Below are 54,864 nucleotides of genomic sequence, written 5' to 3'. Positions count from 1 at the left end.
CCGCTCTTAGAAGGTCGGTGTTGGGGGAGCCTTACAGTTGCTCCAGCATGGTCGCAGCGCCGGAAACGGTGGCCTGCCCCGGATTCTCTTCGACGTTCAGCGATCTCACGACGCCGTCTTCGACGAGCATCGAATAACGCTTCGAGCGGACGCCGAGACCGCCGGCCGAAAGGTCGGCGTCGAGGCCGAGCGCTTTGGTGAAGCCGGCATCCCAGTCCGCAAGGAAGTGAATCTTGCCCATGCCGCCGGAGGATTGTGCCCAGGCGCCCATCACGTGCCAATCGTTGACGGCGATGACGGCGATGTCATCGACGCCCTTAGCAAGGATCGAGTCGCGGTTCTCTAGATAGCCCGGCAGGTGGTTCAGCGAGCAGGTAGGCGTGAAGGCGCCGGGGACTGCAAAGAGAACGACGCGCTTGCCCTTGAAGAGCTGCTCTGTCGAAATTTCGACCGGACCGTCAGACGTCTTTTCCTTGAAGGTGGCTGCTGGAAGCTTATCGCCGATTGCGATGGTCATGGCCATCTCTCCTTGTCATGTATGGCGGCGCAAATACCGCGATTTGCGCGCGACTATAGAACTCGACTACTCAAAGGCAAGCGGTGTCTCGATGGCACGCAAACCGTCGATGACAAGCGCGCTCCATGTCTTTCCGTGAATGTCGTATGCCTTGGGAAGCTTGCCCACGGAAAGCGTCGTCGTGAAGCTTTGGCCGTCGCGGTGAGTTGCCGTCTGCTTGGTAAAGACGTGCCCGCTCGGGCCTGCGACGATCACCTCAGGGGCGGTCTCGCCGCTCTCCGGCAGTGTCACGGTGAGGGAAAGCTCCTTCATGTCGGGCGACAGCCTATGGTCGCTCACGTTGAATTCGGAGGAGGCGGCTTCCGGCAAGGCGGCCTCGGCATCCCGAAGGATTTTTTCCTCTTCGGGGCGTGAACGGGCCGATGGTTCGAAGGTTAGCGACAGCTCCGCCTGAAACGGGATGCATATTTCCTTGCAGATGCCGATGAAGGCGGTTGCCTTGAGTTCATGGAGTGCCGGGTCTTTCGCCGTCAGCTGCAACGGGAAGGTGACCGAGGTGTCGTAGGCGACCTCATCGACCTTGTCGTCGACGATATGCTTGGGAGTCGGAAAGCTCATCTTGTCGAGCGAAATGCCTTCAGAAGAAAAACCGACTTGAGGCGGGATGCCGCTATTGCCGGGTTCTCGCCAATACGTGATCCAGCCGGGCTTCGGTTCGATCTGCAGTCCGGCGCGAATGCTTCCGTGTGCATCGGGGGGAAGCGCGATCAGCCGCATCCGCCCACCCTCATTGTCGGCCCAGGCGCTCATCTCCGCCCGGGCGGGCTGAGAAAGTTGCAGCATCACGACGAGCAGACCGAAAGCGGAACAGAATTGGCAAGTGGCGCGTGAAATAGTTTGCATGCATCAATGATCTATTGAAATTCGCCATGCTCGGCTAGAACTCGCCATCATTTAAGTTTTCATTTTCAGTTGATTGATCTGTGACATTGGCTCATGCTCGTGATGTCGGGCCTCGTGCGGTCTGGCAGAGGAGGAACGATGTCGTTGGCGACCCTCAAAAACAAAAGAGAACGTGGCTTCTTCGATGGCCAGTTTCTCATTGCCATGCCGGGCATGGAGGATCGCAACTTCGCCCGCACGGTAATCTATATCTGCGCGCATTCCGATGCCGGCGCGATGGGGTTCGTCATCAACCGTCCGCAGAACCTGACCTTTACCGATGTTCTCCTGCACCTGGAAATGATCAAGGATGAGGATGCCATCGTTCTCCCCGCACACGCCCGCGATTGCCCGATCCAGACGGGCGGGCCGGTGGAAAGCGGACGCGGCTTCGTCCTGCACTCCGACGACTATCTCTGCGATTCCAGCATTCCCGTCAGCGACGATATCTGCATGACGGCGACGCTCGACATCATCCGCGCGATTTCCAAGGGCAAGGGACCGAAGCGGGCGACCATGCTGCTCGGTTACGCCGGTTGGGGAGCGGGTCAACTGGAAGCCGAAGTCGGCAACAATGGTTGGCTCACATGTGCGGCCAACGAGGAATTGATCTTCGACCGCAGCCTCGACGACAAGTACGAGCGGGCGCTGGCTTCGATGGGCATTAATGCCGCCATGCTTTCGGCCGAGGCCGGGCACGCCTAGTTGGCGGAACGATCCGTAAAGAAGCGCGTTCTCTGCTGGCGCGGGCCATAAAGCCCAGTCAGGGGAAGTTTGATGGAAACCACGGCCGGAAACTATCCGCCGTCCACTTTGCACTTCGGTTTTTCGACCCCTGATCTCGAGGGAGGCACCCGTTGAGGCTGTTTGTATGTGACAACTGCGACCAGGTTGTTCATTTCGACAATCGCCAGTGCGTTCGGTGCGGTCACCGCCTTGGCTTCCAGCCGAATGGCCTGCGCATGCACGCTGTTCAGCAGCAGGACAGCGATCTCTGGCAATACGTGGCTCAGCCGGACCTGGTGCGTTTCTGCGCCAATGCCGGCCTCGACATCTGTAACTGGCTTGTAGAGGATGGCGACGCGGGTGACTATTGTGTCGCCTGCCGGCATAACCGGCTGGTGCCCAATTCAGCGACGCAGGATGGCGTGGACCGGTGGCGTCGGATCAGCCAGGCACAACGACATCTGTTCTACTCGCTCTTGCGCTGGCGGCTGCCGCATCCGGACCGCACGCAGGACCCCGTCGGCGGCCTTGTGTTCGACTTCCTCGAAGACACCATCACGGATGACGGCAGCGTTGTTCCGGCGATGACGGGACACGAGGAGGGCTTGATTGCAATTCGGGCGGCAGAGGCTGACGACCTGACCCGTGAACAGGCGCGTACCTCGATGGATGAGCCTTACCGGACGCTGCTCGGCCACTTTCGCCATGAGACGGGTCATTTCATGTGGAATCGCCTCGTGCGAGACAGGAACAACTTCGATGGATTCCGGGCGGTGTTCGGCGATGAGCGCGAGGACTACAGCGAGGCCCTTGCACAACACTACGCAAATGGCGCTCCGCCCGGCTGGCAGGAAAGCTTCGTCAGCGCCTATGCCAGCGCCCATCCCTGGGAAGACTTCGCCGAATGCTTTGCTCACTATCTCCACATCGTCGACACCTTGGAGACCGCGCGCGCCTTCGGCATCGCAATTGATCCCCGCGGTCACGAAGAGATGGCGGCGGAGGTGGATTTCGACCCCTACAGGGCAGCCAGTGCCGATCAGCTTGTCGACGAATGGGTGCCGCTCAGCGTTGCGATCAACTCGATACAGCGCAGCATGGGGCAGCGCGATTCCTACCCGTTCGTGCTGTCAGCGCCGGTGGTCGCCAAGCTTGAATATATGCACCAGCTGATAGCGGGCGCCGCTGCGCCGCAACATTGAGCGGTCGGTTAAGCGCGCTTCGTCAACGGGAACCGTTCCTTCAGCAGCCGCAGGACTGACTCCGCTGCCATCGGCGGCCCGAACAGGTAGCTCTGCCCGAAAGTGCAGCCCATCTTTGCGAGCTCAATCGCATCTTCGTTCGACTCGATCCCTTCGGCGACCACCTTCATATCAAGTTCACGCGCCATTGATATCACCGAGCGAAGCACGGTTGCCTTCTTGTCACTGCCATCGCGCACCATCACCTTGTCAAGCTTGATCGTGTCGAACGGGAAGCGCGTCAGATAGGCGAGGGACGAATAGCCGGTTCCGAAATCATCCAGCGCGAGGCCAAGCCCCATCTCCCGCAGCTTCTCAAGCACGAGGCGCGCTTGCTCCGGATTCTCCATGACCATGGATTCCGTGAGCTCCAGCTTCAGGCGCGACGGGTCGCAATGGGTTTTCGCCAGCACCGAACGGACATCGTCATAAAGCTCGTTGTTCAGCAGCTGTGCGCTGGAGAGGTTGATCGAGACGAAGATCGGCAGCTCGCCGGTCTGGTTCTCCCAACCCATCAGGTCGTTGGTCGCCTGCTCAAGGGCAAAGAGACCGAGCATCTCGATAAGGTCGGATGTCTCGGCGATCGGAATGAATTCCGAAGGAGGGATGGTGCCGCGCTTCGGATGCTCCCACCGCATCAGCGCCTCAAAGCCGGCAATCTCCACGTCCTCCAGTCCGGCGATCGGCTGGTAGACCATCGACAGTTCCTTGCGCTCGATGGCACGGCGCAGGTCGGATTCGAGCTGCAGCCTGTCGGCGCCGAAATCGCGGAAGGCTGGCTGGAACGGCTCGACGCGATTGCCGCCGGCGCGTTTGGCTCGGTACATCGCAAGCTCCGCATCGCTGAGCATGCCGGCGGCGCTTTCCTGCTGGTCGACGAACGAGGCAAGCCCGATCGACGCCGTCAGGATGATTTCGCGATTGGCGAAGTTGATCGGCACCATGATCGCCTTGCTGATCGCATCAGCGAAGTCGGCCACCTTCGTCGGGTCGCGCTCTGACGTCAGGATCAAACCGAACTGGTCGCCGGAAAGGCGTGCGAGCGTGTCCTGCGGCTTGAGCAGACGGCGCAGGCGTCGCGTCAGCGCGATCAGGATATTGTCGCCGGCGGCGATCCCGAGCGTATCGTTCACCAGCTTGTAGCGGTCGATATCGATCACCATGACCGTCGGGCGCAGCGTCTCGCCACCGGGCGCCAGTGCAAGCACCGCCTGCAGGCGATCGAGGAAAAGCTGCCGGTTCGGCAAGCCGGTCAGGTTGTCGTGCAGCGCATCGTGCAGCAGCCGCTCGACGGAATTCTTTTGTTCGGTGACGTCGACGATCGTGCCGACGCAGCGGATGATTTCGCCGTTCGAACCGAGGACCGGGCGGGCGCGGATGAGAAGCCAATGGAAATGGCCGTCTTCCGCGCGGATGCGGAATTCATGATTGAGCCGCCCGCGGCGATGCTCAAGCAGCACGTCGAGCGTCGCCCGGAAGCGATCGCGATCGTCGGGGTGAAGCCGTGGCAGCCAGTTGCGGGCCGCGCCGTGCATCGTGCCGAGCGGGAGGCCGAGCTTGGCCGACACGTCAGGAATGGTGACGACACGATCGCGCGCCACGTCCCAATCCCACACCATGTCGCCCGAGCCGGTTAGAGCCAGCGATTGCCGCTCCAGATCGGAGAACAGGCCCTGCTGAAATGCACCGCCGGCAAAGGCGTGCTGCATGACGGTAAAGCCGATCAGCAGGACGATGAGAACGAGGCCGCCGCCGAGCGCCGGCTGGATGATGTCGTTGTCGAGCTGACCGGTGATCGTCAGCCATGCCCCGAAGATCCACACGAGGATCAGGGCCCAGGCGGGCACCAGCAGAATGGCGCGATCGTAGCGGTTGAGGCCGAGATAGATGATCAGGAAGAGGCCCATCGTCGCGGTCAGCGCAAACGACAGACGCGCGATGCCAGCAGCGATTGCCGGATCGTAAATCGCGACGCCGAAGAGCAGCGCCAGGCCCAGCACCCAGGCGAGCGTCAGGTAGCCGAGATGCGTGTGCCAGCGGTTGAGGTTGAGGTAAGTGAACAGGAAGATGACGAAACTGGAGGCGAGCGCGACTTCCGCACAGGCGCGCCATATTCGCTGGTCGGTCGACGCGATGCTGATCAGCTTGCCGAGAAAGCCGAAGTCGACGCAGATATAGCCGAGCACGGCCCAGGCGAGTGCTGCGGTCGCGGGCAGCATCGAGGTGCCCTTGACTACGAACAGGATGGTCAGGAACACGGCCAGCAGGCCGGCAATGCCGAGCACGATGCCGCGATAGAGCGTGAACGCGTTGATCGTGTCCTTGTAGGCGTCCGGTTCCCAGAGATAGATCTGCGGCAGCTCCGGCGTCGTCAGCTCAGCAACAAAGGTAATGACGGCGCCGGGGTTGAGTGTAATGCGGAAGACATCCGCTTCGTCACTCGGTTGCCGGTCGAGCGCGAAACCTTCGCTCGGCGTGATCGCGATGATGCGCTGCGAGCCGAGGTCAGGCCAGAACAGCTTGGAGTTTACCAGGCGGAAGTGCGGGGCCACGATCACGCGCTCAAGCTGCTCGTCGGAGACGTTGGCAAGCGCGAAGACGGCCCAGTCGCCCTGGTGGTTTTCCGAGCTGGCACGTACCTCAATACGGCGGCGGATGCCATCGGCACCGGCAGCGGTTGAGACCTGGAAGGCTTCGCCCTGATTGGCGTAGATTTCCGTCGTGGCAGTCAGATCGAGCGCGGTATCGTCGCGGGAGATCTTCACCGGCTCGGCTGCCTGGACATTGCCTGCCGCTAGCATGAAGGCCGACAGCAAGAGAGCTGCGATCACCGCGATCAATCGTCCGGCCGGTGATGGGAGCAGCATGCGGTTGTTGGTCATCGGCTGTCGGTTATCCTGCCTTTATCCGTGTCGGTGGCGAGCAATGAGAACATCACATGGTCGTGCCACTGACCGTTGATTTTCAAGTATCCGCGCAGATAGCCTTCCCGCTGAAACCCGGCTTTTTCAAGCAGGCGGATGCTCCGAGCATTGTCTGGAATACAGGCTGCTTCGATACGGTGCAACTCAAGCACCGTGAAGATGTAGGGTATAACCAATTGAAGTGCGGCGAACATATGGCCTTGGCCGGCGTAAGCCTCACCCATCCAATATCCGATCATGCAGCTTTGTGCCGCCCCGCGCCTGATATAGCCGATCGTAATGCCGCCAAGCAGCGTCATCCTATCCTTGTGGAACAGGAATAGCGGGATCGCCTGGCCGGACGCATATTCCTGTTTGCCGCGGATGACGCGGGCGCGGTAGGCGCCCTCGGTCAATTCATCCCGCCGCCATGTCGGCTCCCAGGGTTCCAGGAATTGCCGGCTGGCCGCCCGCAGCTTGTGCCACTGGTTGAAATCCTGGTCTCGCGGCAGGCGCAGCACATAGTTCTCGTTTTCGAGTTCCACTGAATCCGGCTGTCGCGACAGGAACCGAAAAACCGATTTTGGCATCGATCACTCCCGGCAGGATGGATGTGAAATCAAACGAGCGCTTGTTGGCTGTGCGGTGCGGCGGGCGAGGAGAGAGAGGCGGCGATATCTTCCATAGGAGCCAAGTGTTCCAGAGGACCGATCGCCGATAGCGTCGGAACGGTGTCGAAGAACAGGCGCCCTGCAAGATCCGTCAGGCGCTCGACGGTGATCCCCTCGAGCCGTTCCATCATCTCCTGATTGGAGATCGGGCGGCCGTAGAGCATCATCTGTCTTGCGATCTGGCCGGCGCGGGCCGCCGGGCTTTCCTGGCCCATCAGCAGCTGGGCGCGGATCTGGGCGCGGGCGCGTTCGATTTCCTTTTGCTCGATCGTCGCTGCAGACTTGTGCAGTTCGTCGATAATGACGGGCACCAGCTCCGGCAGGTTCTCGCCACCGGTGGCGGCGTGGATACCGAAGATGCCGGTGTCGGAAAAGCCCCAGTGAAAGGCATAGATCGAATAGCAGAGACCACGGATTTCACGCACTTCCTGGAACAGACGGGAGGACATCCCGCCGCCGAGAATATTGGCGAGGATCTGCGAACAGTAGAAGTCGCGGGCGTGATAGGCCTTGCCCTCGAAACCAAGCAGGATCTGCGCGTCCATCAGGTCGCGCGTTTCACGGATATTGCCGCCGATGTACTTCGCGGCTTCCATGACCGGCGTCGCCGATGGAGAAGTCGGAAGGCTCGCGAAGCGCTCCTCGACCATGCGAACGAACTCGTCGTGCTGCACGGCGCCCGTTGCAACGATAAACATCCGGTCGGTGGTGTAATTGCGGCTGAGATAGCCGCGGATCTGCGGCGGCGTGAACGACACCACAGTTTGCGGTGTGCCGAGGATTGCCCGGCCGAGTGTCTGATCGCGGTAGGCGGTTTCGGAAAACTTGTCGAAAACGACGTCGTCCGGCGTATCGTTCGCAGCGTTGATTTCCTGCAGGATGACCTGCTTCTCGCGCTCGAGTTCTTCTTCCTCGAACGCGGACTCTGTCAGGATATCGGCAAGAATATCGACGGCGAGCGGAACGTGATCCTTGAGGACGCGGGCATAGTAGGAGGTCGTTTCCGTGGATGTCGCGGCGTTGACCTCGCCGCCGACATCCTCGATCTCCTCGGCGATTTCGCGCGCGCTGCGGCGCGCCGTGCCTTTGAAGGCCATATGTTCGAGCAGGTGGGCGATGCCGTGCTCGTCTGTCGTCTCGTTGCGCGATCCTGATTTGATCCAAACTCCCAGCGCAACGCTTTCCAGATGCGGCATGGTCTGTGTGACTACTGTCAGCCCGGATTTGAGCCGGGTGCACTCAACTGTCATTGGCTATCTTTCTGCGCCTGCGTTACTTAGGCCCGAGCGTGCTCGCCGATGAAGGTCTCGATGGCTTTGAGCTCAGGCTTCACAATCTGAAAGCGCTCCTCCTTGTGCATCAGATCAGCAAGCCACGTCGGAAGCGCGGGGTCAATACCGGAGGCGGATTTTACGGCGGCGGGGAATTTCGCCGGGTGTGCGGTGGCAAGCGTCACCATCGGCGTGTTCGGCTTTTCGTGCTTGCCCGCAACGAAGACGCCGATCGCCGAGTGCGGATCGAGAAGATAGCCGGTTTCGGCGTGGGTTTTCTTGATCGTCTGGGCGACCTGTTTCTCGCTGGCGCGGCCAGTGCGGAAGTCCTTCTTGATGAAGGCCAGGGCCTCCTTCGCAATCTCGAAGCCATTGGATTGGTTGAGACTGTTCATTGCCGCGCGAACTTTGGATGCGTCGCGATCATAGGCTTCGAACAGCAGTCGTTCGAAGTTCGAGGAGATCTGGATGTCCATCGAAGGTGAGGTCGTTGCCTTTACCGCTTTCATCTCGTAACGCCCGCTCTTCAGCGTGCGGTCGAGGATATCGTTCTCGTTGGTCGCGACCACCAGTTTGCCGATCGGCAGGCCCATCCGCTTTGCGCAGTAACCGGCAAAAATATCCCCGAAATTGCCCGTCGGCACGGTAAACGAAATCTTACGGTCCGGTCCGCCAAGCGCGATTGCCGTCGTGAAATAGTAGACGATCTGGGCCATGATGCGGGCCCAGTTGATCGAGTTGACGCCGGAGAGCCTGACGCGATCGCGGAACGGTCCGTCGTTGAACATCGCCTTGACGAGGTTCTGGCAGTCATCGAAATTGCCTTCGACGGCAAGCGCGTGAACGTTGGAGGCAGTGGAGGTCGTCATCTGGCGCTGCTGCACCGGCGACACCTTGCCATGCGGGAAAAGAATGAAGATGTCGGTGCGTTCGCGCCCGGCAAAGGCGTCGATCGCCGCGCCGCCGGTATCGCCGGAGGTAGCGCCGACGATGGTCGCGCGCTCGCCGCGCTTTTCGAGCGCATAGTCCATCAACCGGGCGAGCAGTTGCATCGCGACATCCTTGAACGCCAGCGTCGTACCATGGAAGAGCTCAATGACGAAGCTGTTCGGCCCTGTCTGCACGAGCGGGGCGATCGCAGGGTGGCGGAAAGTGCCGTACGCCTCATCGATCATGGACCGGAAAGTCTCGTCGGCAATCTCGCCGTTGGTGAAGGGCGACAGAATGGTGAAGGCAATATCCTGATAGCTTTTTCCTCGAAGCGCGCGGATTTCCTTTTTCGAGAAATGCGGCCACTTGCGCGGCACATAGAGGCCACCATCGCGCGCCAGGCCCGTCAGCAATGCATCGCAGAAACCGAGGGAAGGGGCTTCGCCGCGGGTCGAAATATAATCCACTGTCGTCATCCTTGATGTGCCGGTCGGAGAAAGGCTGAGGGAAAGTAAACCCCGCGCTGCATCTCGCTTGCGCTGTCGGCTATGCTCGCCTGCGATCCCGAAATGTGCATCAAAACGGTTCTTACCCAATCGATTTTTGTTTGCGCCGCTGATATAGACCATCGCAAACTGTCACGAAAGGCCTGCCATCAAGTGATTGGGCCTGCCAAAAAACTTTGTGGAGAGGGTGGAATAATCGTGCTTGGCAAGGTCTCGCGTCTTATCGTTTCGGCTTCCCTTGCGGCAATGCTTGCCGGTTGTAATTCGCTCGGCGTCGGTGGTGGCTCAGACAGCGCAACGGCACCGACCCAGCCGAACGGCAATGGCCAGATCATGCCGTTGGCGCCATCCAACCCGTCCTCCAGCGACGCATCGATCGGCTCCGCCAAGACGGCCGCTGGCGCAACGGCGCCCGTCGTTCAAGGCGCCTGCCCGCAGATGTTCATGAAGGACAGCGACGCGATCTTCCGGACTTATGCCGGCGGAGCGAAGACCGGCGATGCGGAGAAGCTGGCCTACCAGGCGTCGATCGGCAACTACACGCGCCAATGCACTCTCAACGATACGAACCTGACGATGACCGTCGTGGCGCAGCTTCGCGTCATTGCCGGGCCGAACGGGTCGTCCGGCAAGGTCACGCTCCCGGTTCGCATCACAGTCTACGACGGCCAGGAAGCGCTCTATTCGGAAGTGACGAATTTCCCGGTTGATGTCGGACAGAACGCTACACAGGCCCTGTTCCGCAAGGACGGCATCAAGCTGCCGGTCGGCTCCGGCGCACTGGTTCGCGTCAATATCGGTTTCGATCAAGGACCCGTGTCGACGAAAAAGAAGAAGGCCTGAAGAACGCCCCTGTTTCCGCTTCGCCAGGCTGGTGAGGCGGGGAGAAGATATCGCTTGAAAATCGGCATCGTATTGAATCCGGCGTCGGGCCGGCGCGGAAAGAAATTGTTCTGGTCGGCGCTGCGGCGCGCCATCGAGGCGAGATTTGCCGATCTCAGCCTGCGCGAAACCAAAGGCTTCGGCGATGCCGAGCGGTTCGGGCGCGAACTGGCGAATGATGGGGCCGATCTGGTGATCGCCGTCGGCGGCGACGGAACGATCGGCGAGGTGGCTGGCGGCATCCTCAAATCGCATCGGCCGGGTACAGCGTTTTCTTTCATCCCAACCGGCACCGGCTGTGATTTTGCCCGCAACTTTCCGATGTCGCGCGATCCCACCACGATCGCCAACGGCCTGAACTCTCCGTCCGTGCGGCAGATCGATGCCGGCCTGCTCACTTGCGACGACGAGGACGGTGACACCGTCACCCGTCACTTCGCCAACATCGCAAGCTTTGGCGTTTCCGGCCATATCGTGCGCGCCGTCAACGAGGCACGCAAGGGCAGGCGCCTGCCGGGGCCGATGGTTTTCTTCTTCCATAGCCTGCTTCAGATCCTGCGCTACGAGCCGCGCACAATTCGCCTCAGACTCGATGGAGAGGACATCTACGAGGGCCCGATCACGGCGGTTGCCGTCGCAAACGGCGCTTGGTTCGGCGGCGGTATGAAGGTGGCCCCCGATGCGGATATCAGCGATGGCCTGTTCGACGTGGTCATCATTCGAGGCGCCGGCCGCTTGAAAGTGCTGTCGTTGATGAACAGCATCTATAGCGGCGGCCACCTCAAGAGTCCGCTCGTCAGCATCCATCGCGCCACGCTCGTCGAGGCATGGCCGATAGGCAAGGAGGCGGTGCCGATCGACAGCGACGGCGAGGGACCTGGTCAGCTCCCGGCCCGGTTCGAGATGCTGGCTCGCGCGATCAACCTGAAAATCTAGTAATTTCAGACGAGTATTCATACCGAAGGGAACCAGCGGAGTCGCACGACGAACGCCGTGTCGTCGTTCAGCCGTCCAAGCGCGCCTGAATTGTCGCGGCGAGATTGGTGTCGTGGAACCCTTCGTAGAAGGCCACCACCTCCGTCGCCATGTCGGCCGGAATGGCGACGAAATCCTGAAGTCGGAACCCAACCGCCTTGTTGAGCCCGGGACTCAACAGGTCGCTCTCGCTCAAGTTCTCGACACGGCGGGCCAACTCTTTGAAATATTGCAAGTTGTCGTCCACCGTCGCGGGAGAGAGCGTTCTGCCGTGCGCAGGAATCACAAACCTCGCGTTAAGGTCGCGTATTCGTTCGAGGGATGAGGAGAGGAGCCGGAGATCATGCGCGCTCCTGCTCCACGCCTCGGGGATCGGATACTCGACCGCGTCGACGGCCAGGCATACGCGGATTTCAGGAATCCACACCGAGACATGGTCGGGCGTATGACCTGGCGTGTGAAACAATTCGAGCGTGAGATCGCCACCGTGAAGGGTCATAGAGCCTGAGAAGGTGATGTCTGGCGCTACGAGTTCAACGTTTCGAAATCGCTGATCTTCGCGCACCTTATCTTTCAGGACTTGAAGTGAGGACGGATCACGCAAGCGCTCAAGCGTTGCGGCATGGGCAATGATCGGCGCCTTTCCTGCAATCGCGGCGTTTCCCCAAAAGTGATCCCAGTCCATGTGCGAGTTCACGACCAGCAGCGGACGTGCATGCACGTCCTCGCCAAGCAGGTCCAGCGCCGTCCGGCACAGCTCGGGCGTTCCGAGAGTGTCGACCAGGACGTTGAATCTCCTGGTGCGGACGAAGATGCCATCAACTTCGTCTCCGGCCCTGACAACGGTGATCCGGTCGTCGAGTTCGGGCGGAGAGCACAATTCCACGGAAACGTTCATACGAGCAGCCCCATCAGACGGCGATTACCACTCCGGTATCCGAATGGGTTCGCTCTGTCGCGCCAAGAACGCGCGTTCTACAGGGCGCCTTCCCATTCGGCGAGCGCGGCAACGATGCCGGGCAAATCGCTCATCCGGGAAATGACGGTTTCAGCACCGGCATCGGTCAGCCTGTCGGCATGTGCCGGATAGGTATGGGAGGCGCCGGTAAACCCGATGACGCGCATGCCGGCAGCCCGCGCTGCGTGAACGCCATGGACGGAGTCCTCGACGACCACGACGCGGTCTGTGGAAACGCCCATCTGCTTTGCGCCATGCAGGAAGATATCCGGCTTCGGCTTCACGCGATCGGCACCGAGATCCTTGGCTGAGAAGATATGCGGCGCAAAGAGCGGCTTCAGGCCCACTTTGCCGAGCATCATGTCGAGCCGCGCACTGCTGGAGTTCGAGCAGATGCAGCGCTTCAGCTTCAGTCGCGAGAGAGCGGCTTCGACGCCGGCAATTGCCTGCACATCCTGGGACAGACGCAGATCGAGCAGCTTTTCGGACTTGTCGAGCAGCGATGCGGAAATCGGAATGCTGGCCTCGCGCTCGACCTGCAGCAGGATATTCTGCCAGGTCATGCCGGCGAAGCGCTCGCCCATTTCCTCGATGCTGATCGGGTAGCCCGCTTCGGTCAGAAGCTTGGATTCGACATCCGCAGCAATAATTTCCGAGTCGACCAGAACGCCGTCGCAGTCGAAGATGATGAGGTCGAAGCCGTCCATATACTTGCGCCTTATTTGGGATGATGCCCCTTTACACGATGCCTCGGCGAAGCTCAACCGACAGCAGGGCATGGCTGGATTGCGTGCCACGGGCGGCTTCGATCTTACGATCGCTTTCGCGGCTATTTGGCGGCAGGAAACAAGGCAAGAAATTGCCGTTCGCCTTCTGGTGAGAAGATGACGGAGCGGCTTTCGGCAGTGCGACGCGCCCAGCCTTTGTCGAGGAAATTCGAAAGTAGCGCCTTTCCGAGACTGCCGGCGAGGTGGGCCCGTCGCTCGCTCCAATCCAGGCAGGAGCGGCAGAGTGGACGACGCAACGATCTCAGGGCGTGGACGTCGATGCCGATACTCTTGAGCGCGGTTTCGCCGCTTTCCGTCACGGCAAGGCCATCACCGAATGCATCGATCGCGCCACGAGCAATCAAGCTGTCCAGCATGCGTACGCCGTAGTCGCCGGCGAGATGATCGTAGCAGATGCGCGCCTTGCGCAAGGCCGGTTCCTTCGGTCCCGGCTTGTGGCGCAAATGACCGCGCCCGGCCGCAAATCCCATGATGCTCTCCAGGAACTTGCCGACACTGTCATCCGCCAGCGTGAAGTAGCGATGGCGGCCCTGCTTGCGCTGGGCGAGCAGATTGCCGGCTTCCAGCTTGGCAAGGTGCGTGCTCGCTGTCTGCACGGTAATGCCGCCGGCGGCGGCAAGCTCCGTTGCCGTTAGCGCCTTGCCGCCCATCAACGCCGTCAGCATGTTGGCGCGCGCTGGATCGCCGATCAGCGCGCCGATCTGGGCTATGTCGGGTCCTTCCTTCATACTTCGATCCTAACCGAAGCATTGTCGTCAGACAATGTGCGAAAACCGCTTCCAGACAACAAGGAGACGACGATGATTACCTGCTTCATCCGCTATGAAATCGATCCGTTCAAGAGGGACGCCTTCGCCGAATACGCTCGCAACTGGGGGCAGGCAATTCCGCGCAACGGTGCGGACCTGATCGGCTATTTCGCGCCGCATGAGGGCTCGGCGACGACGGCTTACGGCGTCTACAACATTGAAAACCTCGCCGCCTACGAAGCTTATCGCGCCCGCCTTGCCGCCGATCCGCTCGGCAGGCAAAACTACGAATTCGCCAAACGCGAACGTTTCATCCTCAAAGAAGATCGTATCTTCCTCAAGAACGCTTCCCTTCCTCATTCAAAGCTGGTGATGCCATGATCGCTGTTATCTTCGAAGTCCTGCCCTTCATGGGCGAACGCCACACCTATCTCGATCTCGCCGGCGAACTTCGCGGTGAACTCGAAAAGATCGACGGCTTCATTTCAATCGAACGCTTTGAAAGCCTCACCAATCGCGGCAAGCTGCTGTCGCTGTCCTTCTGGCGCGACGAGGAGGCGGTCAAGGCTTGGCGAAACGTGGAGGCACACCGAGCTGCCCAGCACGCCGGCCGCAACGGCGTCTTCGCGGACTATCGGCTGCGCATCGGCCACATCGTTCGCGACTACGGCATGAACGAGCGCGCCGAAGCTCCGGCCGATAGCCGCAAGGTGCATGACGCGGCGGCGTAATAACACAGCCGGAAGGGCGTGCGGCCGCTGCCCCGCTCCTTCGGCGCCGACGCCTGTCGCGACTTATTTTCCCGAAATCGCTCATCCCTTCAGGCTTTGGTAACCAAACTGAGTAACCATAACAGACAGTAAAAAGCGTAATTGTGTATGAGCGAGTTTCCAGATGGCGTCAGTATTTCCGCTTGCCGATCTCAAGGCCTCCGCAAAGCCGGGCTCCTGGATCGACACGATCATCAAGGGCGATTGCGTTGCTGCCCTTGAAGCCCTGCCGAACCACTCCGTAGACGTTATTTTCGCCGATCCGCCATACAATCTGCAGTTGGGCGGTACGCTGCATCGCCCCGACCAGTCGCTGGTCGACGCCGTCGATGACGAGTGGGATCAGTTCGCCTCCTTCGAAGCCTACGATGCCTTCACCCGCGCCTGGCTGCTCGCCTGCCGCCGCGTTCTGAAGCCGACCGGCACGATCTGGGTCATCGGCTCCTATCACAACATCTTCCGCGTTGGTGCGACGCTGCAGGATCTCAATTTCTGGATCCTCAACGACATCGTCTGGCGCAAGACCAACCCGATGCCGAACTTCAAGGGCCGCCGCTTCCAGAACGCGCATGAGACGATGATCTGGGCGAGCCCGAACGCCAAGGCCAAGGGCTATACCTTCAACTACGATGCCATGAAGGCGGCAAACGACGACGTGCAGATGCGGTCCGACTGGCTGTTCCCGATCTGCAGCGGCGGCGAACGCCTGAAGGGCGACGACGGCAAGAAGGTGCATCCGACGCAGAAGCCGGAAGCGTTGCTTGCCCGTGTCATCATGGCGTCCTCGAAGCCAGGCGACATCATCCTCGATCCATTCTTCGGCTCCGGCACGACGGGTGCCGTCGCCAAGCGCCTCGGCCGCCACTTCGTCGGCATCGAGCGCGAGCAGGACTACATCGATGCGGCCTCCGCTCGCATCGAAGCGGTCGAGCCGCTCGGCAAGGCTGAACTCACCGTCATGACCGGCAAGAAGCAGGAAGTCCGCGTGGCTTTCAACGTGCTGGTCGAAAGCGGTCTGATCAAGCCCGGCCAGGTGCTTACCGATGCCCGCCGCCGCTACAGCGCGATCGTTCGCGCCGACGGCACGGTGGCTTCCGGTGGCGAGGCCGGTTCCATTCATCGCCTTGGGGCAAAGGTCCAGGGCCTTGATGCATGCAACGGATGGACATTCTGGCATTTCGACGACGGGCAGTCCCTGCGCCCGATCGACGAATTGCGGTCCGTGATCCGCAGTGATCTGGCAAAGGCGGAATGACGCGCGCCTCGACCTGATCGAGACTTCCTTCTTCCGGTGTTTTGTACCTCCAGTTACGGAAGAAGGCCTGGCGCCCGGGGATCAACACCCCGGGCGCTCTTCATTTTGGCTCGCGCGGCCGTGCAATTCCGTGTCATGTATCGGCTGCTGATGATCCGAAACAGGCAAGGAATGCCATGTATCTTGCGGTCATATTGTTGCTGATGCTTGTTTTGCCGTTGGGCTCGGTTGTCGCCGAAGTGCATTGGAATGCGGATGCCAATCTCGTCTTCCTTATCGGAAAATGGTTCGTCTTTTGGGGCGTCGGCTTGCGATTGCTTATGGCCAGTCTGAAACAGATCATCAATCCGGCGTTCACGGCGGAAACGATCTTTGGTGTGACCGATCATAAGGCCCAGTCGTTGGTGCAGGAGATCGGCTTCGGCAACCTGTCAATCGGTATGCTTGGCGTGCTCAGCCTTTTCGCGCCGCAGTGGATCGTCCCTGCCGCGATCATCGGTTCCCTGTTCTTCGGTCTTGCCGGTCTCAAGCATCTGCTGGAGCGAGCAAGAAACAGGTCGAGAACCATCGCGATGGTTTCCGACCTGTGGCTCTTTTTCGTGCTCGCCTTTTATCTCTCGGCGACGTTCTTTCAGAATGCTCGGTAATCCGTCACTTCGACGTGGGTGACGCGACCGTCTTCGTTGAAGGTGATCGTCTCTTCGCCTTCCCGCACTAAGGGCTTGCCCGTCTTGCTGTGCGTCGCGCGAACCGACCAAACGGCACGGCCGGCATAGGGGCTGACCTTCTCGACCAGCGTGTTGATTGCTGTCTGGTCTGGGTAGTCGTCAAAATACTTGCGGAAGGCGACCATGATCTCGGCTCGCCCGGACAAGCTGCCCACGCCATTCGAGACATAGGTCGCGTCATCCGCGAAATAGTCCTCGATCATATCGAAATCGAGCGCGTTGATCGCGCCATGGAAGCGTTTGATTTCCTCAACCGGATCGAATGCCATGGTCAGAGCCTCACGCCGCGCGCTGTAAGATCGGCGCGCAGCTTGTCGGCGCCGGTGAAGAGAACCGCATCCCAGCCGGCCGCTTTCGCGCCTTCGACGTTGGGGGCGGAGTCGTCAATGAAGATCGTCGCCGCCGGATTGAGGCCGAAGCTCCTGGCGTGTGTTTCGTAGATCGCAATATCGGGCTTGATGAGACCGACGTCGCCGGAGACCGTTACCCCGCGCGGCTTGGTCAGGAACGGGAAGCGGACTTGCGCCTCGCGGAAGGTGTCGGACGCGAAGTTCGTCAGCATCGTCACGTCCTGGCCATCGTCAATCAGGCCTTCCATGATGGCGACGCTGTCATCGTAGGCGTGCGAGACCATTTCGTGCCAGTGCTTGCGGAAGGCGCGGATGTGCTCCTCGCGGTCCGGATGAACCTCGATCAGCAAGGCTTCGGCATCGGTCCAGGTGCGGCCACGGTCCTGCTCGACGTTCCAGTCGTGGGTGCAGACATTGTCGAAAAACCACTTGCGTTCAGTCTCGTCGGGGATGAGGCGGCTGAACGGGATACTCGGATCGTAATGGATGAGTACTTTTCCAATGTCGAAAACAATATGCTCGATGGCCATCGATTAATCCTTGGCATGTTTGAACGCGAGCGGAATAGCCGCGGTGATTGCTTTTTTCATGACGGTCGGCAGCGCCTGCGAGTCAAGATTTGTAACCGGCTCCCACCAACCGTTATCCGTTTGAATTCGCGAAGGGATCGCGACGCGGTAGATGGAAAGCCTGAGCTCGAAATGGGTGAAGACGTGGGTCACGGTCCCGCAAGGCTCCCACGCCGCCGGAAACGGTGCCGCGTCAGCCGATGTCTCGCCGTCCTGCCGCGCCGTCCAGTGGGTCGTCGGCACCTCGGTCATGCCGCCAAGAAGGCCGCTCTCGATGCGACGCCGCAGCAGAATTTCGCCATCCCCCGTGACCGCGATAAAGGCCGCGCCCTGGCGGATCGGCTTTTCCTTCTTGGCTGCCTTGACTGGAAACTGTTCGGGATCGTGCAGGCGCAGCGCCTCGCAGGATCCCCTGAAGGGACAGAGCGAACAGGCCGGTCGCTTCGGCGTGCAGATCGTCGCGCCGAGATCCATCATCGCCTGCGCGAAGTCGCCCGGCCGATCATTTGGGGTGAGAAGAGCCACCTTCTGCTTCATGTCAGGTTTGGCTGCGGGCAGAGGCGTGGCGATGGCGTAGAGCCGCGAGATCACCCGTTCGACGTTGCCGTCCATCACGGCCGCCTGCCGGTTGAAGGCGATCGCCGCCACCGCTGCAGCCGTATAGTCGCCGATGCCGGGAAGCGATTTCAGTCCGTCCTCGCTGTCAGGAAAGATGCCGCCGTGGTCGCGCGTTACTGCCTCGGCGCATTTCTTCAGGTTGCGGGCGCGCGCGTAGTAGCCAAGCCCTGCCCAGGCAGCCATGACGTCTTCGCTGGGAGCATCGGCAAGGTCGCGCACGGTCGGCCAGCGCGCCAGGAAATTGGCGAAGTAGGGCTTCACCGCCGGCACCGTGGTTTGCTGCAGCATCACCTCGGAGAGCCAGACATGGTAGGGATCGGCCTTGATGCCGCGCGCCGCCATCGGCGGCGAGATGCGCCATGGCAGGTCTCGATGGTGCCGGTCATACCAGTCGAGAAGGGGCTTGGCGGCGGGCGCGTCCAGTGTCGTCGATGTCATCATTTGCCGTCGTGAGGGGAAGTGCCCTATACTTGGCGAAGCAATGCCGCGCGATCAAGGCAGTGGTGCCCGAACGCAGCGCGATCTGAAGGTTTCAATGAGTTATCCACGCAAAGGTGAAAAGCAGATCTCCGAATTGACCAATGGGTTGATCGATCCGGTGCTCGCAAAGCGCGCCGGCATCAACACCGCGCTGCTCGGCTCGTGGGACGAGATCGCCGGCGAGGAGTTCGCCGATTGCACGCGGCCGGAAAAGATCGCCTGGGCGAGGGGTAACGATGACGGCGGTTTCCGCCCCGGCGTGCTCACCATCGCCTGCGAGGGCGCTCGCGCCCTGTTTCTGACGCATGCGCAGGGCGAACTGATCCAGCGGGTCAACAGCTTCTTCGGCTTCGCCGCCGTTCACCAGATCCGCATCGTCCAGAAACCTGTCTATCAAGCGATCAAGCGCTCCCGTACGCCACCGCCGCTAAAGGGTGCGGCAGCCGCAAAACTGGACGAGATGATGGAAGGGATCGAAGGCGACAAGCTGCGCGAAGCGGTAAAGCGTCTTGGAACGGCCGTGTTGGGAAAGCGCGGGCGCTAGCGCTTCCAAGTATTGCTCCTGCAATTCTGTCCGCAATTTAATCTGGCGGTCCAACCAAGGTCACAATTCTTTGAAGAAAGTTGGCGAAGCGTGCCTTGTTCGGGGCATCGAGCCGTTATATCGCACTGTCAGCCACTACTCTCATTTATGGGGAACTTCATGCCGATTTCCGAAATGCAACTGACGAAACGCCAGCTTCTGGGCGGCGTGGCTGCCGCGACTGCGACGCTTGCGGTTTTCAGCACCGCACAGGCCGCTGTCGAAGTGCCTAAGCCCGATGGCGACGTCGACATGGCTGCCGTGCTGAAGCCAGGCGAACTGCCGGAAATGGCGCTCGGCAAGGAAGACGCCCCGGTCACGATCGTCGAATATATGTCGATGACCTGCCCGCACTGCGCCCACTTCCACACGACGACCTTCGACGAAATCAAGAAGAAGTACGTCGATACCGGCAAGGTGCGTTTCATCATCCGCGAATTCCCGTTCGATCCGCGTGCGGCTGCCGCCTTCATGCTGGCGCGCTGCAATCCTTCCAAGCCGGAAGAATTGAGCACGGCCGAACAGTATTTCCCGATGGTTGCCATGCTGTTCAAGCAGCAGCAGACCTGGGCGGCTGCAGATGATGGCCGCGGTGCACTGCTTCAGATGTCCAAACTTGCTGGATTTACTGAGGATAGCTTCACGAAGTGCTTGACGAACCAGAAGCTGCTGGATCAAGTGAACGCAACGCGGGAAAGGGGTTCCAAGGAGTTTGGCGTCAATGCCACGCCGACGTTCCTCATCAACGGCAAGCGCTATTCTGGAGACATGACGGTTGACACCATGTCGGCCCTTATCGACAGCCTGCTCTAATCTGAACCGTATCCGATCGACGGGCGACGGCCGAAGCCGTGCGCCCGTCTTTTGCTATATCAGGCGCGGGGATACGGCATGAAGTTCAACAAGCTTCGTGTCGTCGGCTTCAAGTCCTTCGTCGAACCCACCGAATTCATCATCGAGCGCGGCTTGACCGGTATCGTCGGCCCGAACGGCTGCGGCAAGTCGAACCTCGTCGAAGCACTTCGCTGGGTGATGGGTGAAAACTCGTACAAGAACATGCGGGCGTCCGGCATGGACGACGTCATCTTCTCCGGCTCCGGCAACCGTCCCGCTCGCAACACCGCCGAAGTCGCGCTTTATCTCGACAATGCCGCGCGCACCGCGCCTGCCGCCTTCAACGACAGCGACGAGATCCAGGTTACGCGCCGCATCGAGCGTGAGCAGGGATCGATCTATCGCATCAACGGCAAGGAAAGCCGTGCCAAGGACGTGCAGCTTCTCTTTGCCGACGCCTCCACCGGTGCCCGTTCGCCGTCCATGGTCGGGCAGGGGCGGATCGGCGAGTTGATTTCGGCCAAGCCGCAGGCCCGCCGCCAATTGCTCGAAGAGGCAGCCGGCATATCAGGCCTGCATTCGCGCCGCCACGAAGCCGAGCTTCGCCTGCGTGCTGCCGAAAGCAATCTCGAACGCCTTGACGACGTAACCTCTCAACTCGAGAGCCAGATCGAGAGCCTGAAGCGTCAGGCCCGTCAGGCAAGCCGCTTCAAGTCACTGTCGGCGGATATCCGCGCCCGCGAGGCGCTGCTCCTGCATATCCGCTGGGTGCAGGCCAAGGAGGCGGAAGCCGATGCCGACAGCGCGCTCAATCAGGCCACCGTCGTCGTCGCCGAAAAGGCGCAGATGCAGATGGAGGCCGCCAAGGTTCAGGGCATTGCAAGCCTCAAGCTGCCTGAGTTGCGCGATGGCGAAGCGCGCGCCGCCGCCGCATTGCAGCGCCTGCAGATCGCCAAGACGCAGTTGGAGGAGGACGCCAATCGCATCCTGCGCCGCCGCGACGAACTGACCCGCCGCCTTGCGCAGCTCGGCGAGGACATCCGCCGCGAGGAGCGGCTGGTTGCCGACAACGCCGAGATCCTGGCGCGGCTGGACGCCGAAGAGGGCGAGATAACCGAGATCCTTGCCGATTCCGACCGTTTTGCCGAGGAAACCCGCGAGGCCTTCGAAGAGGCTTCGGCCAAGCTCGCAGACAGCGAGCGCGTCTTCGCGAGCCTGACCGCCGAGCGCGCCGAGGCCGCTGCCGGGCGCAACCAGCTCGAGCGTGCCATTCGCGATCTGGCCGATCGCAAGATGCGTCTTGAACGGCAGATGGACGAGGCCAACCGCGAGCTGTCGGCCATCGGCGAGAAGATTTCCGGCCTGCCCGATCCGGACGAGAAGCGGGCCGTGGTCGAGGCGGGCGAGCAGGCGCTTGCCGAGGTGGAGGCCGCGATCCAGGGCGTCGAGCAGGCCTTGGCCGCTGCTCGCCAGACCGAGGCTCTTTCCCGATCGCCGGTCGATGAGGCACGCGCAAAGCTGAATGCCATCGAAACGGAAGCCCGGACGATTTCGCGTATGCTGGCGGCCGGCGCCGCCGCAGGCGAATTTGCGCCGGTTGCCGATGAGCTTCGCGTCGATCGCGGCTTCGAAACGGCGCTCGGTGCGGCGCTTGGCGACGACATCGAATCGCCGCTTGATCCCAAGGCGCCGGTTCATTGGTCCGGCAATGGTGACGGCGCTGCGGATCCGGCATTGCCATCAGGGGCGACGCCGCTGACCAACCATGTTCGTGCGCCGGCGGTACTGATGCGCCGCCTGAAGCAGATCGGCCTGGTCTCCGGTTCGGATGCTGCGGCGCTGATGAAGGATCTAAAGCCTGGCCAGCGTTTGGTGACCAGAGAGGGCGCCGTCTATCGCTGGGACGGCCATGTCACCGGTGCGGATGCGCCGAGTGCGGCTGCACTCCGGCTGGCGCAGAAGAACCGGCTCGCCGAACTCGAAAGCGAAACGGCACTTGCCCGCGACATGCTTGATGAAGCAGAGGAACGGCTGGCGGGTGCCGCTGATGCCATTCGCCTTCAGGAGCAGCGCCTGGCGGAGGCTCGCGAGAAGAGCCGGATCTCGGCGCGGCAACTCGCTGAGGCGCGCGAAGCGCTGGCAGCAGCCGAGCGGGCCTCTGGCGATCTCATTCGACGTCGCGATGTCATTGCAGAAGCCGTCAGCCAGCTTCAGATCCAGCTCGAGGATCTCTCGATTCAGGAAGAAAACGTCAGGATCGAGCTGGAAGATGCACCTGATCTGACGGCGATCGACGAACGGCTTCGAGCGCAGCAGGCAGAAGTCGGGACCGATCGTGGCGCACTCGCCGAAGCACGGGCGCGCCATGAAAGCCTGAACCGCGAAAACGAAGCCCGCCAACGCCGCATCATTGCCATTGGGCAGGAGCGCGTGACCTGGCGCCAGCGTGCTGCCAGCGCCGAGGACCATATCGCAACCCTTCGCGATCGCGAGGAGGAAGCGCGGGAGGAAGCGGCCGAGCTCGAAATGGCGCCCGATGAGTTCGACGACAAGCGCCGTGCGCTGTTGACCGAACTCCAGAAGGCCGAGGAAGCGCGTCGCCATGCGGCCGATGCGCTTGCTGAAGCGGAGGTCGTGCAGCGTGACGCCGACCACAAGGCCGCGACGGCGCTATCCGAACTCGCCGAAAGCCGCGAGCGCCGCGGCCGCGCCGAAGAGCGGCTGGTCTCGGCGCGGGAAAAGCGGCAGGAAACCGAGGCGCGAATTCGCGAGGCACTGAATGTCGCGCCACACGAGGCCCTTCGACTTGCCGGACTAGAGTCGCTGCAAGCGGCACCCGACCTTCGCGAGGTCGAGCGCGAACTCGAACGCCTGAAGATGGAGCGCGAGCGCCTTGGCGCGGTCAACCTCCGTGCCGAGGAAGAGCAGAAGGAATTGAGCGGCAAGCTCGCGGCGCTGATCAAGGAACGCGACGACGTGATCGATGCGATTCGCAAGTTGCGTGGCGCGATCCAGAGCCTCAATCGCGAGGGTCGCGAGCGCCTGCTCGCCGCCTTCGACGTTGTCAACGGCCAGTTCCAGCGTCTCTTCACCCATCTTTTCGGTGGAGGCACGGCCGAACTGCAACTGATCGAGTCCGATGATCCGCTCGAAGCCGGCCTGGAAATTCTCGCCCGCCCGCCCGGCAAGAAGCCGCAGACGATGACGCTCCTTTCGGGCGGGGAGCAGGCGCTGACGGCAATGGCACTGATCTTTGCCGTCTTCCTGACCAATCCGGCGCCGATCTGCGTGCTGGACGAAGTGGACGCCCCGCTCGACGACCACAATGTCGAGCGCTATTGCAACCTGATGGACGAAATGGCCGCCTCCACCGAAACGCGTTTCGTCATCATCACCCACAATCCGATCACCATGGCGCGCATGAACAGGCTGTTCGGCGTGACGATGGCGGAGCAGGGCGTATCGCAGCTCGTGTCGGTCGATCTGCAGACGGCTGAACAACTGCGTGAGATCGCCTAAACAAGCCGCTGACAAAAAGCCCAAAAAAAGTCGAGCCGAATTGGCACATCTTCACCGTTGGGTGATGTTTTTCTACTGATCTTGTATTAGAGATTGCTTCATGTCGCTGCCGAATTGCCGCGAAGCGGTATCGGCTGCAGAGTTTTCTGTGCGACGCGATCGGAGCAGGCCTTTGGCGCTCTGACTGTCCGCATGGACGAGACCCCCCGTCCGGTTTTTCCTGGCTGGACGGACAGAAGGCTTTGCGGGACTTTGTTGCAGTCCCGCAAAGCTTTTTCTCCCTTCAATCGCTTCAGTCTGCCGCAGTTGTTGTGCGACGCAACATTTCGGCCGCATTTGTCGATTTTCATTTCAACACCAACGGATTAAGTTGATCCGGATATGGTGTTGGGGGGAATATGACCAAGTGGGTCTATACATTTGGCAACGGTCAAGCAGAGGGCAGTGCCCTCGACGTTGAGCGTTTGGGCGGCAAAGGCGCAAACCTCGCGGAGATGTGCAATCTTGGCCTTCCCGTTCCTCCGGGTCTGACGATCATCGCTGACGCTTGTTCCGCCTACTACAAGAACGGGCGACAGGTTGCCGAGGATCTGAAAGCGCAGGTCCGGACCGGCATCGAACGCATCGAGGAAGCGACCGGCCGGCGGTTTGGCGCGGGTGATCGACCGCTGCTGCTGTCGGTGCGCTCTGGTGCGCGTGTTTCGATGCCGGGAATGATGGACACTGTCCTCAATCTCGGCCTCAACGATGAAACCGTGCAGGCGCTCGGCCACGATGCCGGCGACGCCCGTTTCGCCTGGGACAGCTACCGCCGCTTCATCCAGATGTATGCCGACGTCGTCATGCGCCTGGACCATGAAGTGTTCGAGGAAATCCTCGAGGATGAGAAGGCCAGGCTCGGCTATGAATTCGACACGGAACTGACCGCCAGCGAATGGCAGCATGTGGTCTCGCTCTACAAGGGCATTATCGAGGAGGAACTGGGCGAGGAGTTTCCCCAGGATCCGGAAGTGCAGCTATGGGGCGCTGTCGGCGCCGTTTTCTCGAGCTGGATGAGCGCCCGCGCCGTCACCTATCGCCAGCTTCACAATATTCCTGAAGTCTGGGGAACGGCCGTCAATATCCAGGCGATGGTCTTCGGCAACCACGGCAATTCGTCTGCGACCGGCGTCGCCTTCACGCGCAATCCGTCCACGGGTGACAAGTCGCTCTACGGCGAATTTCTCGTCAATGCACAGGGCGAGGACGTCGTCGCCGGTATCCGCACGCCGCAGAGCATCACCGAGGAGGGTCGTATCAGCTCCGGTTCCGAACGACCGTCGATGGAAAAGTTGATGCCTGATGCCTTCAAAGAGTTGTCGCGCATCTGCGCCGAACTCGAGGCGCACTATCGCGACATGCAGGACATCGAATTCACCATCGAGCGCGGAAAGCTGTGGATGCTGCAGACCCGCTCAGGCAAGCGTTCGACGCGCGCGGCGATGAAAATCGCCGTCGACATGGTCGATGAGAAAGTAATTACCGAAGAGGAAGCGGTACTTCGCATAGAACCCTCATCACTGGACCAGCTTCTGCATCCGACGATCGACCCGCGTGTGTCGCGCGAGATCATCGGCACTGGCCTTCCGGCATCGCCGGGTGCCGCGACCGGCGAGATCGTGTTTACGGCCGAAGAGGCGGTCATAGCCTCGGAGGAGGGGCGCAAAGTCATCCTGCTGCGCGTCGAGACAAGCCCGGAAGACATTCACGGGATGCACGCGGCCGAGGGCATTCTGACGACACGTGGCGGCATGACCAGCCATGCCGCCGTTGTCGCCCGCGGCATGGGCATCCCCTGCGTGGTCGGCGCCGGGAGCATGCGCATCGACGTACGCAACGAGCGGCTGATCGGCGTCGGCGTCACACTGAAGAAGGGCGACGTCATCACCATCGACGGCTCGGCGGGACAGGTGCTGAAGGGCGACGTGCAAATGATCCAGCCGGAGCTTTCGGGCGATTTCGGGCGCATCATGCAATGGGCCGACCGGGCACGGCGGATGACGGTGCGCACTAACGCCGATACGCCGGCGGATGCGCGCGCGGCTCGTTCCTTCGGCGCTGAAGGCATCGGCCTTTGCCGCACCGAGCACATGTTCTTCGAGGGCGATCGCATTCAGCTAATGCGCGAGATGATCCTGGCGGAGGATGAAACCGGCCGGCGCACCGCGTTGGACAGCTTGTTGCCGGTGCAACGGCACGATTTCACCAGCCTCTTCAATGTCATGCATGGGCTGCCGGTGACGATTCGTCTGCTCGACCCGCCGCTGCACGAGTTCCTGCCGAAGACGGACGAGGAGATCGCCGACGTTGCCGCCGCCATGGGCATGGATCCGGCGTTGCTGCGTCAGCGCGTTGATGCCCTACACGAATTCAATCCGATGCTCGGGCATCGTGGCTGCCGGCTGGCGATTTCCTATCCCGAGATCGTCGAGATGCAGGCACGCGCGATTTTCGAGGCGGCGGTCGCGGCGGCCCATGAAACCGGCGCTGCCGTCGTGCCTGAGATCATGGTGCCGCTCGTCGGGTTGCGCGCGGAACTGGATTACGTCAAGGAGCGCATCGACGCCATTGCCGGCGACGTTATGGCGGAGGCCGGCATGCGGATCGACTATCTGGTCGGCACGATGATCGAGCTGCCGCGCGCAGCCCTCAGGGCCCATATTATTGCGGAAGCGGCGGAGTTCTTCTCTTTCGGTACCAACGACTTGACGCAGACGACCTTCGGCATCTCGCGCGACGATGCGTCCGCTTTCATACCGACCTATCAGCGCAAGGGGATCATCGAGCACGATCCCTTCATTTCACTGGACTTCGATGGTGTCGGCGAGTTGATCCGCATCGCCGCAGAACGCGGTCGACGTACGCGTAACGATATGAAGCTTGGAATCTGCGGCGAACACGGCGGCGATCCCGCATCCATCCATTTCTGCGAGGAAATCGGATTGGACTACGTGTCCTGTTCACCCTTCCGCGTGCCGATCGCCCGCCTCGCCGCCGCGCAGGCCGTCATTAGTAGCGATACTGCCGCCAGTATGGGCGCCCGTAGTAGGACGGGTCCAGCTCGAACGCCATCCCCATCATGAGCCTGTCGCTATCATAGCGATACTGCGCGCGGCGGTAGAGATCGATGCGCTGCAGGCAGGCGGCAAAACCGTTGGTCCTAGGTTTGAAGCCATAGCGTAGGCACTGGTCTTCGTCAGCGGCGCGCTGCTGCTCAGGCGACAGCGACTGGCACGCTGACAGGCTTGCGGCGGCTGCGATGAGCGCGAGGGATAAAGCGAGGATACGCATCGGTGTTTCTTTGCAACGAAAATTTCCCGCAATGAGATGACGCCAATCACGGGTTACAGTCAACTAAAAGAATGGCTTAGGGTTACGAGCCGGTTCTGCGATCGCTGCGTGTCGACCGATCCGGGCGCGCGAACGGCTTTCGCCCGCCCGGGATCGCCTGTAAGAAGGCGGCTTGCACGATACTGGAAGGCAAGCATGGCACTGCGCGATCGATTCTCGAAGAAACTGACCTGCCCGCAATGCGGCAATACGGGTTTTGCCGAAGCCTCCGAAATCGATGATCCGAAGCGCAAGCATCCGGGTTTCAGCGTCGACCACTTGCCGCGCGGCTTCTTCATCCAGCGCCCCTCCAATCATCAGGAAACCTGCATGATCATATGCGAATGCGGCCGCAAATTCCCGTTTCGCAGTGTGGCCGAGGCAGCCGTGGCGCGCGATTAGCCCTGAAAGAGCTCGAGGTCAGAACCGTTCGAGGACCTTGATGAAGGCATCGGCGAATCGGACGAGGTGGGCTGTCGCGGGGTCCGGTGCTTCCATCCGGATTTCGGTGCCGCTGTGATCGAGTACAGCGAGAACGACACGCATCTTCTCGTTGGAGGAGGGGATGCGGAGCACGGCGATCCGTTTGCAGTCGTCCATCAATCCCTCGGCGGGAAGGTCGAAAAGGAATTCGCCGCCGGCCTTGGCCGAAGCCACGCGCACCGTCTCGCAGAAGTCGGATTTGCCGTCATATCCATCGAGGGACAATTCCAGTTCCAGAAGCTCTATCGGCAGAAGCGGATCTGCATGATCGGTTGTCGCCCCCAGCGTCGGCGCCTGGGTTCCCGATGCGAGCTCCGGTGCAATCATTGCCCTTCTCCTGTTGGTCGGTTGCAGCGCGAACCACACAACTGCAAATCAACGAATATCAGAAAATGCTCACGCACGCCATTGTCGTCTTCTCCGTGGATTGCGTGCCTCGGATCGACACAACAGTTTCAATTTAGGCGAATCTTGCACTAAACAAGTCGAGGGCGATTTTGCGCGTTCATGCGGGACGCGCCGCTTGCGAGTAACCGGTAAGTTTGATGGCAATCCGTTTCGACCGCCCCGTTTCAAGTGCCGCCCGCTTCTCGCGGCGCTTCGGGGCATTTGCGCTGGTTCTTTGCCTTGCCGCTCTGGTCGGTCACCGCTTCGCCGGCCTTGCCACGCCATACCTGGTGCTGGTGCTGATTGTCTCTGCGGGCTTCGCACTGCTGGCAGCGCTGCTTGCCTTCGCCGGCCTCCGCAGCCTTTGGCTGACAGGGGCCGAAGGTGGGCTGGATGCCTTGAAAGCCTTGATTTTTGTTGCTCTTCCGCTGGCGCTCGGCGCAATTGCTGCCGAACGATATTTCATGCTGCCGGCAATCTACGACGTCTCGACCGATCTCGTCTCCGCCCCGGATTGGCTGAAGACGCCGAATGCCGACCAGATCTGGCTGAAGCGCCCGCCAGCTGCGACGCCGGAAGACCGTGAAAAGCAACTCGAGGCCTATCCGGAGCTGACCGGCCGTCGCTACGACGGTGCGATAGACCGCGTGCTCCAGGCCGTGAAGAAGGTCGCCAAGCAGAGCGGCATTCGGATCACTCGCGCCGATGGCGACGACGAGCCAAGCGATATCGACGATCGGCCGGTCAAGCCGCAGCCGGATGATGGCGCGGTTGCCGAGGCACCGGAAGCCGTGCCGATCCCGACGCCGCGGCCTTATGATGACGATGTCGCGCAGCTGATTCGCCGGGCCAATGGCGTCACGCTCCAGGGCGAAACCCGCACCTTGGTCCTCGGCTTGCGTTTCGACATCGTCATCCGTTTGCGCGAAGAAGCCGAAACCACCCTTGTCGATGTCAGGGTCGCCTCACGCTACGGCCCTCACGACCTTGGCCTCAGCGCCGATGTTGCCGAGGACTACCTGAAGGCTCTGGATTCCGAATTGCTCGGCATCGCCGGCAGCTAGTCGCGTTTCGGTTTAGCCGTCGGAACCAGTCGTCCCCGATTGATTACCCTAGGAATCGGCGCCTCTGATCCGGGCTAGGCACGAAGCAGGTGGTTCGCCTGCCGGCAATGCGCAGACGGTTTCGCGCCACGAATTCGTAGAGCCTGTCGGCAAGCCCCCGCGGGAGCAGTCGAAGGACGCCTACAAGTGACCAGGGAAAGCCAAGCGCTTCGATCATACGGATCGTCCCTCTCGACTTGAAGTGCGCGCGTCCGTCTTCGATCAGGATATTGGTTTCGTAGTCGCGTCCATCGAGCCCGTAGTGGCGATAGAGCGCTTCCCCGAGTGGCGATTGCGCCGCAAGAAAGCGATAGCGCTCAGCCTTGTCGCGCCTCAGCACGAACTGGACCCACGCCGAGCAGAACACGCATTCTCCATCGAAGACGATGAGAGGCTTGTCATCCGCGAATTCGGGCACGCCGGCATCGGCGCGATAGCTGTAGGCCTCGCGCACGGACTATCTCCGCTTTGCCGGCCGGTATGACCCGAGCAGGGCAGGCGGCCCGTCGGTTTCGATCTCACCGCGCTCCAGCAGATCCTCGATATGGGCAAGCACCGAGAGGGCGGCGGCGCCGTGCAGGCGTGGATCCGTTTCGCGATAGATGACCTTTACCATTTCGGGAATGTTGCGATCGCCGGCTCGGATGCGGCCGAGCACAGCCCGTTCGCGCATTCGTCGATGGGTTTTCAGCGCCCGCATGAACGAGATCGGCTTGTGCACGGGGCCCCCATGTCCCGGAAGCAGAATGCGGTCATGCCGCGCAATCAGCTTGTCGAGGGAGGCCAGGTAATCCGACATGGAGCCGTCTGGCGGTGCGACGATGGAAGTTGCCCACGCCATGACATGATCGGCGGAAAACAGGATCCCCGTCCCCTCGAGCGCGAAGGCCGCATGGTTGGCGGTGTGTCCCGGCGTCAGGACGCCGGTCAGGCTCCAACCGTCGCCCGCGATCGTTTCACCATCGCGAATTGTGATGTCGGGTCTGAAATCCAGGTCCGAGCTCTCGGCAAAAGGGTTGATCTCGCCTTGGTACAGCGGGCGGGCGGCGCGGTGCGGTCCCTCGGCCACGATCCGTGCCCCGGTCGCCGCCTGCAGGCGCCGCGACAGCGGCGAGTGGTCGCGATGTGTGTGGCTGACGAAGATGTGGGTGACCTCGCGTCCGTCGAGCGCTGCCAACAAGGCATGGAAATGTGCCTCGTCTTCAGGGCCGGGATCGATGACGGCCGTGGATTGATCCCCAATGATGTAACTGTTGGTACCGTAGAAGGTGAAGGCGCTCGGGTTGTTGACCGTGATGCGCTGTACGCCCGAGGCAACTGGCACGGCTTGGCCATATGCGGGCTCGAAAGCCAGATTGAATTCGGGACTTGCCATTTATTTGTATTCGATCTCGATGAAGGACATCGGCTGATCGCCGGCATTGACGACATTGTGCTCGGTGCCGGCATCGCGCCGGTAGGCGGCGCCCTTGGCAATGTCGACCCTGCGGCTGCCGTCCTTCTCCTCCAGCAGGAACTGGCAATCGGTCATCGGCACGACGACGTAGCCCATTCCATGCGTATGGACGCCCGTATCGGCGCCCGGCTCGAAGTCCCAGCGCGTGATCCGAACCACGGCGTCGTCGAGCAGCAGCGTTGCGAGGGCAGGCGGTCGGGCACGGTATTGGCTCATCGTCACTCCATCGTCCGGGACGGCTGAGGCGAGACCTAGCATGGTGACGCAGAAAGCGCACAGAAATATGCCACGGCCCGAAACTTAATGATTGTGACGGCAGGCGAGCTTTGCTAAGCAGGCGTCGATTTGGCAAGCGGTCTCCGCTTTCAAGCTCTGGTGGGGCGTCGCCAAGCGGTAAGGCACCGGTTTTTGGTACCGGCATTCCCAGGTTCGAATCCTGGCGCCCCAGCCACTGAACTCCAGCAATGATAAACACTCGCTTGCGCAGATGTCAGCTGCGACCGAAGCCGCGTGGCGACACGCGATGAGTGGCACCCACTCGATACAAAAAAAGGCGACCCGTCGTAGGGCCGCCTTCCAAAGCCACTTGCTGTGCCGGTTCTTACTACGCGGGCTGTGCCGGTGCCAGGAACTCGGCACAATAGGACGGGCCGCTGACGCCCGGGATGTCGCCGACGACGCGGATGCTGCGGATCGTGTAGTCGGAGCTGGTGACGATTTCGGCCTGGCAGCGCAGGTACTGCGTGCGGGCCGCCGCGATCTGCTTGCCGCGCTTGCCGTCCGCACCGTCCGCATATTTTGCCGGAACGCGCACGGTCTTGTAGCCACCCTTCCAGGTGTAGGTGACGCCAGAGCCGTTTTCGACGTCGTTGATCGGCGGGCCGAAGGCGGCGAAGAACTTTCCGGCGGACTGGCCAACCCAGCGGCTGGAAATCGGATCGGCAGAGGTCTGAATCGTCGTGCAGCCGGCAAGCGCAATGGCAAGCCCAGCCGCGGCAAAGGTGCGGAGTTTCATTCTTTCGTCCCTGAAATGTTGTCGCGCATTCGACGGCGGGAACTGCTGGTCTGCAGCGGTTTCCGCTTGTCCCGCCGAGCGCTTTAGCGCGGAACCCGGCAAAAGAAAATCGGCCGACCTTCGCAATCGCAAAATTTGCCGCAAGTGTGTCTTTTTGTTCCACTTACGCGGCCGAGATGGGGGCTGGCCGCGTCTGTAAAAAATGCGCCGGCTTTTGAATTTTGGTGCTTGCGCAACAGGATGGGCCGGTCTATAGAGGCGCCGCTGGTCACGGAGTGTAGCGCAGTCTGGTAGCGCACCACGTTCGGGACGTGGGGGTCGAGTGTTCGAATCACTCCACTCCGACCAGCCGAAAAGCCCGCGAAAGCGGGCTTTTTTCTTTGCTTGCCGCCCAGGTCATGGCGCGGCAGCACCGGCCCTTTGTTCTCACCGCTTTGCCGAAAGGCCTGCTTCGTCGGCGTCGCAAACAGACGCCTAATTGTCGCTTTTCGGTATTCATAAATATAAGCGAGGACTAAAGTACCGTCCTTCACACAAAATATATCAGACAAGCGCGCGTCGAGCGGGCGAGGAACAGTGCATGAAGGCCTCGGAGTACAGAGCTGCGGTTGCCGTCACGGGACTGGGCGCCGCGGGTGTCGAAAGGCTGTTTGCTGTCGACCAGATCACGTCGCGTCGCTGGGCTTCAGGCGAAGCCGAAGTGCCGCGCGCGGTCGGCCTATGCCTGCTGTTGATGGCGTCGGCGAACGTTTCGGTGGCGCAGGCTGAGATACTGGCCGACGACACCGATACTGGACTTGCCAAGATCGCCTGAGTGTCCGTCCGCTCATCGCGAAATCGGAGTGCAAGACCGGTCTGGCTCGACGTATCCGCGTCGCCCTACCTTGCGGACAGGCGGCGAGATTGTCCGGTTTTGACGTATATCCTTACACCCCAAGAATGGCATCGATCTCGGCAATCAGGGCGGCATAGCTCTCGATATGTCGATAATACTCGTTGCGGATCTGTTCGGTGATGTCGGAGAGCGGGCCGGATCCCTCGGCACGGAAGTGCTTCACATCATTCTCCGTCATGGATTTGAGGTTGCCCTCGTACTCCTTGACCTTCTCAGCATAGTCTTCCCGAAGTTTTTCCAGACTCATGGCATCTCTCCTCAGGCGGCCAGGCGCTGTGGACATTCTGCCGCGTGGTGGCGGCAATCTAAAGGTTGCCTAGAATAGATGCGGCGCTTAAAGCAGATTGACAATCCCGGCCCGTGAAAAGTGAATCAATGAGCAAAGCAAACTTTTATTCCAACATGGGCGGCCTGCCGCCGCAGACCGAACTCCTGTCCAGCAAGGCCGTGTTCACGACAGCCTATGCGGTCATCCCCCGCAGCGTGATGACGGACATCGTCACCAGCTATTTCCCGCACTGGGAAGGCACGCGCGCCTGGGTGATTTCCCGCCCGCTGACCGGTTTTTCCGAGACGTTTTCGCAGTACATCATGGAAGTGCAGCCGGGTGGCGGCAGCGACCGGCCAGAACCTGAGAAGCGCGCCGAAGGCGTGCTCTTCGTGGTCGACGGCGAGATGACCGTCGAGTTCGAGGGCGCCTCGCATGCAATGCGCCCTGGTTCCTTCGCCTTCCTGCCTGCCGGCTCCCGCTGGACGCTGTGGAACAAGAGCGCGGCGCCCGTGAAGTTCCACTGGATCCGCAAGGCGTTCCAGGAGGTCGAAGGGCAGGATCCGCCGCCGGCGATCTTCACGCATGAGGAAAATCATCCGCCGCAGCCGATGCCCGACACCGACGATGCCTGGGCAACGACCCGCTTCATCGATCCGGCCGATCTTCGTTACGACATGCACGTCACCATCGTCACGTTCGAGCCGGGCGGCGTCATTCCGTTCATGGAAACGCATGTGATGGAGCACGGCCTCTACGTCCTCGAGGGCAGGGCGGTCTATCGCCTCAACAGGGATTGGGTAGAGGTGGAAGCCGGCGACTTCATGTGGCTGCGCGCCTTCTGCCCGCAGGCCTGCTATGCCGGCGGTCCGGGCCGCTTCCGCTACCTGCTCTATAAGGATGTCAACCGCCACATGCCGCTGTGGTAGGCGCGCTGGCGAGGCCGACAAGCCGGGACCGTCAGGCAGGACGCCGGCATATGATCTGACATACCCGGTGCTGGTTTTGCATTCTGGCGACGCCAGCGCCGACTGTTGCGCGCAGATGACATCTCGCGCCTTTCGCCAGCTGCGATATTGAGAAGACCGCTCTTGTCTGCGATGCTTGGGTCTCAATTCCTGCAGCTTCGGGAGACCAACATGAAAACGATCCTGTCCAACCAGAAAGGAAACATCGACCACAAGGACATGACGCTTCATGATTTCTCGGTTCTCGCGCGCAAGGAAAAGCACGCCACGCCATAAATCCTCTCTTTGGGTCTTCCGGACCCGGCAGATCGATGCCGACCGTGAACGCCGGCCTTCGCGCTGGCGCAAATTTCTCTCCTACTATCGGCCGCATCTGCCTTTGCTGCTGGCGGACCTGTTTTGTGCAATCCTCGTTGCCGGCACGGCGATCGCGCTGCCGCTCTGCGCCAACTACGTCACGCGCTATCTTCTGACGCTGAGCGATACGCCGCAGGCCTTCGGGGAGATTCTGGTTATCGGGGCCGCCATGCTCGCGATCCTCGTGCTCCAGAGCGTCGCCATCTTCTTTGTCGACTATCAGGGCCATGTGATGGGTGCCCGGATCGAGGCGGCGGTTCGCCAAGAGCTCTTCGAGCACTGCCAGAAGCTCTCGTTCAGCTTCCACGACACGCAGCGCACCGGTCAGCTGATGAGCCGCATCACCAATGATTCACTGTGGTTGGGTGAGCTTTTCCACCATGGTCCCGAAGACCTCTCCATCGCCGTGCTCAAATATGGCGGGGCAATGGTTGTCCTGTTCTACATCGATCCGCCGTTGGCCGGCATCATCCTTCTGCTTACACCGCTGGCCATCGCCTATGCGTTGCATTTCAATCGACGCATGAACCGCGCGCTCGACGCCAGCAAGCAACAGATCGCCGCCGTCAACGAGCGCGTCGAAGATGCCTTGGCGGGCATTCGTGTCGTCCAGTCCTTCGCCAACGAGGCCAGGGAGAAGGAGCGCTTCGCCGATCTCAATCAGGGCTTTCTCCGCAGCCGTGCTGACGGCTACCGCAGCGAGGCCTGGTTCTCCGTTGGGACGGAGACCTTCGCGCAGCTCATCACCATCCTTGTCATCATCGTCGGGGCTATCCGCATCCTGACGGCGGAGCTCACCGTCGCCGATCTCCTGACGTTCCTGCTTTGCGTGGCGGTGCTGGTCGACCCAGTCAGGCGGTTGGCCAACTTCGTACGGCTTTGGCAGGAGGGCTACACCGGTTTCGTCAGGGCCATGGAGATACTGGAGATCGCACCTGACATCACGGACCAGCCCGGAGCCCGGCCTTTGTCGGTTCCTCACGGGGAAATCACCTTCTCCGAGGTCACGTTCGGCTATGCTGACGAGGGCGCCAGCGTGCTCGACAACGTTTCCCTGACCATCGCGCCGGGCGAGTTCGTGGCTTTGGTGGGGCCTTCAGGCGTGGGCAAGAGTACGCTTTGCGCACTCATCCCACGCTTCTACGACATCCAGTCCGGGGCAATCCGCATTGATGGTGCCGACCTTCGCGACGTGACGTTGGCGTCGCTGCGCCGCCATATCGGCATCGTACAGCAGGATGTGTATCTGTTCGCCGGCACGATAGCGGAAAACCTGCGCTACGGACGGCCGGACGCGACGGATGCCGAAGTGGTGGCCGCCGCTCGTGCCGCGAACGCGCATGATTTCATCATGGCGTTACCCGACGGCTACGACACAGATATCGGGCAACGCGGGGTCAAGCTCTCGGGCGGCCAGCGCCAGCGTCTCACGATCGCTCGCGTTTTCCTCAAGGACCCGGCGATCCTGATCTTCGATGAGGCGACGAGCGCGTTGGACAACGAGAGTGAACGCGCGGTGCAGCGTGCGCTGCTGAGTTTGGCGAAGGGGAGAACAACGCTGGTGATCGCCCACCGTCTGTCGACCGTTCGCCACGCCGACCGCATTCTGGTTCTCACGGGCGATGGCATCGTCGAGCATGGAACCCATGAGGATCTCATGGCCCATGACGGGGTCTATGCCAACTTGCATCGGGTGCAGGCGAGCATGTAGAATTCGTGGCCCGCTCGATTGGAGCGGGCCACGGCAAACATTCGTCAGATGTCGCTGGCCGCGTTCGACCAGAGGTCGGATGCTTCAGCGGCCGTCATGCGCCGCACCTCCGCCTCGTGGCGGCGGTTGGCGAAAAGCTCGCTGGCCATGATCTGGTCGGCGAGATCGGCCGGCAGAGACAGGATCACGCGGGCGTCGCCGCCGTGGATGCCGCCGAGTTCGCTCCGCTTTCCTGATATCATGCCGCCGGCCACCGTGTTGTTGGTGTCGGGATCGATCAGGATGAAGGAGCCGGATGCGCGGTTTTGTTCGTAGGGATCGAAGATCGCCTGTTCGTCGAAGGCGAGGCGTACCTTGCCGATCGCATTCATGTAGAGCGTGTCCACTGGAGCCCAGGCACCCGTCTTCAGCTCAAGCTGTGCCACCGGCTGTACCTGAACGCGCTGGCGACGGCTACCGCTCTTCAGCCAGTAGCGCTTGCCGGCTTCTATGCCCTCAGGCTGCAACGCCACGATCTGCGCATCGAAAGAGAGGCCTACCTGCGGCTGGCTGTCGATCGAGACGATCATATCGCCGCGGGCAACGTCCACCTGTCGGTCGAGGACTAGCGTGATCGCGTCGCCGGCAACGGCGGCGTTGCGCACCAGATCGAAGGTGACGATCTTGGTGACGTTGGCGACCATGCCCGACGGCAGGATCATGACGCTGTCGCCCGGCTTGACGGAACCGCCAGCAACCGTGCCCTGGTAGCCACGGAAGCTTTCGCCCGGGCGCGATACGCGCTGCACCGAGAAGCGGAAGCCGGTCGCCTGCGACGAGCGGACGGTGGCAAGCTCGAGCGTCTCGACCAGCGTCGGGCCGGCATACCACGGCATCGCTGCTTCGCCGGAGTAGACGACGTTCTCGCCCTTCAAGGCCGACATCGGGATCGCGGTGATCTGCTTCACGCCGAGCGACAGGGCGAATTCGCGGAACTCGTGCGTGATCTTGTCGAAGCCGGCGCGGTCGTAGTTCGTCAGGTCGATCTTGTTGACTGCAAGTACGAACTGCTTGATGCCGAGCAGCGAAGCAATCGTCGCGTGACGGCGCGTCTGCTCGAGAATGCCGGCGCGTGCATCGACCAGCAGAACGGCGAGATCGGCGGTGGATGCGCCGGTCGCCATGTTGCGGGTGTACTGCTCGTGGCCGGGCGTATCGGCGACGATGAAGGAGCGCTTGTCGGTCGAGAAATAGCGATAGGCGACATCGATGGTGATGCCCTGTTCGCGCTCGGCCTGCAGGCCGTCGAGCAGGAGTGCAAAGTCTGGCAGGCCGAGATCGTTCTGCTTGCCGGTGGAATCGCGCTGCAGCGTGGCGGCCTGGTCTTCCTTGACTGCCTTGGTGTCCCAAAGCAGGCGGCCGATCAGGGTGGACTTGCCATCATCGACGCTCCCGCAGGTGATGAGGCGCAGCGGTCGCGAGTCGCGGGTCGCCGTCGCGGGTTCTGCGGCGGGCACGGCGAGGGCGTGTGCGGCGGTTACGGCTGCGGTCATCTCAGAAATATCCTTCACGCTTCTTCTTTTCCATGGAGCCGGACTGGTCGCGGTCGATGGCGCGGCCCTGTCGTTCGGAAACCGTGGCGATTTCCAGCTCCGCGATGATGTCTTCAAGGGTGGTGGCGGTAGAGCGGATCGCGCCCGTCAGCGGGAAGCAGCCGAGCGTACGGAAGCGGATGGAATCTTCCTGCTTGGTTTCGCCGGGCAGCAGTTCAAGCCGCGGATCGGAGGCAGCGATCATCATGCCGTCGCGCTCCACATAGGGGCGCTTTGCCGCGAAATAGAGCGGCACGATCGGAATGTTTTCCGCCTGGATGTAGCGCCAGATGTCGACTTCGGTCCAGTTCGACAGCGGGAAGACGCGAACGCTTTCGCCCTTGCGGATCTGGCCGTTGTAGACGTTCCAGAGTTCCGGGCGCTGGTTGCGCGGATCCCAGCGATGGTCAGGCGTGCGGAAGGAGTAGATACGCTCCTTGGCGCGGCTCGCTTCCTCGTCGCGGCGGGCGCCGCCAAAGGCTGCGTCGAACTTTCCGGCGTCGAGCGCATTGCGCAGCGCTTCGGTCTTCATGATGTCGGTGTAGCGCGCCGAACCGTAGGTGAACGGCGTGATGTTTTCGGCGGCACCGCGCGGATTGATGTGCTCGATCAGGTCGAGATCGTACTTCTTTACGATCTCGTCGCGGAAGGTAATCATCTCCGCGAACTTCCAGCCGGTGTTCACGTGCAGCAGCGGGAAGGGGACGCGGCCGGGGTAGAAGGCCTTGCGTGCAAGATGCAGCAGGACCGACGAGTCCTTGCCGATCGAGTACAGCATCACCGGCTTTTCGAATTCGGCGGCGACTTCGCGGAAGATATGGATCGCTTCGTTTTCAAGCGCCTTCAAATGCGGGTCGAGCGGCGGCTTGGCGCTCTGGGGATTGCTGAGTTCCGTATCCGGACGGCTATCGGGCATTTCTAACTCCAGACTTCGATCATTCCAGAAAGGGAGGCATCCGGAACGAGGTGCATTTCAGACTTCGAGGAGCGCAGGCGGGAAGCCGCGCTCCGATCCCGAAGTCGACGGGTTACTGTTGCGCGGCAATCGCCGAGGCTTCTTCAGCCACGTGCAGGCCGCATTCGCGCTTTTCGTCCTGCTCCCACCACCAGCGGCCGGCACGCTCCGGCTCGCCGGGCTTGATCGCCCGCGTGCAGGGTTCGCATCCGATCGAGGGGTAGCCACGGGCATGCAGTGGATTGACCGGCACACCGTTGTCGGCGACGTACGCCTTGATGACGTCGATGTCCCAATCGGCGAGCGGGTTGACCTTCAACAGGTGGCGCTCGGCGTCATACTCGGCAAACGGCGTTTCCGCGCGGTTGGCCGACTGGCCGCGGCGCAGACCGGTGATCCAGATGGTTGCCCCATCGAGTGCGCGCGCAAGCGGCTTCAGCTTGCGCACGCCACAACAGGCATGTCTGGCTTCGACGCTTTCGTAGAAGCCGTTCAGGCCGTATTTTGCGGCATAGGCGTCGATATCGGCCTGCTCCGGTTCGTAGCGGCTGATGTGGATGTCGTATTGCTTCTCGGTCTCGTCGATCAGCGCCAGCGTTTCCGGAAACAGACGTCCCGTCTGCAGCGTCGCGACGTCGATCGGCAGGCGGTGATTGCCGATTTCGGCAGTGATGACCTGGTCTTCGATGCCGAGGGACGTAGTAAAGACGACGCGGCCACCGAGACCGGCGACGAACGACAGACGCCCGGCAAGGTCAAGGCCTGAGAGTTTCGCGTTCAGCGTTTCCGCTTCAGCGTTTGGATTGGCAGCAACAGTCATGGGGATCCTGTCCTTGATGTTGGCCGGAGTATCGCAGGTCAGGCTTGGATCGGACAGAAAAACGGATTTCGAAAGCGGCGGCGATAGGAGCAAATATCTCTCCCCGGCCGCTGCAATGCGGAAAAGCAGCCGCGCCAGCAATGGTTCGCAGCGGTCAAACTAATTGTCTATTGATTTAGTAGGGTAACACATTGCCTGTCAATCGGAAATGTGAAGTGATGACATCTAGGGTGCATTTTGGCGTAAATTTCGACTATTGGCCGAGGGTGAAAAACAAGGCCAAAAACCTTGTCTCTCAAGGGTTTCGCCGGCTTGTTCAAATTCCGTTCATGCGGCGCATGCCATAGAGGCAGGACAGAGCTTGCGGTGGGTTCCTGATTCCGCCCGCCATGTGTGTGTCGACGGTCAAAGATGATTACGCAGAAGGCAAAATATGCGCTAAGGGCGCTGACAGTATTGGCGGCAGCCGATGACGGCGAGCCGGTGATGATTTCCGACATTGCGGCGCAGCAGAAGATACCGAAGAAATTCCTCGAACAGATTTTGCTCGACCTGAAACATCAAGGTATCGTCGTCAGCCGTCGTGGCAAGCAGGGCGGCTATCTCCTGCTGAAGCCGGCCGACATGATCACCTTCGGCGAGGTATTACGCATCATCGATGGCCCGATCGCACCGCTTCCATGCCTGTCGATCACTGCCTATCGCAAGTGCGACGACTGCGATGGTGAGCAGAACTGCGAGATCCGCCACGTTTTCGCCAAGGTGGCCGACGCGACCCGCAAGGTCCTGTTCTCAACCACGATTGCTGATGCCGTTGCTCCGGCAAAGGTCGCGCAAGTGACCCGCATGCTCGCCTAGGGCTAGGTCCCATCGACCGTTGGCCGCTCCACTTGGCATTGTGCTCCTGCCTCAAGATTCGGTGAGATAGCTTTCCGTCGCCCGACGCTGCGCCAATTCGCTCCTTTGCAGAGGTAGGGAGAAACGAACATGCACGTCATGGACACGAAACGAATGATAGTCGGTGCAATCCTCGTAGTCACCTTGGCGACGGGAGCCGCCGCGCATCACGGCTGGTCGTGGGCCGAGGGTGAGCAGACGGAATTGCGGGGTACCATCGAGAAGATAACGATGGGAGGCCCGCATCCGACCCTCGATGTTGCGACCGCCGACGACGGCGTCTGGCTTGTCGAACTTGGCAACCCCAGGCAGACCGAACGCTCGGGCTTTGTCGAAGGATCGGCCAAGAAAGGCGATTCGATCGTCGTGCTTGGAAACCGCTCGCAGAAGCCCGACGAAAAGCGGATGAAGGCGGTACGGATCACGGTCGCCGACAAGCGTTTCGACATCTATCCGGAACGGATTCAGACGAACTGAGCGATGGCGATCGAGCTCCTGGAATGGCTCGCCGCAACCCCGTTGTCGTCAGGGCTGCGGCGCTCGGCGCTTGTCTACATGGCAGTCAATGCCGCCCATATCCTTTCGATCGGGCTGCTGATCGGGGCGATCCTGCCACTGGATCTGCGGCTGATGGGCTTGTTCGGCTCGCTGCCGCTGGCGGTGCTTGGCCCGTTCCTGTCACGGGCCGCGGCCGTCGGGCTTGTGGGAGCTGTTCTCACTGGCTTTGCTCTTTTCAGCGTCAAGCCGATCGAATACGCCGAAAATCCGGCCTTCCTGGCGAAGCTGGGGGTGTTGGTCCTCGGCATTTTGAACGCGGCCGTCGTCCATGCGCAAGCAGCCTGGCGACGGGCCGTGTCGGGCTCTTCGCCCGCCTTCAGCTTGCGCCTTCAGGCGGGCCTCTCCGCAGCGGTGTGGACGTCCGCGTTGCTTGCCGGTCGCTGGATCGGCTTCGTCTGATAGCGGTCGGCAGTTCTACCGATCGCTCGTTTCCCAGCGCGGGTTGATCCAGGGCTCCTGGTTGGAGCGCGGCAGAGGCTGCTTGCCGAGGATGTGGTCGGCTGCCTTCTCCCCCGTCATGATCGACGGGCCGTTCAGGTTGCCGTAGGTCACATGCGGGAAGATCGACGAGTCGGCGACGCACAGACCGTCGACGCCGATGACGCGCGTCTCAGGATCGACGACGGCCATCGGATCGGTCTTCGCGCCCATCTTGCAGGTGCCGCAGGGGTGATAGGCGCTTTCGAGATGCTCGCGCAGGAAGGCGTCGATCTCCTCGTCGGTCTGCACTTTCTCGCCCGGCTGGATCTCCGGTCCGCGATACTGGTCGAAAGCCTTCTGGCCGAAGAGCTCGCGGGTGAGCCGCACGCAATGGCGGAATTTCTCCCAGTCCTCAGGATGGCTCATATAGTTAAACCGAATGACGGGGTCCGCCTTCGGGTCCGACGAAGCCAGCGTGACGTTGCCGCGCGACTTCGACAGATTGTAGCCGACATGCACCTGGAAACCGTGGCTCTTGGCTGCCGCCTTGCCGTCATAGCTGATCGCCACCGGCAGGAAATGGTATTGGATGTCGGGCTGCTTGACGCCGGGCGCCGAGCGCAGGAAGGCGCACGCCTCAAACTGGTTCGAGGTGCCAAGGCCAGATTTGGTGAACATCCATTGCGCGCCGGCGACCCCCTGCCAGAACCACGGCAGCCATGAATAGAGCGAAACCGGCTTGGTGCTGACCTGCTGGAAATAGAATTCCATGTGGTCCTGCAGGTTTGCGCCGACGCCTGGCCGGTTGGCTTTTACCTCGATCCCCATGTCCTGCAGGTGCGCCCCGGGCCCGATACCCGACAGCATCAAGAGCTTCGGCGAATTGAACGACGAAGCCGAGACGATCACTTCGCGGGTGGCCTTGATGACCTCGATCTTACCGCCGCGCTCGATCTCGACACCGACTGCCCGGCCGTTCTCGATCACCACCTTCTGGGCGTGGCCATAGACGACCTCGACGTTCGGGCGTTTCAGCGCTGGCTTCAGATAGGCTGAGGCCGCCGACCAGCGACGGCCGCCGAAGATCGTCTGCTCCATCAGCCCGAAGCCTTCCTGCTTCGAGCCGTTGTAATCCTCTGTCGTCTCGAAGCCTGCCTGCTTGCCGGCTTCGACGAAGGCGCGGAACAGTGGGTTGCGGAAGACGCCGCGCTGGACGTGCAGCGGCCCATTGGTGCCGCGCCAGCCTTCCTCGCCGCCGTGGCTGTGCTCCATCCGCTTGAAGTAGGGGAGAACGTCGGCATAGGCCCAGCCCTGCGCGCCGAGTTCTTCCCAGCGATTGTAGTCCTCGGCGTGGCCGCGCACATAGACCATGCCATTGATCGAGGAGGAGCCGCCGATCACCTTGCCGCGCGGCGCAGTGATGCGCCGGTTGTTTAGGTTCGGTTCGGGCTCTGAGAGATAGCCCCAGTTGTAGCGCTTCATGCTCATCGGCCAGGCAAGCGCCGCCGGCATCTGGATGAACGGCCCGAAATCCGAACCGCCCGCCTCGATGACGATGACGGTATTCTTGCCGTCTTCCGAAAGCCGGTAGGCCAGTGCGGAGCCCGCCGATCCGGAGCCGATGATGACGAAATCTGCCTGCTGCATGATGTGCTTCTTTTCCGATTCCCCGCCTCATCCTCGGATTGGCCGCAGAGCCGATCGGGACGAGGCGAAATTGAATGCTACCTGCCCGGATGGGGCGCTTGCCGCCTCAATACGGCGCCTGCACCGGCCCCATGCCGACATAAACCGTCTTCAGTTCCGAATAGTATTCCAGCGCGGCCAGCGAATTCTCGCGTCCGAAGCCTGACTGTTTGGAGCCGCCGAACGGGATTTCGACAGGGCAGAGATTGTAGGTGTTGATCCACAGCGTGCCGGCCTCGAGCTGGTCGACGACGCGATGGCCGCGCGCCAGGTCTGATGTGAAGACGCCGGCGGAGAGGCCGAATTCGGTCGCGTTGCCGCGGGCGACCACCTCGGCCTCGTCGTCGAAATCAAGCACGCACATGACAGGTCCGAAGATCTCCTCGCGAGCAATCGTCATCTCGTCGGTGACGTCGGCAAACACGGTCGGCTGCACGTAGTAGCCTTCGCCGGAGACGTTGTTCGGGATGCCGCCGCCGGTCACGAGCGTCGCACCCTCGGCCTTGCCCTTCGCGATGTAGGAGAGAACCTTGTCGCGCTGCGCCCAAGATACCATTGGCCCGAGTTGCGTCGCCTCGTCCATCGGATCGCCGATCAGGATGGCTTCGGTGCGGGCCTTCAGCCGCTTCAGGAACTCAGCCTTGATCTTGCGCTGCACGAAGACGCGCGTGCCGTTCGAGCAGACCTGGCCGGTCGAATAGAAGTTGCCGAGCATGGCGCCGCCGACGGCGCTGTCGATATCCGCGTCGTCGAAAATGATCAGCGGCGACTTGCCGCCGAGCTCCATGGTGACGTGCTTGAGGCTGCCGGCAGCCGCCGCCGCGACCTTGCGGCCGGTCGGCACCGAGCCCGTCAGCGACACCTTCGCGACATCAGGGTGGTTGACCAACAGCGGTCCCGTTTCGCGGTCGCCCTGGATGACGTTGTAAAGTCCCTTCGGGAGGCCCGCTTCGTGCAGGATTTCGGCAATGGCAAGCGCGCCGAGCGGCGTGTTTTCCGATGGCTTGAAGACCATGGCGTTGCCGGCGGCAAGCGCCGGTGCGCCCTTCCAGCAGGCAATCTGCTGCGGATAGTTCCAGGCGCCGATGCCGACGCAGACACCAAGCGGCACGCGCTTGGTGTAAGCGAAATCGCCGCCGAGCGGGATGTAGGAGCCGTTGAGGCCGGCAGCTGCGATGCCGCCGAAGAACTCGAAGCTGTCGGCCCCCGATGTCGGGTCGGCGACGATCGTTTCCTGGATCGGTTTGCCGGTATCGAGCGTTTCCAGTTCCGACAGCTCGCGGTTGCGCTCGCGAATGAGGTCGGCGGCTCGCTTCAGGATGCGGCCGCGCGCCGTGGGGCTCATCGCCGCCCATTCCGGCTGGGCGCGCTTGGCCGATGCGATTGCCTTTTCGACGATGGCGGGCGTTGCCGCGTGCAGCCGGGCGATGACCTCGCCGGTCGCCGGATAGATGCTTTCGATGACGCTGCCGACTTCATCCTCGACGTATTCGCCGTCGATGAAATGGGAGGCTTTCGGCTGGGCTCTGAGGGTCACTGGATCTGTCCTTTCGCAAGGGCGGCAAGCTGTGAATTGATGTAGTCTTCGGTAAGCGAGATCGATGCCTCGATGCTGACAGGCGCAGACCTCAGACTTTGGCGGATATAGAGCCCGTCGATCATCGCAGCCGCGCCTTCGGCAATGCGTTCTGCGGCATCGCCGGGGCAGAGCGCTTTCAGGTTGGCGACGAGGTTCGACCGCAGACGGCGAGCGTAAATGACGAGGAAGCGCCGCGTCTCTTCGGAGCGCTGAGCCTCGGCATAAAAGGCGAGCCAGGCGGCAATCGTTGCCGGCGCGAACTGGTCGGCCTGGAAGCTGACACGGATGACAGCGGAAATCTTCGCACGCGGCGCATCCGCCGCTTTCAATGCCGTCACCGCGTCGTCGCGCAGTTGCTTTAGGAGAGAGCGGACGGTTTCGATCAGCAGCTGTTCCTTGCTGCCGAAGTAATGATGCGCCAGTGCCGGCGATACACCGGCCTGTCGGGCAATTTCCGACATGGTGACGGTCAGCGAGCCGTGATCGCCGATCACGCGCAGCGCGGCGTCGACGAGCGCCTTTCGGCGAACCGGCTCCATTCCGACCTTGGGCATCGCATCACTCCATGAAGATGCCTCATCATAATTTTGATTGACTGATCAATCAATAAAAATCTGAAAGGGCTTGAAAAGGCTAACCCCTTCCAATTCCGTGTTTTTGCGGCATACTCGGTTACCAACCAGGAGGTGTGCCATGGCAGATATGTCTGATCGACTGAGCTTTTCGTCGCTGCAATCGAAGTGGGGCTGGTTCGTCGCGCTGGGCGTGCTTCTGATCGCCTGCGGCATCATCGCATTGGCAAATGTCATGCTCGCGACCGTTGTGTCCGTCTATTATGTCGGCGTGCTGATGCTGATCGGTGGGATCGTCTATCTGGTCCATGCGTTTCAGGTGAGGACCTGGGGACAGGTGCTGGTTTGGGCGCTGAGCGGCGTTCTCTATGTACTGGCCGGGTTTTTTGCCTTCGAGAATCCCCTTCTGGCATCGGCGGTGTTGACGCTGTTTCTTGCGATCGCCTTGCTGATCGCCGGGGTGTTCCGTACCTGGGTCGGCTTGCGCATGCGTCCGGTCAAGGGTTGGGGCTGGGTTCTTGTCAGCGGGATCATTACTGCGCTGGCCGGGGTTGTGATTGCCACCGGATGGCCCGTCAACAGCCTCTGGATCCTGGGCCTTTTCCTCGCCTGCGACCTTCTCATTCAGGGCTGGTCCATGCTTGCTTTCGGTCTTGCCGTCCGCAGCTGAATTATGCCCGCAATTCACAGGCTCCCATCACGGACTGTTTCTTTTTTTGACAAGTATGTGAGGGAGGACTAAAATTTCCCCATCAAGAGGCGGCCCGAGGCGGCGGCGCGCGTCGGTAATGCCGTGGACGGGACAACCGTCCCCCGACCGGGCATACGTGCCCACGAGGTAAAGGGAGGAATCTCATGCCGATGGTCACCGTATCCATCTCACCGTTGCAGGCTGCCGATATCCGGGCCGCCGTTGACGACGGCAGCTACGCATCGAGCAGCGAAGTCGTGCGCGAGGCCCTTCGCATGTGGGACGCCGCTCGCAAACTCGGCGGATACCACGAAGAGATGTTCGATCAGAGTAGGGCTCCCCGTGGCGGCCGGTGTGTGGCCGACATGTTTGCCGATCACGAGGCCGAGCACCGGCGCACTGCCTGAGCAAGTCGTTGATTGATCGATAAAATTCGATCTAAGACGGCCGGCTTTCACAAAAGTTTCACATTCGGGAAAGGGTTCGTTGATCCTTCTCCGCCAGTGTCCCTGCGCAAAACAATAAGACACAGTGGAGATTGGCATGTCTTTGGCTGCCACCGTCGATCCGGCGCTTGTTCGTCGTTACGCCAGCGATCAGATCGTGACCCTTGCGAAACTCGTTATCGAGAATGCATTCCAGCCCATCGTGGAGGCAGGGACGGGTGTCGTATTTGGCTATGAATCCCTGATGCGAGGACAGGAGCGCATTGGTTTCAACTCTCCGGTCGAAATCCTCGACGAGGCGCATAAGAACCAGCAGCTTCTGCAACTCGAGCAGATGGTGGCCAGTCGTGCGCTTGCGAAGTTCGCCACGCTCCCGCACTTCTCCAGTTCGACGCTGTTCCTCAATCTCGATGTCCGGCTGATCCCGCATGGCGAGCGGTTGGTGGAAGGCTTGCTGCAGCATCTGAAGCTCGCCAATATTCCGCCGTCCTCGATCTGTTTCGAGTTCTCCGAGCGCTTCGACAATACCAGCGTGCCCGAGTTTGCAGCGCTCGTATCGCTGTTGCGCAGGGCCGGCTTCAAGCTCGCGATCGACGATTTCGGCGTCGGCCACGGCGAGATGAAGCTGCTCTGCGACCATCCGGTCGACTACTTGAAGATCGACCGGCATTTCATCGCCGACATCGACAGCAGCCCGCGCAAGCGCCACCTTCTGAAGAACATCGTCCACATTGCCCACGTCCTTGGCACCCGGGTCATCGCCGAGGGTATCGAGACCGAGGCGGAGTTCGTCGCATGCCGCGAGTTCGGCGTTGACCTTGTCCAGGGCTGGTTCGTCTCCCGCCCGACCACCCATGTCACTGAATTGCAGCCCGCGTTTCCGCACCTTCTGGAGCTCGGCAAGAGCAAGCGAAATCCGCAATCGCTCGACGAGATCCTGATCCGCAAGCAGATCGAGATGCTGCCGACGGTCTACGAGAACGACACGATCGACAGCGTCTTCGAGCTTTTCCGTCGCAATCCCCAACAGGCGTTTTTCCCGGTGCTGAACGCGAACGGCGAGCCGCGCGGCATCCTGCACGAACGTCATTTGAAGGAATACATCTACCAGCCTTTCGGGCGTGACCTCCTGAAGAACAAGGTCTACGAGCGGACCATCTCTCACTTCGTCGAGATGGCGCCGATCGTCGGCCTTGATTCCGATACCGAGCAGCTGATGGCGATCTTCGCCAACATGGAGGGCACGAACTGCCTGCTCTTGACCGACAACATGCGCTATGCGGGCGTCGTCTCGGCCGCCTCGCTCATCAAGGTCATGAACGAGAAGAAGCTGAAGACCGCTCAGGACCAGAACCCGCTGACCGGGTTGCCGGGCAACAGGGCGATCCGCGACTTCATGCGCGAAGCGAGCCTCGACGGCGACGAGAAGCGTCACTTCTGCTATTGCGACTTCGACAATTTCAAGCCGTTCAACGATGCCTATGGCTTCCACCTCGGCGACCACGCGATTTCGCTCTTTGCAGCGCTGATGCGCCGCTATTTCTTCGCCGAGCGTCATTTCCTCGGGCATGTCGGCGGTGACGATTTCTTCATCGGCGTCCGCGGCTGGACCAAGGACGAGCTGACCGAGATTCTCGACCGGCTGATCAGCGATTTTCACGACGATGTGCTCGGCCTCTACTCCGACACCGATCGCGCCGCTGGCCGCATTCGCGGCCATGACCGCGCCGGTGTTGAGGCGCTGTTCCCGCTGATGCGTTGCTCGATCGGTGTGCTCGAATTGCCGGAAGGTCTGGTCATCGACGACATCAATCGCGTCAGCGCCGAAATCGCCCACATCAAGGCCGAGGCGAAGGAAAGCGACGAGGGGCTCGTCTTCCATCTTCTGGGCGAGACGAATTGACGCCACCCGCTCTTCCTGCCTTCTCAAGTCCGAAGCGCTGAACTATCTCACTGCTTTCGGAACGAGGAGACCGGACCATGTCTTTGCCCACGCAGATGCGCTTCATCGACCTGCCGAGCTTCGGCGCGCCTGAAGTGATGCGGATTGCCTCCGGACCATTGCCGATCCCGTCGGAGGGGCAGCTTCTTGTCCGCACCGCGGCGATCGGCGTCAACCGGCCCGACGTCGCTCAGCGTCAGGGCATTTATCCGCCGCCAAAGGATGCCAGCCCCATTCTGGGACTTGAGTTGGCAGGCGAGATCGTCGCCATCGGTGCTGGTGTCAGGGATTTTGCCGTCGGCGACAAAGTCTGCGGCCTGGCCAACGGCGGCGCCTATGCCGAATATTGCCTGCTGCCCGCCGGCCAGGCGCTGCGCTTCCCGAAAGGTTACGATGCCATCAAGGCGGCCGCTCTTCCGGAAAACTACTTCACGGTCTGGGCCAATATGTTCCAGATGGCCGGGCTCACGGAAGGAGAAAAGGTTCTCGTGCATGGCGGCTCGAGCGGTATCGGGACGACCGCCATCCAGCTCGCGCGGGCCTTCGGCGCCGAGGTCTACGCAACGGCCGGTTCGCAGGAAAAATGCGATGCCTGCGTCAAGCTCGGCGCAAAGCGGGCCATCAACTACAAGACCGAGGATTTTGCGGAGGTCATCAAGGCCGAGACCGGTCATGGGGTCGATATCATCCTCGACATGATCGGCGCTGCCTACTTTGAACGGAACGTGGCGTCGCTTGCGAAGGACGGCTGCCTCTCGATCATCGCCTTTCTCGGTGGCGCTGTCGCGGAAAAGGTCAATCTGGCGCCGATCATGGTCAAACGGCTGACGATCACCGGCTCGACGCTGCGCCCGCGCACGCCTGAGGAAAAGCGCGCGATCCGCGACGATCTCCTTTCCCAGGTCTGGCCGCTTCTCGATCAAGGCAAGCTTGCGCCCGTTATCGATACCGTCCTTGCTTTCGAAGACGTCGCCGACGCGCATAGGCTGATGGAAACGAGCGGTCACATCGGCAAGATCATGCTGCGTTTGTGACCGCTCGCACGTTGCTCACCGGGCCTGCCGTTCGGTGGGCGACGAGAGGGTTAAAGACGTGGCGACGGCGATCAGGCCGGGGAGGGCCATCAGGACATAGAGCCAATGGGCAGCCGAGACGCTGCCGGCGACCCCGCCGGGGTTCACCAGTCCGGTGCTGTTGACGATCACGCCGGCAACCGCAGCGCCGAAGGCGCTGCCGAGAGACTGCACTGTCGAAATCGCGGCTGAGGCCTTGTCCTGTTCGGAGTTGTCGACAAGACTCAGGATCTTGGTCACCAGGTGCGCCCAGCCAAGGCCTACACCAAAGCCCATCAGGAACATGCCGATGACGGCAGGGCCGAGAATGGCAAGGTTGCCGGATTGGTTGTCCGCAGCGAGGAAAAGGGTCAGGGACGCGACCGCAACCATCTCGATCACGCAACCGGCGACGATGGCGGTGTTGGCCCGGCGTCCCGAGAGTGTTCCGCTGAAGAAGGCCGCAAAGGTCCAACCGAGGGCGACAAGCGCAGTCAAATAGCCCGACACCAGCGGCGTTACGGCGTGCAGCACCTGCAGGAAATACGGAATATAGATGTCGCTTGTCAGCACCAGCAGCAGCACGAACATCGTCAGATAGACGCGCGCCACCGGCTTTGCGAGCGTTACGGCGCCTGTCGGCAGCAGACGGTTCCTGCCGCGCCGCTCGACAGTCAGCATCGAAACGATCATGACGATTGACGCTGCAATCAGCAACGCCTTGAAGTTGGTTTCGTCGATCGTTCCGGCGATGCTGACCACCAGTACGGCCGCAAGCAGCAAGGCAATCTGTAGGATCGGCGTCTTGCCGTGGGCGCGATCGTCCTCTGCGCGCGGCAGCAACCACGGTGCAAGCGACGCCATCAGCACGCAGAGCGGAACGAGCAGCATGAAGGAGTGGCGCCACGCGCTGCCCTCGGAAAACAGGCCTCCCAGACTGGGACCGAGCAAGGTCGAAACGCCCCAGATGGCGGCATAGAGCGTCGACGCCTTCTGCCACAGCGGCTCGGGGTAGGCGTAGCGAATGAATGCATAGGCAAGCCCGGCAAGAATGCCGGCCCCGAAACCCTGTACTGTGCGCCCGACCAGCACCAATGGCATCGCTGGAGCGAGCGCGCAGACTAGGCTGCCGACGCCGAATATGAGTGCGCCTGAGACGTAGACGCTGCACAGCCCGATGCCTCGCGGGCGCGTTGCGACGAAGATCGATCCAAGGACCGCAGCGGCAACAAAGAGCGTCGTCATCCACGACAGCAGTTCGAGCCCGCCGATGTCGCGAACGATCGACGGCGCAATTGTCGCGGTGATGTAGGTCTCTACGGCGTAGAGGGTGACACCACCACCGAGCATCAGCGTCGCCGGCAGCAGCGGCGCGGAAAACAGATGGAAGACGGAGGGCTTGTCTGCAGAAATCTCTTCAATGTCGGTCATCAGCGTTCATGCCTTGCATGCTTCCGGGGATATGCATTATTTTTTTACAAGTTATTCTTTGGAAAAATACACCGGCATGTTATTAAAGCAAGTGTCAACTTGGAAAAATAGATGAAGCAATCGCCGGCTAACCGAATCCTGCTGCTGATCAAGACGGAAGGGCCGCAACTTGCCGCGACGGTTGGGACCAAGCTCGGCATTTCCTCGGAGGCTGCCCGCCAGCAATTGACGAAGATGGCGGAGGAGGGGTTGGTCGAAGCGGTCAGCGAAGCCACGGTCGGCAGGGGCAGGCCGCGGCAACTATGGAGCCTCACGCCCGCCGGCAACCAGACCTTTCCCGATGGTCATGCAGAACTCACCGCCACGATCCTGACCACGCTGGTTGCGCAGCTGGGGACGCCGGCCCTGGATGCCGTCATTTCCGCTCGGGAGGCCGACACCCTCAAGCGATATCGCGAGCAGGTGGATGCACCCGACATTCAATCCCGCGTGCGGCAGCTCGCTGCCATACGTACCAGCGAAGGATATATGGCCGATAGCTGGCAGGAAGCGGACGGCTCGCTGCTGCTGGTCGAAAACCATTGCCCGATCTGCGCCGCCGCAAGCGTTTGCGCCGGCTTCTGTCGCTCTGAACTGGATACGTTTAGAGCCGTGCTCGGCGCCAAGGTCGAACGCGAGGAGCACATCCTGCTTGGCGCCCGCCGCTGTGCCTATCGCATCACGCCACTCTAACCGCAGTAGCGAGCCGCAGGAGCGCCGAAAGGCAATTGCATTATCGACGCGACTCGTTATGCGTGACGCATTCGCGCTAATGATCAGGACTATGCCATGACCAATCCCGTCACAGTCGAAGTCACCCGAGGCTCGCTCGTCGAAAGCCGGCATCGCGGCGCCATCGTCGCTGTGGATGGCGATGGAAAGATCGTGTTCTCGATCGGCGACGTCGACGCGCCAACCTTCCCGCGTTCGGCCTGCAAGGCGATGCAGGCGCTGCCGCTGATGGAAAGTGGTGCGGCGGATGCCTATGGCTTCGGCGACAAGGAATTGGCGCTCGCCTGCTCCTCGCACAATGGCGAGGACGAGCATGTCGCGCTTGCCGCCTCCATGCTGGCAAAAGCCGGTCGCGATGTCGAAACGCTGGAATGCGGCGCGCATTGGTCCTCGAGCCAAAAGGTGCTGATCCACCAGGCGCGTGCCATGGAGAGACCGACGGCATTGCATAACAACTGCTCCGGCAAGCATGCCGGCTTCATCTGCGCCTGCTGCCATCAGGACATCGATCCGAAGGGATATGTCGGCTACGACCATCCGCTGCAGGCCGAAATTCGAGGTGTCATGGAAAGCCTGACGGGTGCAGCGCTCGGCCATGACAACTGCGGCACGGATGGTTGCTCCATCCCGACTTATGCGGTTCCCTTGCGCGGCCTGGCGCATGGCTTTGCCAAGATGGCAACCGGCAATGGCCTCGAGCCGCTTCGCGCCAAGGCCTCCCGGCGGCTGTTTGATGCCTGCATGGCCGAGCCCTTCTATGTGGCCGGCACCGGCCGTGCCTGCACTGCGCTGATGGAGGCCGCACCGGGCCGCATCTTCGCCAAGACGGGGGCTGAAGGTGTCTTCTGCGCAGCGATCCCCGAGCAGGGGATCGCGATCGCCATCAAGTGCGACGATGGCCATTCGCGTGCCTCAGAAGCGATGGTCGCGGCAGCGCTCAGCCGCTTCTTCGGCAAGGACGATTCGATTCGCGCGAATTTGGCCGCGATGGCGACGGTCCAGATGCACAATTGGAACGGTATTCACGTTGGCGACATTCGCGCGGCGGCTGCGCTGACCGCTTAAGCCGTTCCGGAACGGAACAGTCGCGCCGCAAGAATAGAATTCGCTAATGTATGTGAAACTACAGCCCACGAGAACGGATGCGGTTTTTGAGGGGTGAGTTACCCTTTGCCCAGTACATCGAACGCCATGAGGGCAGGATATGTTTGCGGGCCGCTATCTTTGGTGGATGTTGATCGCCATCGCGATCTTCCTCTTTTTCACAATGTGTTTCGACTACGTCACCTGGCTGACGGTCGTTTCCTCGGGCTGCGCCCATGTCGCTGGCTCCTGTGGCCCGATCATCGTCACAATGACCGGATCGATGAAGCCGTCGGGCGTCTATCTCGCGGGTGCCATCATCCTCGTCGTTACGCTTGCCCGCGTCCACTATCTGTCGATGAACTGGGCCTGGGGCGTCGTCGTCGCAATCTGGTTCGTGGCATCGGCGCCGTTCCCGCTGCTGCTCGCCAGTGGCTGGACTGGCCAGTTGAAACCGGAGACCGTGTTGGACGGGCTGCCCGTGGCGTTCCTGTTCCTCGTCGTCTTCTGCGCCTATATCGGCTGGGCGTTCGAAGACAGCGGCGCGCGGCCGCTCGGAGCATGGCGGGCGCTGCGAATGATCATTCGCTTCTCGGCGGTCTACGGCGCCTTGCTTGCGCTGTCGGAGGCGCCAGCCTTTGCCACCATCCCCGACCGACTCTTGGGCGACATGCGGCTCTCGGCATCGATTGCGGCGCTGCAGCCCGGACTGAACGATCTCCTGACACTCGGACGCGGGCGCGATACCTTCGCCTATGTCGTCTTTGCAGTCTTCGTCGTCGGTCTTGCCGCTAGCCTGTTGCCGCAGAACCTGGCGGAACTGAAGGCGCGTTTTGCCCAACCGTTCACGCTTCGAGGATCTCGGCAGTGAGGTTGCGATAGGGCTCGATGGCAGCCGCGGCGCTGTCGGCTGTAACGATCAGCCCCGAGACGCCGGCGATCGGCAGGATGAGGCAAGGCGAGACGCGGTCCAATTTCTCGTCCGTCAGTGGCACGTACGTCGCTGCGGCACAGGAGGCGATGTGACGCTTGATGGCCGCTTCTTCAAAATCACCGGTCGATAGCCCCTGCACCGGATGGGCTGCCGTCACCCCGAGAAAGAAGATGTCCGGCCGAAGCTGCGAAATCGCGGTCATGGCAGCGGACCCGACGGATACCATCGAGTGCTTGTAGAGCTTGCCGCCGATGAGGATCACACTCGCCGTCGGGTGATGTTCCAGTTCGGCGGCGATGGTCGGGCTGTGCGTTGCTACCGTAAAGGCAAATTCGCGCGGCAGCTGCCGGGCGATTTCCGCCGTCGTCGTGCCACCATCGAGAAAGATCAACTGGCCGGATCGCACGAGCGAGGCCGACTTTTTCCCGAGCCTCTCCTTGATCTCAGATGAAACGCCCTTGCGCGTCGAGAAGTCGGGAAGTTGCGGTGCAACAGGCATTGCCCCGCCGTGCACCCGTTTTAGCAAACCTTCCGCCGCCATCTCCCGGAGGTCGCGGCGGATCGTGTCCTCCGACAGCGAAAAGTCTTCGGCGACGCGCTTGGCGACAACCTGGCCGTCCCGCCGAAGAACGTCGAGGATCAATGATTTGCGCTGACTGGTGAACATGGCCTCGATCCTACAGTTGCACGAATTAGCATGAAATTGCACGAAATGATTCGACATTCAAGAAGTATCGTGCAGTTGTCTGCCGTCTCGTGCATGAGGCCGAGGAAAATGGAGCTTGATCATGTTGATTTTGATTGCTGGGCCCTACAGGTCCGGAACCGGCGACGACCCTGTGAAAATGGCCGCCAATTTGCAGCGCCTGGAGCAGCCATCGCATAGGCTGTTCAAGGCCGGTCACGTACCGATGATCGGAGAATGGGTGGCGCTCCCAGTATGGAACGCCGCCGGCGGCAAAGCTGTCGGCGATGATCTCTACGAAGAGATCTTTCACCCCGTCGCTGGCCGTCTGCTGCAGCTTTGCGACGGCGTGCTTCGGCTCGAAGGAGAATCGAAGGGCGCCGACAACGATGTCCGCATTGCGCGCGAACGCGGCATTCCTGTCTGGTACCGGCTCGAGGATGTGCCGGGTTGCGCTTAAGGCGGGTTGGTTTAAGGGGCCGGCTTGCCGGCCTCGATCTGTGCGTTTGCAGGCGGCCGCGCTATAAGGTCAGGATCGAAGGGAGTCGATCATGCTGACACTGTACTTTGCCCCGCACACCTGCGCGCTCGCAAGCCTGATTGCGCTGGAAGAGTCCGGCCTGCCGTTCAAGACGAAAAAGCTGAATTTTGCAGAAGCGGAGCAGCGCTCGCCTGAGTACCTTGAGATCAATCCGAAGGGGCGCGTTCCGGCACTTGTGACCGATCATGGCATTCTCACCGAAACGCCGGCAATCCTCGCATTTATCGCGCAGGTCGCACCGGCAGCCCAGTTGGCGCCGCTTGATCCGTTTGAGTTCGCGCGCATGCAGGCCTTTAACAACTACATTTGCTCGACGGTGCATGTGAACCACGCACACGCCCGACGCGGTAGTCGATGGGCGGATGATCCGACTGCTCATGAGGCGATGAAGGCAAAGGTCCCGCAGACCATGACCGAATGCTTTGACCTCATCGACGCGCGGATGCTGGAAGG

General features: G+C 61.3%; 55 protein-coding genes, 2 tRNA genes and 1 pseudogene (1 of these 58 only partly in view). 31 read left to right on the top strand and 27 right to left on the bottom strand.

Annotated features, from left to right (window positions below; all coding sequences use genetic code 11):
• Positions 1-31 precede the first annotated feature (31 nt).
• Together FHT76_RS11205 and FHT76_RS11200 are read right to left on the bottom strand one after the other, a co-directional pair.
• Positions 32-517, bottom strand: a complete 486-nt coding sequence (locus tag FHT76_RS11205; protein ID WP_183859874.1) for a peroxiredoxin — start codon at positions 515-517, stop codon at positions 32-34.
• A 66-nt stretch (positions 518-583) separates the two neighbouring features.
• Positions 584-1,420 (bottom strand): protein-disulfide reductase DsbD domain-containing protein, encoded by an 837-nt coding sequence (locus tag FHT76_RS11200; protein WP_259185593.1) that lies wholly within the window; start codon positions 1,418-1,420, stop codon positions 584-586.
• A 138-nt stretch (positions 1,421-1,558) separates the two neighbouring features.
• On the opposite strand from FHT76_RS11200, the gene FHT76_RS11195 reads away from it, so the two are divergent.
• Both FHT76_RS11195 and FHT76_RS11190 read left to right on the top strand, forming a co-directional pair.
• Positions 1,559-2,164: a YqgE/AlgH family protein gene (locus FHT76_RS11195; RefSeq protein WP_183752228.1), complete on the top strand. Its 606-nt coding sequence runs from the start codon at positions 1,559-1,561 to the stop codon at positions 2,162-2,164.
• 152 nt (positions 2,165-2,316) lie between these two features.
• The gene (locus FHT76_RS11190; protein WP_183859872.1) at positions 2,317-3,387 is read left to right on the top strand and encodes a putative zinc-binding metallopeptidase; all 1,071 of its coding nucleotides are present in this window, start codon (positions 2,317-2,319) and stop codon (positions 3,385-3,387) included.
• 8 nt (positions 3,388-3,395) lie between these two features.
• Here the strand turns inward: FHT76_RS11190 and FHT76_RS11185 are convergent, their stop codons facing one another.
• The 4 genes and pseudogenes from FHT76_RS11185 to thrC form a co-directional block, all read right to left on the bottom strand.
• The gene (locus FHT76_RS11185; RefSeq protein WP_259126688.1) at positions 3,396-6,308 is read right to left on the bottom strand and encodes a sensor domain-containing phosphodiesterase; all 2,913 of its coding nucleotides are present in this window, start codon (positions 6,306-6,308) and stop codon (positions 3,396-3,398) included.
• Entirely contained in the window at positions 6,305-6,919 is a 615-nt protein-coding gene (locus tag FHT76_RS11180) for a GNAT family N-acetyltransferase (protein ID WP_259185592.1), read from the bottom strand. The genes FHT76_RS11185 and FHT76_RS11180 overlap by 4 nt, the downstream gene beginning before the upstream one ends.
• Positions 6,920-6,948: 29 nt before the next feature.
• The gene (locus FHT76_RS11175) at positions 6,949-8,250 is read right to left on the bottom strand and encodes a pitrilysin family protein (protein WP_183752222.1); all 1,302 of its coding nucleotides are present in this window, start codon (positions 8,248-8,250) and stop codon (positions 6,949-6,951) included.
• 3 nt (positions 8,251-8,253) lie between these two features.
• Positions 8,254-9,677 (bottom strand): annotated as a pseudogene (gene thrC / locus FHT76_RS11170) (threonine synthase).
• 225 nt (positions 9,678-9,902) lie between these two features.
• Here thrC and FHT76_RS11165 point away from each other — a divergent pair.
• Entirely contained in the window at positions 9,903-10,550 is a 648-nt protein-coding gene (locus FHT76_RS11165; RefSeq protein ID WP_183860737.1) for a hypothetical protein, read from the top strand.
• A 54-nt stretch (positions 10,551-10,604) separates the two neighbouring features.
• Positions 10,605-11,525 (top strand): diacylglycerol kinase family protein, encoded by a 921-nt coding sequence (locus tag FHT76_RS11160; protein WP_183859866.1) that lies wholly within the window; start codon positions 10,605-10,607, stop codon positions 11,523-11,525.
• 67 nt (positions 11,526-11,592) lie between these two features.
• Here the strand turns inward: FHT76_RS11160 and FHT76_RS11155 are convergent, their stop codons facing one another.
• The 3 genes from FHT76_RS11155 to FHT76_RS11145 all read right to left on the bottom strand — a co-directional run bounded on the left by FHT76_RS11155 (position 11,593) and on the right by FHT76_RS11145 (position 14,038).
• A complete protein-coding gene (locus tag FHT76_RS11155; protein ID WP_183859864.1) occupies positions 11,593-12,462 on the bottom strand; it encodes an MBL fold metallo-hydrolase in 870 nt (289 codons plus the stop codon).
• A gap of 77 nt (positions 12,463-12,539) precedes the next feature.
• Positions 12,540-13,229, bottom strand: a complete 690-nt coding sequence (locus FHT76_RS11150) for an HAD family hydrolase (protein ID WP_183752215.1) — start codon at positions 13,227-13,229, stop codon at positions 12,540-12,542.
• A 122-nt stretch (positions 13,230-13,351) separates the two neighbouring features.
• Entirely contained in the window at positions 13,352-14,038 is a 687-nt protein-coding gene (locus FHT76_RS11145; RefSeq protein WP_183859862.1) for a helix-turn-helix transcriptional regulator, read from the bottom strand.
• Positions 14,039-14,110: 72 nt separating this feature from the next.
• Between FHT76_RS11145 and FHT76_RS11140 the strand changes: the two genes are divergently transcribed.
• The 4 genes from FHT76_RS11140 (at position 14,111) to FHT76_RS11125 (ending at position 16,731) form a co-directional block, all read left to right on the top strand.
• Entirely contained in the window at positions 14,111-14,440 is a 330-nt protein-coding gene (locus FHT76_RS11140; protein ID WP_183752211.1) for an NIPSNAP family protein, read from the top strand.
• On the top strand, positions 14,437-14,790 hold the full coding sequence (locus tag FHT76_RS11135; protein ID WP_112656607.1) for an antibiotic biosynthesis monooxygenase: 354 nt from the start codon (positions 14,437-14,439) through the stop codon (positions 14,788-14,790). Before FHT76_RS11140 ends, FHT76_RS11135 begins: the two co-directional genes overlap by 4 nt.
• 163 nt (positions 14,791-14,953) lie before the next feature.
• Positions 14,954-16,084: a site-specific DNA-methyltransferase gene (locus FHT76_RS11130; protein WP_183859860.1), complete on the top strand. Its 1,131-nt coding sequence runs from the start codon at positions 14,954-14,956 to the stop codon at positions 16,082-16,084.
• Between the two features lie 176 nt (positions 16,085-16,260).
• A complete protein-coding gene (locus FHT76_RS11125; RefSeq protein WP_183859858.1) occupies positions 16,261-16,731 on the top strand; it encodes a DUF6790 family protein in 471 nt (156 codons plus the stop codon).
• Here FHT76_RS11125 and FHT76_RS11120 read toward each other — a convergent pair.
• The 3 genes from FHT76_RS11120 to mutY are packed head-to-tail and all read right to left on the bottom strand — an operon-like array spanning position 16,716 to position 18,787.
• Entirely contained in the window at positions 16,716-17,081 is a 366-nt protein-coding gene (locus tag FHT76_RS11120; protein WP_259126690.1) for a nuclear transport factor 2 family protein, read from the bottom strand. The genes FHT76_RS11125 and FHT76_RS11120 overlap by 16 nt on opposite strands.
• Before the next feature lie 2 nt (positions 17,082-17,083).
• Positions 17,084-17,692: an HAD family phosphatase gene (locus tag FHT76_RS11115; protein WP_259126691.1), complete on the bottom strand. Its 609-nt coding sequence runs from the start codon at positions 17,690-17,692 to the stop codon at positions 17,084-17,086.
• Between the two features lie 3 nt (positions 17,693-17,695).
• Positions 17,696-18,787 (bottom strand): A/G-specific adenine glycosylase, encoded by a 1,092-nt coding sequence (gene mutY, locus FHT76_RS11110; protein ID WP_183860735.1) that lies wholly within the window; start codon positions 18,785-18,787, stop codon positions 17,696-17,698.
• A gap of 97 nt (positions 18,788-18,884) precedes the next feature.
• Between mutY and FHT76_RS11105 the strand changes: the two genes are divergently transcribed.
• The 4 genes from FHT76_RS11105 (at position 18,885) to ppdK (ending at position 26,887) form a co-directional block, all read left to right on the top strand.
• Positions 18,885-19,373, top strand: coding sequence for a DUF721 domain-containing protein (locus tag FHT76_RS11105; RefSeq protein ID WP_016553043.1), 489 nt, complete (start codon positions 18,885-18,887; stop codon positions 19,371-19,373).
• 159 nt (positions 19,374-19,532) lie between these two features.
• Entirely contained in the window at positions 19,533-20,225 is a 693-nt protein-coding gene (locus FHT76_RS11100; protein WP_183859852.1) for a DsbA family protein, read from the top strand.
• Positions 20,226-20,303: 78 nt separating this feature from the next.
• Complete coding sequence (locus tag FHT76_RS11095) at positions 20,304-23,765, top strand: chromosome segregation SMC family protein (protein ID WP_259126692.1); 3,462 nt, start codon at positions 20,304-20,306, stop codon at positions 23,763-23,765.
• A 398-nt stretch (positions 23,766-24,163) separates the two neighbouring features.
• On the top strand, positions 24,164-26,887 hold the full coding sequence (gene ppdK, locus FHT76_RS11090) for a pyruvate, phosphate dikinase (protein ID WP_183859848.1): 2,724 nt from the start codon (positions 24,164-24,166) through the stop codon (positions 26,885-26,887).
• Here the strand turns inward: ppdK and FHT76_RS11085 are convergent.
• A complete protein-coding gene (locus FHT76_RS11085; RefSeq protein WP_183859846.1) occupies positions 26,814-27,095 on the bottom strand; it encodes a hypothetical protein in 282 nt (93 codons plus the stop codon). The two genes, ppdK and FHT76_RS11085, sit on opposite strands and share 74 nt — an antisense overlap.
• 195 nt (positions 27,096-27,290) lie before the next feature.
• On the opposite strand from FHT76_RS11085, the gene FHT76_RS11080 reads away from it, so the two are divergent.
• Positions 27,291-27,536 (top strand): hypothetical protein, encoded by a 246-nt coding sequence (locus tag FHT76_RS11080; RefSeq protein ID WP_259126693.1) that lies wholly within the window; start codon positions 27,291-27,293, stop codon positions 27,534-27,536.
• A gap of 18 nt (positions 27,537-27,554) precedes the next feature.
• Here the strand turns inward: FHT76_RS11080 and FHT76_RS11075 are convergent, their stop codons facing one another.
• Positions 27,555-27,944, bottom strand: a complete 390-nt coding sequence (locus FHT76_RS11075) for a hypothetical protein (protein ID WP_183859843.1) — start codon at positions 27,942-27,944, stop codon at positions 27,555-27,557.
• A gap of 218 nt (positions 27,945-28,162) precedes the next feature.
• Between FHT76_RS11075 and FHT76_RS11070 the strand changes: the two genes are divergently transcribed.
• A complete protein-coding gene (locus FHT76_RS11070; RefSeq protein WP_183752192.1) occupies positions 28,163-29,068 on the top strand; it encodes a DUF1499 domain-containing protein in 906 nt (301 codons plus the stop codon).
• A gap of 43 nt (positions 29,069-29,111) precedes the next feature.
• Here FHT76_RS11070 and FHT76_RS11065 read toward each other — a convergent pair whose 3' ends face one another.
• From FHT76_RS11065 to FHT76_RS11055, 3 genes are read right to left on the bottom strand one after another with little or no spacing between them, the layout of a single operon-like run.
• Entirely contained in the window at positions 29,112-29,561 is a 450-nt protein-coding gene (locus tag FHT76_RS11065) for a thiol-disulfide oxidoreductase DCC family protein (protein WP_183859841.1), read from the bottom strand.
• A gap of 3 nt (positions 29,562-29,564) precedes the next feature.
• On the bottom strand, positions 29,565-30,482 hold the full coding sequence (locus FHT76_RS11060; protein WP_183859839.1) for an MBL fold metallo-hydrolase: 918 nt from the start codon (positions 30,480-30,482) through the stop codon (positions 29,565-29,567).
• Positions 30,483-30,779: a cupin domain-containing protein gene (locus tag FHT76_RS11055; RefSeq protein WP_112661495.1), complete on the bottom strand. Its 297-nt coding sequence runs from the start codon at positions 30,777-30,779 to the stop codon at positions 30,483-30,485.
• A 160-nt stretch (positions 30,780-30,939) separates the two neighbouring features.
• Here FHT76_RS11055 and FHT76_RS11050 point away from each other — a divergent pair.
• Positions 30,940-31,014, top strand: a tRNA-Gln gene (locus tag FHT76_RS11050).
• 153 nt (positions 31,015-31,167) lie between these two features.
• Here FHT76_RS11050 and FHT76_RS11045 read toward each other — a convergent pair.
• Positions 31,168-31,578, bottom strand: a complete 411-nt coding sequence (locus FHT76_RS11045) for a hypothetical protein (protein WP_183859837.1) — start codon at positions 31,576-31,578, stop codon at positions 31,168-31,170.
• 271 nt (positions 31,579-31,849) lie between these two features.
• Between FHT76_RS11045 and FHT76_RS11040 the strand changes: the two genes are divergently transcribed.
• Together FHT76_RS11040 and FHT76_RS11035 are read left to right on the top strand one after the other, a co-directional pair.
• Positions 31,850-31,926: transfer RNA gene (locus tag FHT76_RS11040), tRNA-Pro, on the top strand.
• 232 nt (positions 31,927-32,158) lie between these two features.
• Complete coding sequence (locus FHT76_RS11035; RefSeq protein WP_183859835.1) at positions 32,159-32,392, top strand: hypothetical protein; 234 nt, start codon at positions 32,159-32,161, stop codon at positions 32,390-32,392.
• 112 nt (positions 32,393-32,504) lie between these two features.
• Here FHT76_RS11035 and FHT76_RS11030 read toward each other — a convergent pair whose 3' ends face one another.
• Positions 32,505-32,720, bottom strand: coding sequence for a hypothetical protein (locus tag FHT76_RS11030; protein ID WP_016553119.1), 216 nt, complete (start codon positions 32,718-32,720; stop codon positions 32,505-32,507).
• A gap of 128 nt (positions 32,721-32,848) precedes the next feature.
• On the opposite strand from FHT76_RS11030, the gene FHT76_RS11025 reads away from it, so the two are divergent.
• A complete protein-coding gene (locus FHT76_RS11025) occupies positions 32,849-33,670 on the top strand; it encodes a bifunctional allantoicase/(S)-ureidoglycine aminohydrolase (RefSeq protein ID WP_183859833.1) in 822 nt (273 codons plus the stop codon).
• Positions 33,671-33,938: 268 nt separating this feature from the next.
• A complete protein-coding gene (locus tag FHT76_RS11020) occupies positions 33,939-35,777 on the top strand; it encodes an ABC transporter ATP-binding protein (protein ID WP_183859831.1) in 1,839 nt (612 codons plus the stop codon).
• Between the two features lie 44 nt (positions 35,778-35,821).
• On the opposite strand, the gene cysN is transcribed toward FHT76_RS11020, so the two are convergent.
• From cysN to FHT76_RS11005, 3 genes are all read right to left on the bottom strand, one after another.
• The gene (gene cysN / locus FHT76_RS11015) at positions 35,822-37,309 is read right to left on the bottom strand and encodes a sulfate adenylyltransferase subunit CysN (RefSeq protein ID WP_183752103.1); all 1,488 of its coding nucleotides are present in this window, start codon (positions 37,307-37,309) and stop codon (positions 35,822-35,824) included.
• 1 nt (position 37,310) lies between these two features.
• Complete coding sequence (gene cysD, locus FHT76_RS11010) at positions 37,311-38,264, bottom strand: sulfate adenylyltransferase subunit CysD (protein ID WP_183859829.1); 954 nt, start codon at positions 38,262-38,264, stop codon at positions 37,311-37,313.
• A 112-nt stretch (positions 38,265-38,376) separates the two neighbouring features.
• Positions 38,377-39,123: a phosphoadenylyl-sulfate reductase gene (locus FHT76_RS11005; RefSeq protein WP_183859827.1), complete on the bottom strand. Its 747-nt coding sequence runs from the start codon at positions 39,121-39,123 to the stop codon at positions 38,377-38,379.
• A gap of 411 nt (positions 39,124-39,534) precedes the next feature.
• Here FHT76_RS11005 and FHT76_RS11000 point away from each other — a divergent pair, with 411 nt between their 5' ends.
• The 3 genes from FHT76_RS11000 to FHT76_RS10990 all read left to right on the top strand — a co-directional run bounded on the left by FHT76_RS11000 (position 39,535) and on the right by FHT76_RS10990 (position 40,977).
• Positions 39,535-39,981: an Rrf2 family transcriptional regulator gene (locus FHT76_RS11000; protein WP_183752097.1), complete on the top strand. Its 447-nt coding sequence runs from the start codon at positions 39,535-39,537 to the stop codon at positions 39,979-39,981.
• 129 nt (positions 39,982-40,110) lie between these two features.
• Positions 40,111-40,497 carry a DUF6152 family protein gene (locus tag FHT76_RS10995; RefSeq protein ID WP_183859826.1) on the top strand — a complete coding sequence of 129 codons (387 nt, stop codon included), beginning with the start codon at positions 40,111-40,113 and terminating at the stop codon, positions 40,495-40,497.
• A 3-nt stretch (positions 40,498-40,500) separates the two neighbouring features.
• Positions 40,501-40,977: a DUF6644 family protein gene (locus FHT76_RS10990; RefSeq protein ID WP_183752093.1), complete on the top strand. Its 477-nt coding sequence runs from the start codon at positions 40,501-40,503 to the stop codon at positions 40,975-40,977.
• A gap of 15 nt (positions 40,978-40,992) precedes the next feature.
• On the opposite strand, the gene betA is transcribed toward FHT76_RS10990, so the two are convergent.
• The 3 genes from betA to betI form a co-directional block, all read right to left on the bottom strand.
• Positions 40,993-42,645, bottom strand: coding sequence for a choline dehydrogenase (betA, locus tag FHT76_RS10985; RefSeq protein ID WP_259126695.1), 1,653 nt, complete (start codon positions 42,643-42,645; stop codon positions 40,993-40,995).
• Between the two features lie 106 nt (positions 42,646-42,751).
• Positions 42,752-44,221 carry a betaine-aldehyde dehydrogenase gene (gene betB / locus FHT76_RS10980; protein ID WP_259126696.1) on the bottom strand — a complete coding sequence of 490 codons (1,470 nt, stop codon included), beginning with the start codon at positions 44,219-44,221 and terminating at the stop codon, positions 42,752-42,754.
• A complete protein-coding gene (gene betI, locus FHT76_RS10975; protein WP_183859820.1) occupies positions 44,218-44,817 on the bottom strand; it encodes a transcriptional regulator BetI in 600 nt (199 codons plus the stop codon). The genes betB and betI overlap by 4 nt, the downstream gene beginning before the upstream one ends.
• Before the next feature lie 139 nt (positions 44,818-44,956).
• On the opposite strand from betI, the gene FHT76_RS10970 reads away from it, so the two are divergent.
• The 4 genes from FHT76_RS10970 to FHT76_RS10955 all read left to right on the top strand — a co-directional run bounded on the left by FHT76_RS10970 (position 44,957) and on the right by FHT76_RS10955 (position 48,948).
• On the top strand, positions 44,957-45,505 hold the full coding sequence (locus tag FHT76_RS10970; RefSeq protein ID WP_114711892.1) for an HdeD family acid-resistance protein: 549 nt from the start codon (positions 44,957-44,959) through the stop codon (positions 45,503-45,505).
• A gap of 185 nt (positions 45,506-45,690) precedes the next feature.
• A complete protein-coding gene (locus FHT76_RS10965) occupies positions 45,691-45,933 on the top strand; it encodes a type II toxin-antitoxin system ParD family antitoxin (protein WP_183752084.1) in 243 nt (80 codons plus the stop codon).
• A 136-nt stretch (positions 45,934-46,069) separates the two neighbouring features.
• Positions 46,070-47,875, top strand: coding sequence for a bifunctional diguanylate cyclase/phosphodiesterase (locus FHT76_RS10960; RefSeq protein WP_259126698.1), 1,806 nt, complete (start codon positions 46,070-46,072; stop codon positions 47,873-47,875).
• A gap of 77 nt (positions 47,876-47,952) precedes the next feature.
• A complete protein-coding gene (locus tag FHT76_RS10955) occupies positions 47,953-48,948 on the top strand; it encodes an NAD(P)H-quinone oxidoreductase (protein WP_259126700.1) in 996 nt (331 codons plus the stop codon).
• Positions 48,949-48,963: 15 nt separating this feature from the next.
• Here FHT76_RS10955 and FHT76_RS10950 read toward each other — a convergent pair whose 3' ends face one another.
• A complete protein-coding gene (locus FHT76_RS10950; protein WP_259185590.1) occupies positions 48,964-50,397 on the bottom strand; it encodes an MFS transporter in 1,434 nt (477 codons plus the stop codon).
• Positions 50,398-50,508: 111 nt separating this feature from the next.
• On the opposite strand from FHT76_RS10950, the gene FHT76_RS10945 reads away from it, so the two are divergent.
• From FHT76_RS10945 to FHT76_RS10935, 3 genes are all read left to right on the top strand, one after another.
• Positions 50,509-51,129 (top strand): metalloregulator ArsR/SmtB family transcription factor, encoded by a 621-nt coding sequence (locus FHT76_RS10945; protein ID WP_259126703.1) that lies wholly within the window; start codon positions 50,509-50,511, stop codon positions 51,127-51,129.
• Positions 51,130-51,225: 96 nt separating this feature from the next.
• Positions 51,226-52,233 carry an asparaginase gene (locus tag FHT76_RS10940; RefSeq protein ID WP_183859811.1) on the top strand — a complete coding sequence of 336 codons (1,008 nt, stop codon included), beginning with the start codon at positions 51,226-51,228 and terminating at the stop codon, positions 52,231-52,233.
• 139 nt (positions 52,234-52,372) lie between these two features.
• Positions 52,373-53,122: a hypothetical protein gene (locus FHT76_RS10935; RefSeq protein WP_183859809.1), complete on the top strand. Its 750-nt coding sequence runs from the start codon at positions 52,373-52,375 to the stop codon at positions 53,120-53,122.
• Here FHT76_RS10935 and FHT76_RS10930 read toward each other — a convergent pair.
• Entirely contained in the window at positions 53,097-53,852 is a 756-nt protein-coding gene (locus FHT76_RS10930) for a DeoR/GlpR family DNA-binding transcription regulator (protein ID WP_259126704.1), read from the bottom strand. The two genes, FHT76_RS10935 and FHT76_RS10930, sit on opposite strands and share 26 nt — an antisense overlap.
• 121 nt (positions 53,853-53,973) lie before the next feature.
• On the opposite strand from FHT76_RS10930, the gene FHT76_RS10925 reads away from it, so the two are divergent.
• Positions 53,974-54,330, top strand: coding sequence for a DUF4406 domain-containing protein (locus FHT76_RS10925; RefSeq protein ID WP_114712486.1), 357 nt, complete (start codon positions 53,974-53,976; stop codon positions 54,328-54,330).
• Positions 54,331-54,421: 91 nt separating this feature from the next.
• On the top strand, positions 54,422-54,864 hold the 5' portion of the coding sequence (locus tag FHT76_RS10920; RefSeq protein ID WP_183859805.1) for a glutathione S-transferase family protein. It continues 175 nt past the right edge of the window; only the first 443 of its 618 coding nucleotides appear in the window; the start codon lies at positions 54,422-54,424; the stop codon falls past the right edge of the window.

The organism is Rhizobium sp. BK176, from assembly GCF_024808055.1.
The sequence above is the reverse complement of the archived record's forward strand: the minus strand, read 5'-3'. Positions and strand labels throughout refer to the sequence as shown.

Excerpts from the sequence above, each read along its gene's own strand:
- FHT76_RS10970 (WP_114711892.1), top strand. The coding sequence starts at position 44,957 with ATGGCAGATATGTCTGATCGACTGAGCTTTTCGTCGCTGCAATCGAAG.
- FHT76_RS10935 (WP_183859809.1), top strand. The coding sequence starts at position 52,373 with ATGTTTGCGGGCCGCTATCTTTGGTGGATGTTGATCGCCATCGCGATC.
- FHT76_RS11060 (WP_183859839.1), bottom strand. The coding sequence starts at position 30,482 with ATGGCAAGTCCCGAATTCAATCTGGCTTTCGAGCCCGCATATGGCCAA.
- FHT76_RS11150 (WP_183752215.1), bottom strand. The coding sequence starts at position 13,229 with ATGGACGGCTTCGACCTCATCATCTTCGACTGCGACGGCGTTCTGGTC.
- FHT76_RS10925 (WP_114712486.1), top strand. The coding sequence starts at position 53,974 with ATGTTGATTTTGATTGCTGGGCCCTACAGGTCCGGAACCGGCGACGAC.
- betA (WP_259126695.1), bottom strand. The coding sequence starts at position 42,645 with ATGCAGCAGGCAGATTTCGTCATCATCGGCTCCGGATCGGCGGGCTCC.
- FHT76_RS10955 (WP_259126700.1), top strand. The coding sequence starts at position 47,953 with ATGTCTTTGCCCACGCAGATGCGCTTCATCGACCTGCCGAGCTTCGGC.
- FHT76_RS10930 (WP_259126704.1), bottom strand. The coding sequence starts at position 53,852 with ATGTTCACCAGTCAGCGCAAATCATTGATCCTCGACGTTCTTCGGCGG.
- FHT76_RS11180 (WP_259185592.1), bottom strand. The coding sequence starts at position 6,919 with ATGCCAAAATCGGTTTTTCGGTTCCTGTCGCGACAGCCGGATTCAGTG.
- FHT76_RS11205 (WP_183859874.1), bottom strand. The coding sequence starts at position 517 with ATGACCATCGCAATCGGCGATAAGCTTCCAGCAGCCACCTTCAAGGAA.
- FHT76_RS11105 (WP_016553043.1), top strand. The coding sequence starts at position 18,885 with ATGAGTTATCCACGCAAAGGTGAAAAGCAGATCTCCGAATTGACCAAT.
- FHT76_RS11075 (WP_183859843.1), bottom strand. The coding sequence starts at position 27,944 with ATGATTGCACCGGAGCTCGCATCGGGAACCCAGGCGCCGACGCTGGGG.
- FHT76_RS11070 (WP_183752192.1), top strand. The coding sequence starts at position 28,163 with ATGGCAATCCGTTTCGACCGCCCCGTTTCAAGTGCCGCCCGCTTCTCG.
- FHT76_RS11195 (WP_183752228.1), top strand. The coding sequence starts at position 1,559 with ATGTCGTTGGCGACCCTCAAAAACAAAAGAGAACGTGGCTTCTTCGAT.
- FHT76_RS11030 (WP_016553119.1), bottom strand. The coding sequence starts at position 32,720 with ATGAGTCTGGAAAAACTTCGGGAAGACTATGCTGAGAAGGTCAAGGAG.
- FHT76_RS11145 (WP_183859862.1), bottom strand. The coding sequence starts at position 14,038 with ATGAAGGAAGGACCCGACATAGCCCAGATCGGCGCGCTGATCGGCGAT.
- FHT76_RS11080 (WP_259126693.1), top strand. The coding sequence starts at position 27,291 with ATGGCACTGCGCGATCGATTCTCGAAGAAACTGACCTGCCCGCAATGC.
- FHT76_RS10950 (WP_259185590.1), bottom strand. The coding sequence starts at position 50,397 with ATGACCGACATTGAAGAGATTTCTGCAGACAAGCCCTCCGTCTTCCAT.
- FHT76_RS11155 (WP_183859864.1), bottom strand. The coding sequence starts at position 12,462 with ATGAACGTTTCCGTGGAATTGTGCTCTCCGCCCGAACTCGACGACCGG.
- FHT76_RS11095 (WP_259126692.1), top strand. The coding sequence starts at position 20,304 with ATGAAGTTCAACAAGCTTCGTGTCGTCGGCTTCAAGTCCTTCGTCGAA.
- FHT76_RS11100 (WP_183859852.1), top strand. The coding sequence starts at position 19,533 with ATGCCGATTTCCGAAATGCAACTGACGAAACGCCAGCTTCTGGGCGGC.
- FHT76_RS11200 (WP_259185593.1), bottom strand. The coding sequence starts at position 1,420 with ATGCAAACTATTTCACGCGCCACTTGCCAATTCTGTTCCGCTTTCGGT.
- FHT76_RS11025 (WP_183859833.1), top strand. The coding sequence starts at position 32,849 with ATGAGCAAAGCAAACTTTTATTCCAACATGGGCGGCCTGCCGCCGCAG.
- FHT76_RS11045 (WP_183859837.1), bottom strand. The coding sequence starts at position 31,578 with ATGAAACTCCGCACCTTTGCCGCGGCTGGGCTTGCCATTGCGCTTGCC.
- FHT76_RS11000 (WP_183752097.1), top strand. The coding sequence starts at position 39,535 with ATGATTACGCAGAAGGCAAAATATGCGCTAAGGGCGCTGACAGTATTG.
- betI (WP_183859820.1), bottom strand. The coding sequence starts at position 44,817 with ATGCCCAAGGTCGGAATGGAGCCGGTTCGCCGAAAGGCGCTCGTCGAC.
- ppdK (WP_183859848.1), top strand. The coding sequence starts at position 24,164 with ATGACCAAGTGGGTCTATACATTTGGCAACGGTCAAGCAGAGGGCAGT.
- FHT76_RS10960 (WP_259126698.1), top strand. The coding sequence starts at position 46,070 with ATGTCTTTGGCTGCCACCGTCGATCCGGCGCTTGTTCGTCGTTACGCC.
- FHT76_RS11125 (WP_183859858.1), top strand. The coding sequence starts at position 16,261 with ATGTATCTTGCGGTCATATTGTTGCTGATGCTTGTTTTGCCGTTGGGC.
- FHT76_RS10995 (WP_183859826.1), top strand. The coding sequence starts at position 40,111 with ATGCACGTCATGGACACGAAACGAATGATAGTCGGTGCAATCCTCGTA.
- FHT76_RS11140 (WP_183752211.1), top strand. The coding sequence starts at position 14,111 with ATGATTACCTGCTTCATCCGCTATGAAATCGATCCGTTCAAGAGGGAC.
- FHT76_RS11115 (WP_259126691.1), bottom strand. The coding sequence starts at position 17,692 with ATGGCCATCGAGCATATTGTTTTCGACATTGGAAAAGTACTCATCCAT.
- FHT76_RS11035 (WP_183859835.1), top strand. The coding sequence starts at position 32,159 with ATGAAGGCCTCGGAGTACAGAGCTGCGGTTGCCGTCACGGGACTGGGC.
- FHT76_RS11135 (WP_112656607.1), top strand. The coding sequence starts at position 14,437 with ATGATCGCTGTTATCTTCGAAGTCCTGCCCTTCATGGGCGAACGCCAC.
- FHT76_RS11185 (WP_259126688.1), bottom strand. The coding sequence starts at position 6,308 with ATGACCAACAACCGCATGCTGCTCCCATCACCGGCCGGACGATTGATC.
- FHT76_RS11055 (WP_112661495.1), bottom strand. The coding sequence starts at position 30,779 with ATGAGCCAATACCGTGCCCGACCGCCTGCCCTCGCAACGCTGCTGCTC.
- FHT76_RS10990 (WP_183752093.1), top strand. The coding sequence starts at position 40,501 with ATGGCGATCGAGCTCCTGGAATGGCTCGCCGCAACCCCGTTGTCGTCA.
- FHT76_RS10965 (WP_183752084.1), top strand. The coding sequence starts at position 45,691 with ATGCCGATGGTCACCGTATCCATCTCACCGTTGCAGGCTGCCGATATC.
- FHT76_RS11175 (WP_183752222.1), bottom strand. The coding sequence starts at position 8,250 with ATGACAGTTGAGTGCACCCGGCTCAAATCCGGGCTGACAGTAGTCACA.
- mutY (WP_183860735.1), bottom strand. The coding sequence starts at position 18,787 with ATGACATCGACGACACTGGACGCGCCCGCCGCCAAGCCCCTTCTCGAC.
- cysD (WP_183859829.1), bottom strand. The coding sequence starts at position 38,264 with ATGCCCGATAGCCGTCCGGATACGGAACTCAGCAATCCCCAGAGCGCC.
- FHT76_RS11085 (WP_183859846.1), bottom strand. The coding sequence starts at position 27,095 with ATGCGTATCCTCGCTTTATCCCTCGCGCTCATCGCAGCCGCCGCAAGC.
- FHT76_RS11020 (WP_183859831.1), top strand. The coding sequence starts at position 33,939 with ATGATTTCTCGGTTCTCGCGCGCAAGGAAAAGCACGCCACGCCATAAA.
- FHT76_RS11120 (WP_259126690.1), bottom strand. The coding sequence starts at position 17,081 with ATGGCATTCGATCCGGTTGAGGAAATCAAACGCTTCCATGGCGCGATC.
- cysN (WP_183752103.1), bottom strand. The coding sequence starts at position 37,309 with ATGACCGCAGCCGTAACCGCCGCACACGCCCTCGCCGTGCCCGCCGCA.
- FHT76_RS10940 (WP_183859811.1), top strand. The coding sequence starts at position 51,226 with ATGACCAATCCCGTCACAGTCGAAGTCACCCGAGGCTCGCTCGTCGAA.
- FHT76_RS10945 (WP_259126703.1), top strand. The coding sequence starts at position 50,509 with ATGAAGCAATCGCCGGCTAACCGAATCCTGCTGCTGATCAAGACGGAA.
- FHT76_RS11130 (WP_183859860.1), top strand. The coding sequence starts at position 14,954 with ATGGCGTCAGTATTTCCGCTTGCCGATCTCAAGGCCTCCGCAAAGCCG.
- FHT76_RS11005 (WP_183859827.1), bottom strand. The coding sequence starts at position 39,123 with ATGACTGTTGCTGCCAATCCAAACGCTGAAGCGGAAACGCTGAACGCG.